This window comes from Aquamicrobium zhengzhouense (assembly GCF_016124105.1).
GTDB lineage: Bacteria > Pseudomonadota > Alphaproteobacteria > Rhizobiales > Rhizobiaceae > Aerobium > Aerobium zhengzhouense.
In genome coordinates, this window is the sequence record NZ_JADGMQ010000021.1 from 1 (window position 1) to 54,719 (window position 54,719).

Annotated in this window: 46 protein-coding genes and 3 pseudogenes; 29 read left to right on the forward strand and 20 right to left on the reverse strand. The window is 58.4% G+C overall.

The window, feature by feature from the left end; translation table 11 throughout:
* Positions 1–130 precede the first annotated feature (130 nt).
* From IOD40_RS18705 to IOD40_RS18720, 4 genes are all read right to left on the reverse strand, one after another.
* Positions 131–1,117: a TRAP transporter substrate-binding protein gene (locus IOD40_RS18705; RefSeq protein ID WP_198478226.1), complete on the reverse strand. Its 987-nt coding sequence runs from the start codon at positions 1,115–1,117 to the stop codon at positions 131–133.
* 706 nt (positions 1,118–1,823) lie between these two features.
* A complete protein-coding gene (locus IOD40_RS18710; RefSeq protein WP_198478227.1) occupies positions 1,824–2,477 on the reverse strand; it encodes a response regulator transcription factor in 654 nt (217 codons plus the stop codon).
* Positions 2,474–4,285, reverse strand: a complete 1,812-nt coding sequence (locus IOD40_RS18715; RefSeq protein ID WP_198478228.1) for a sensor histidine kinase — start codon at positions 4,283–4,285, stop codon at positions 2,474–2,476. Before IOD40_RS18715 ends, IOD40_RS18710 begins: the two co-directional genes overlap by 4 nt.
* On the reverse strand, positions 4,282–4,719 hold the full coding sequence (locus IOD40_RS18720; protein WP_198478229.1) for a molybdopterin-dependent oxidoreductase: 438 nt from the start codon (positions 4,717–4,719) through the stop codon (positions 4,282–4,284). The genes IOD40_RS18715 and IOD40_RS18720 overlap by 4 nt, the downstream gene beginning before the upstream one ends.
* 227 nt (positions 4,720–4,946) lie before the next feature.
* Here IOD40_RS18720 and IOD40_RS18725 point away from each other — a divergent pair, with 227 nt between their 5' ends.
* From IOD40_RS18725 to IOD40_RS18745, 5 genes are read left to right on the forward strand one after another with little or no spacing between them, the layout of a single operon-like run.
* Positions 4,947–5,924 (forward strand): hypothetical protein, encoded by a 978-nt coding sequence (locus IOD40_RS18725; RefSeq protein ID WP_198478230.1) that lies wholly within the window; start codon positions 4,947–4,949, stop codon positions 5,922–5,924.
* Positions 5,921–7,837: a vWA domain-containing protein gene (locus IOD40_RS18730; RefSeq protein WP_198478231.1), complete on the forward strand. Its 1,917-nt coding sequence runs from the start codon at positions 5,921–5,923 to the stop codon at positions 7,835–7,837. Before IOD40_RS18725 ends, IOD40_RS18730 begins: the two co-directional genes overlap by 4 nt.
* A gap of 13 nt (positions 7,838–7,850) precedes the next feature.
* Positions 7,851–8,675, forward strand: a complete 825-nt coding sequence (locus tag IOD40_RS18735; protein WP_198478232.1) for an SH3 domain-containing protein — start codon at positions 7,851–7,853, stop codon at positions 8,673–8,675.
* Between the two features lie 21 nt (positions 8,676–8,696).
* The gene (locus tag IOD40_RS18740) at positions 8,697–9,149 is read left to right on the forward strand and encodes a hypothetical protein (RefSeq protein WP_198478233.1); all 453 of its coding nucleotides are present in this window, start codon (positions 8,697–8,699) and stop codon (positions 9,147–9,149) included.
* A 54-nt stretch (positions 9,150–9,203) separates the two neighbouring features.
* Entirely contained in the window at positions 9,204–9,773 is a 570-nt protein-coding gene (locus IOD40_RS18745) for a GspH/FimT family pseudopilin (RefSeq protein WP_210336979.1), read from the forward strand.
* 188 nt (positions 9,774–9,961) lie between these two features.
* On the opposite strand, the gene IOD40_RS18750 is transcribed toward IOD40_RS18745, so the two are convergent.
* From IOD40_RS18750 to IOD40_RS18765, 4 genes are all read right to left on the reverse strand, one after another.
* Entirely contained in the window at positions 9,962–10,102 is a 141-nt protein-coding gene (locus IOD40_RS18750; protein ID WP_198478235.1) for a hypothetical protein, read from the reverse strand.
* Between the two features lie 21 nt (positions 10,103–10,123).
* Entirely contained in the window at positions 10,124–12,997 is a 2,874-nt protein-coding gene (locus IOD40_RS18755; RefSeq protein ID WP_198478236.1) for an FAD-binding and (Fe-S)-binding domain-containing protein, read from the reverse strand.
* Positions 12,998–13,047: 50 nt separating this feature from the next.
* The gene (locus tag IOD40_RS18760; RefSeq protein WP_198478237.1) at positions 13,048–13,917 is read right to left on the reverse strand and encodes an NAD(P)-dependent oxidoreductase; all 870 of its coding nucleotides are present in this window, start codon (positions 13,915–13,917) and stop codon (positions 13,048–13,050) included.
* 155 nt (positions 13,918–14,072) lie between these two features.
* Complete coding sequence (locus IOD40_RS18765) at positions 14,073–15,311, reverse strand: LysR substrate-binding domain-containing protein (protein ID WP_198478238.1); 1,239 nt, start codon at positions 15,309–15,311, stop codon at positions 14,073–14,075.
* A 260-nt stretch (positions 15,312–15,571) separates the two neighbouring features.
* Here IOD40_RS18765 and IOD40_RS18770 point away from each other — a divergent pair, with 260 nt between their 5' ends.
* Genes IOD40_RS18770 through IOD40_RS18780 form a run of 3 tightly spaced genes read left to right on the forward strand, consistent with a single transcriptional unit; the run spans position 15,572 to position 18,533 of the window.
* Positions 15,572–17,062, forward strand: coding sequence for a tripartite tricarboxylate transporter permease (locus IOD40_RS18770; RefSeq protein WP_198478239.1), 1,491 nt, complete (start codon positions 15,572–15,574; stop codon positions 17,060–17,062).
* 23 nt (positions 17,063–17,085) lie between these two features.
* Positions 17,086–18,060, forward strand: a complete 975-nt coding sequence (locus IOD40_RS18775) for a Bug family tripartite tricarboxylate transporter substrate binding protein (RefSeq protein ID WP_198478240.1) — start codon at positions 17,086–17,088, stop codon at positions 18,058–18,060.
* The gene (locus tag IOD40_RS18780) at positions 18,057–18,533 is read left to right on the forward strand and encodes a tripartite tricarboxylate transporter TctB family protein (RefSeq protein ID WP_198478241.1); all 477 of its coding nucleotides are present in this window, start codon (positions 18,057–18,059) and stop codon (positions 18,531–18,533) included. Before IOD40_RS18775 ends, IOD40_RS18780 begins: the two co-directional genes overlap by 4 nt.
* A 100-nt stretch (positions 18,534–18,633) precedes the next feature.
* On the opposite strand, the pseudogene IOD40_RS18785 reads toward IOD40_RS18780, so the two are convergent.
* Together IOD40_RS18785 and IOD40_RS18790 are read right to left on the reverse strand one after the other, a co-directional pair.
* Positions 18,634–19,038, reverse strand: a pseudogene (locus IOD40_RS18785) (BCCT family transporter); the annotation flags it as partial.
* A 114-nt stretch (positions 19,039–19,152) separates the two neighbouring features.
* Positions 19,153–19,320 carry a hypothetical protein gene (locus IOD40_RS18790; protein WP_198478242.1) on the reverse strand — a complete coding sequence of 56 codons (168 nt, stop codon included), beginning with the start codon at positions 19,318–19,320 and terminating at the stop codon, positions 19,153–19,155.
* A 310-nt stretch (positions 19,321–19,630) separates the two neighbouring features.
* On the opposite strand from IOD40_RS18790, the gene IOD40_RS18795 reads away from it, so the two are divergent.
* From IOD40_RS18795 to IOD40_RS18820, 6 genes are all read left to right on the forward strand, one after another.
* On the forward strand, positions 19,631–20,530 hold the full coding sequence (locus IOD40_RS18795) for a MurR/RpiR family transcriptional regulator (protein WP_198478243.1): 900 nt from the start codon (positions 19,631–19,633) through the stop codon (positions 20,528–20,530).
* The gene (locus tag IOD40_RS18800; protein WP_198478244.1) at positions 20,527–21,852 is read left to right on the forward strand and encodes an aspartate aminotransferase family protein; all 1,326 of its coding nucleotides are present in this window, start codon (positions 20,527–20,529) and stop codon (positions 21,850–21,852) included. Before IOD40_RS18795 ends, IOD40_RS18800 begins: the two co-directional genes overlap by 4 nt.
* 108 nt (positions 21,853–21,960) lie before the next feature.
* A complete protein-coding gene (locus tag IOD40_RS18805; protein WP_198478245.1) occupies positions 21,961–22,941 on the forward strand; it encodes a TAXI family TRAP transporter solute-binding subunit in 981 nt (326 codons plus the stop codon).
* Between the two features lie 82 nt (positions 22,942–23,023).
* A complete protein-coding gene (locus IOD40_RS18810; RefSeq protein WP_198478246.1) occupies positions 23,024–25,687 on the forward strand; it encodes a TRAP transporter permease in 2,664 nt (887 codons plus the stop codon).
* Between the two features lie 12 nt (positions 25,688–25,699).
* Positions 25,700–26,125, forward strand: coding sequence for a universal stress protein (locus IOD40_RS18815; protein ID WP_198478247.1), 426 nt, complete (start codon positions 25,700–25,702; stop codon positions 26,123–26,125).
* Positions 26,126–26,362: 237 nt separating this feature from the next.
* Complete coding sequence (locus IOD40_RS18820) at positions 26,363–27,016, forward strand: sigma 54-interacting transcriptional regulator (protein ID WP_198478248.1); 654 nt, start codon at positions 26,363–26,365, stop codon at positions 27,014–27,016.
* 1,115 nt (positions 27,017–28,131) lie between these two features.
* Here IOD40_RS18820 and IOD40_RS18825 read toward each other — a convergent pair.
* Positions 28,132–28,425: a DUF6538 domain-containing protein gene (locus IOD40_RS18825; RefSeq protein ID WP_198478249.1), complete on the reverse strand. Its 294-nt coding sequence runs from the start codon at positions 28,423–28,425 to the stop codon at positions 28,132–28,134.
* A gap of 260 nt (positions 28,426–28,685) precedes the next feature.
* Positions 28,686–30,650: a heavy metal translocating P-type ATPase gene (locus IOD40_RS18830; RefSeq protein ID WP_198478270.1), complete on the reverse strand. Its 1,965-nt coding sequence runs from the start codon at positions 30,648–30,650 to the stop codon at positions 28,686–28,688.
* A 575-nt stretch (positions 30,651–31,225) separates the two neighbouring features.
* Between IOD40_RS18830 and IOD40_RS18835 the strand changes: the two genes are divergently transcribed.
* On the forward strand, positions 31,226–32,995 hold the full coding sequence (locus tag IOD40_RS18835) for an acetate/propionate family kinase (protein ID WP_198478250.1): 1,770 nt from the start codon (positions 31,226–31,228) through the stop codon (positions 32,993–32,995).
* A 29-nt stretch (positions 32,996–33,024) separates the two neighbouring features.
* Here the strand turns inward: IOD40_RS18835 and IOD40_RS18840 are convergent, their stop codons facing one another.
* The gene (locus IOD40_RS18840; RefSeq protein ID WP_198478251.1) at positions 33,025–35,412 is read right to left on the reverse strand and encodes a phosphoketolase family protein; all 2,388 of its coding nucleotides are present in this window, start codon (positions 35,410–35,412) and stop codon (positions 33,025–33,027) included.
* A gap of 339 nt (positions 35,413–35,751) precedes the next feature.
* Here IOD40_RS18840 and IOD40_RS18845 point away from each other — a divergent pair, with 339 nt between their 5' ends.
* The 3 genes from IOD40_RS18845 to IOD40_RS18855 all read left to right on the forward strand — a co-directional run bounded on the left by IOD40_RS18845 (position 35,752) and on the right by IOD40_RS18855 (position 37,473).
* Entirely contained in the window at positions 35,752–36,030 is a 279-nt protein-coding gene (locus IOD40_RS18845) for a c-type cytochrome (protein WP_233714057.1), read from the forward strand.
* 445 nt (positions 36,031–36,475) lie between these two features.
* On the forward strand, positions 36,476–36,724 hold the full coding sequence (locus tag IOD40_RS18850; RefSeq protein WP_233714054.1) for a hypothetical protein: 249 nt from the start codon (positions 36,476–36,478) through the stop codon (positions 36,722–36,724).
* 101 nt (positions 36,725–36,825) lie between these two features.
* Positions 36,826–37,473, forward strand: a complete 648-nt coding sequence (locus IOD40_RS18855) for a DUF924 family protein (protein WP_198478252.1) — start codon at positions 36,826–36,828, stop codon at positions 37,471–37,473.
* Between the two features lie 37 nt (positions 37,474–37,510).
* Here IOD40_RS18855 and gltS read toward each other — a convergent pair whose 3' ends face one another.
* The gene (gene gltS / locus IOD40_RS18860; protein WP_198478253.1) at positions 37,511–38,716 is read right to left on the reverse strand and encodes a sodium/glutamate symporter; all 1,206 of its coding nucleotides are present in this window, start codon (positions 38,714–38,716) and stop codon (positions 37,511–37,513) included.
* A 165-nt stretch (positions 38,717–38,881) separates the two neighbouring features.
* Positions 38,882–40,050 (reverse strand): IS3 family transposase gene (locus IOD40_RS18865; protein ID WP_198478254.1). Its coding sequence is split into 2 segments (ribosomal slippage): positions 38,882–39,786 and positions 39,786–40,050, totalling 1,170 coding nucleotides; the frame shifts between segments, so codons are not numbered across the junction.
* A 217-nt stretch (positions 40,051–40,267) separates the two neighbouring features.
* Here IOD40_RS18865 and IOD40_RS18870 point away from each other — a divergent pair.
* Positions 40,268–40,714 (forward strand): universal stress protein, encoded by a 447-nt coding sequence (locus IOD40_RS18870; protein WP_198478255.1) that lies wholly within the window; start codon positions 40,268–40,270, stop codon positions 40,712–40,714.
* Positions 40,715–40,836: 122 nt separating this feature from the next.
* On the forward strand, positions 40,837–41,289 hold the full coding sequence (locus IOD40_RS18875; RefSeq protein ID WP_198478256.1) for a universal stress protein: 453 nt from the start codon (positions 40,837–40,839) through the stop codon (positions 41,287–41,289).
* Between the two features lie 10 nt (positions 41,290–41,299).
* Here the strand turns inward: IOD40_RS18875 and IOD40_RS18880 are convergent, their stop codons facing one another.
* Positions 41,300–42,337: a terminase TerL endonuclease subunit gene (locus IOD40_RS18880; protein WP_325099779.1), complete on the reverse strand. Its 1,038-nt coding sequence runs from the start codon at positions 42,335–42,337 to the stop codon at positions 41,300–41,302.
* Between IOD40_RS18880 and IOD40_RS18885 the strand changes: the two are divergent.
* The 5 genes and pseudogenes from IOD40_RS18885 to IOD40_RS18905 all read left to right on the forward strand — a co-directional run.
* Positions 42,292–42,420: pseudogene (locus IOD40_RS18885) on the forward strand (ATP-binding protein); the annotation flags it as partial. The gene IOD40_RS18880 and the pseudogene IOD40_RS18885 sit on opposite strands and share 46 nt — an antisense overlap.
* A gap of 266 nt (positions 42,421–42,686) precedes the next feature.
* A complete protein-coding gene (locus tag IOD40_RS18890; protein ID WP_198478258.1) occupies positions 42,687–44,195 on the forward strand; it encodes a catalase in 1,509 nt (502 codons plus the stop codon).
* A 213-nt stretch (positions 44,196–44,408) separates the two neighbouring features.
* Positions 44,409–45,923 carry an MFS transporter gene (locus IOD40_RS18895; RefSeq protein WP_198478259.1) on the forward strand — a complete coding sequence of 505 codons (1,515 nt, stop codon included), beginning with the start codon at positions 44,409–44,411 and terminating at the stop codon, positions 45,921–45,923.
* Complete coding sequence (locus IOD40_RS18900; RefSeq protein ID WP_198478260.1) at positions 45,920–47,074, forward strand: M20 aminoacylase family protein; 1,155 nt, start codon at positions 45,920–45,922, stop codon at positions 47,072–47,074. The genes IOD40_RS18895 and IOD40_RS18900 overlap by 4 nt, the downstream gene beginning before the upstream one ends.
* A gap of 301 nt (positions 47,075–47,375) precedes the next feature.
* Positions 47,376–47,669: pseudogene (locus IOD40_RS18905) on the forward strand (integrase core domain-containing protein); the annotation flags it as partial.
* 148 nt (positions 47,670–47,817) lie between these two features.
* Here IOD40_RS18905 and IOD40_RS18910 read toward each other — a convergent pair.
* Entirely contained in the window at positions 47,818–48,273 is a 456-nt protein-coding gene (locus IOD40_RS18910; RefSeq protein ID WP_210336980.1) for a hypothetical protein, read from the reverse strand.
* Positions 48,274–48,794: 521 nt separating this feature from the next.
* Here IOD40_RS18910 and IOD40_RS18915 point away from each other — a divergent pair.
* Together IOD40_RS18915 and IOD40_RS18920 are read left to right on the forward strand one after the other, a co-directional pair.
* A complete protein-coding gene (locus IOD40_RS18915; protein WP_198478262.1) occupies positions 48,795–50,360 on the forward strand; it encodes a DNA cytosine methyltransferase in 1,566 nt (521 codons plus the stop codon).
* 117 nt (positions 50,361–50,477) lie between these two features.
* Entirely contained in the window at positions 50,478–50,855 is a 378-nt protein-coding gene (locus IOD40_RS18920) for a DNA cytosine methyltransferase (RefSeq protein WP_325099780.1), read from the forward strand.
* A gap of 182 nt (positions 50,856–51,037) precedes the next feature.
* On the opposite strand, the gene IOD40_RS18925 is transcribed toward IOD40_RS18920, so the two are convergent.
* Positions 51,038–51,349, reverse strand: coding sequence for a hypothetical protein (locus tag IOD40_RS18925; protein WP_198478264.1), 312 nt, complete (start codon positions 51,347–51,349; stop codon positions 51,038–51,040).
* A gap of 267 nt (positions 51,350–51,616) precedes the next feature.
* Between IOD40_RS18925 and IOD40_RS18930 the strand changes: the two genes are divergently transcribed.
* Positions 51,617–52,333 (forward strand): antitoxin Xre/MbcA/ParS-like domain-containing protein, encoded by a 717-nt coding sequence (locus IOD40_RS18930; RefSeq protein WP_198478265.1) that lies wholly within the window; start codon positions 51,617–51,619, stop codon positions 52,331–52,333.
* Between the two features lie 333 nt (positions 52,334–52,666).
* Here the strand turns inward: IOD40_RS18930 and IOD40_RS18935 are convergent, their stop codons facing one another.
* Together IOD40_RS18935 and IOD40_RS18940 are read right to left on the reverse strand one after the other, a co-directional pair.
* Positions 52,667–52,852 (reverse strand): hypothetical protein, encoded by a 186-nt coding sequence (locus tag IOD40_RS18935; RefSeq protein ID WP_198478266.1) that lies wholly within the window; start codon positions 52,850–52,852, stop codon positions 52,667–52,669.
* Positions 52,853–52,941: 89 nt separating this feature from the next.
* A complete protein-coding gene (locus IOD40_RS18940; RefSeq protein WP_198478267.1) occupies positions 52,942–53,382 on the reverse strand; it encodes a universal stress protein in 441 nt (146 codons plus the stop codon).
* A 503-nt stretch (positions 53,383–53,885) separates the two neighbouring features.
* Between IOD40_RS18940 and IOD40_RS18945 the strand changes: the two genes are divergently transcribed.
* Complete coding sequence (locus tag IOD40_RS18945; RefSeq protein ID WP_210336982.1) at positions 53,886–54,635, forward strand: hypothetical protein; 750 nt, start codon at positions 53,886–53,888, stop codon at positions 54,633–54,635.
* The last annotated feature ends 84 nt before the right edge of the window (positions 54,636–54,719 follow it).

Genomic DNA, 54,719 nt, shown 5'->3' on the forward strand with positions numbered 1-54,719 from the left:
GCCGACAAAGGTCGTCACCAGGATGATCGCCAACGCAATCGCCGAAAGTGACGTCAAGAAGCGCACCGCCCATTCGACCGGAGTCGAATGGGACAGGCCCTCTTTGCGTTGGGTTTCCGTTACCGGATCGTTAGTCATTCTTCAGCGCTTCAACGTAGGCGCGGGCGCCTGCGCCTGACGCCTCGACCTCAGCGACGACTTCCTCGACTACAGGGGCAGAAGCTGCGTTGAACTTGGCAATCTCCTCATCGGAGAGGGTGATGACCTCTTTGCCTTCGGTCTTGGCAAAGGCGTCGAGCGCACTTACGGCAACTTCCGCCCACGCCCTGTGGCCATTGCGGGCAGCGTCCTTGCCGGCTTCAATTACGGCCTTCTGGTGCTCTTCCGAAAGCTCGTTGAAGCTGTCGCTGTTCATGACAAGGAAGAACTGCGAGATCGCCGTATCCATGCCAACGGTGATGCTCTTCGTTACTTCAGCCAGTCGGAAAGCGGTGAGCGTGGTGGCGTCGATCATCGCACCGTCGATCACGCCGGTCTGCATCGAATTGTAGACGTCTGGTGCCGGCATCGAGACCGGCACGCCGCCCCAGGCTTCAACGACCAGACCTGCGTTGCGCGATGGCACGCGGATCTTCATGCCCTTGAGGTCTTCGAGCGTGCGGATCGGTTTGTTGGCCGAGAACAGAATGTTCGGCTGGTTGTTCCACAACGCCAGCAGCTTCACCCGTCGGTATTCCTGATCGAGCAGGTCCTGCGCGGAAATGATCTTTTCGGTGCCGGTTTCGGCATCGATGACGCCGGGCAGTTCACCGAGAAGGGTCAGCGGGAAGGTCGAAGCGGTATAGCCAGGCAGGCTGAAGACGATATCGGCAACCCCGTCAACAGCGCGGTTATACTGTTCAGCAGGACCGGGTCCAAGTTCGCCACCCATATAGGTCTTGACGGTGACTTCCCCGTTTGTAGCCTGGGCGATGGCTTCGCCCAGCGGCTTGTAGACCTTTTCCAATGCGAAATGTGTTGGCGGTTGGAAGTCAGCCAGCTTCAGTTCCTTCGCCAAAGCGCCTGATACCGACAACAACCCGACGGCTACCGTCGCAAAAAGTGCAGACTTGAACATGTAAGGTTTCCTCCAAGGGCCTTGCGTCGATTTATCCCCCCGGCGCAAGGCGCATCCTGTTCTAAAGTTAGTGCAATTCTCCTGCCATCCAAAATACTTCTAGACACCCAAATTGAGATGGCTAAGTCAATAAGAGCCACCGAAGTAAGACATGCAAGCGTTGCCCAAAAAGCCGCGTGCGAAAAACAAAGAATCAATGGTGGCGTTGTCCATTCTTATGGTCATTTCGGCGCGGCACGATTGGCGGCGTTGGCGAGGGTGGCAGTTGCTTGATTACTTCCACGCCAAACATGCTTGCGGAGCAAAGGGTGCGGATGCTCGACAAACTTGTCGCGACGCGAAGAGTAGCCTTATTTGGGGGACGAGGGCGGAGAGCGAATGTCGCGCAAAATGAAGCGGGGATCGTCCCGTTAAAGAAGCGCCACGCCACTCTGTGGCGCGGTTTTCTCTAAGAATGCGTATCTGGGCATTCTGGTCTGGCATCCCCATCGTCCGGCTGGCCAGGTAACTACAGCTTCATCAAAATTCGTCCCAGCTGCCTGCATCGTCACTTTGCCGTGCAGCGAATATCGGATTGCTGCGCTGACGCATCGTTCGTCAGAATAAATCTTGTTCGCTTTGCGCTGTTCTGCGCGGCAATGGAGCCGATGACGAACGAGCGTCGTGGCTCGGCTCTTCGCCGCCAATCCGCCTGTTACCTGGTTGCCTAGGGCTGACGCAGTAGCAACGTGACCAGTTCTGCCTGCCGGCTGGTGCGGGTCTTTTGGAAAATGTTGCGCATGTGGAACGCGACAGTGGTGCGCGAGATATTGAAGCTGTCCGCAATCTGGGACAATTGCCTTCCCTCCACGAGGGCGAGGACGATACGGGTTTCCGATGCTGTGAGGCCGAATGAAGCAGCAGCTGTCGCTGCACCAGCAGAGGGATCGACCGACGGAAAGGACGAGCGAATGCGCTCAATCTGGCGCAGGCGGGCCCCAACGGTCGCGAGCAGCAGGTCGTAGTCGATCGGCTTGACCAAATAGTCATCTGCGCCAAGACGCTTGCCTTCCACGACTTGCCGTGGATCACCGAGCGCCGTCAGAAATACGAACGGAATGTCGGAAAAACCGGCCCCCTTCGCGTGAACCGCTTTCAAAACCTCATAGCCGTCGCGGCCAGGCATCGAAATATCGCACAGGATCAGGTCAGGACGGGTTGTGTTCAAAAGCTCAAGCGCTTGGTTTCCATCAGACGCTTCAATGGCAACATAGCCAGCTTCGACCAGCTCGTCCGTGATATCGCGGCGCAGGGCGTCTTCATCCTCAATGCACAGAACTACAGCGCGGTTGTTTCTCAGGCTCACGGATTGGCTGTTCATGCTGGTTCCGAGTGGGATAAGGGGGCTTCGTCTTTTGCCGTCACGGTGGTTGCACAAGGAAGGTCGAGGACGAAGGTGATCCGGTCGTCTTCACCTCTTTCGATCCGTACATCGCCCTCCTGCATCCTTGCGAGCGTCCGGGCTATGTAAAGCCCAATGCCGATGCCTGGACGTCCCTCCGCATTCGTTCCGCGAAAATACCGCTCAAAAACGACATTCGGGCCGTCTTGCCGGTCGAGGGCTCCCTGGTTGCTGACGGCGCATTCAACGCGGCAATTTTTCGTTTCCACGGAGACGTCGATCGTTGTCCCAAGGGGCGAATATTTCACCGCATTCGACAAGAGATTGGTGAGAATGTTCTCCGCGTGGACCGGGTCGCAATGGGCAATCGCTGCATGTCCTTCCACGGGGATAACTTCGATCTTTCGATCAGGCGTTTGTTCGGATTGTCGAAGGCAGAGATCATAGACCAATTGCCCGAGATCGCATGGTTGGATGCGTATCTCGATCTGACCGGCATCGAGCCGTGCGGAATCGAGTGTGCTCTCGACCAGTTTGGTCAGCCGCTCTATCGCCTGTCGGGCATTGCTCCCGCGCTGCAGAACCTCGTCCGGAGTAAGATTGTTGCGCCGCCTCATCAGCCTCTGGAGCGCAGAATCGATGATTGCGAGCGGTGTGCGGAACTGGTGTGAGACCATCGTGCCGAAATTTCGATACAGCTCTGCGGTCGCCCGCTCGCGCGTCAGGGCCGCGTCGAGTTCCTGAGTGCGCTCCTGCACAAGTTGCTCCAGCCGGTCGCGATGATCGGCAATCGCTCTTTGCGCTGCGCGCCGTTCTGTGACGTCGGATATCAGCAGGATTGAACCAACGATCCGCTCGCCATCGCGCAGTGAAAAGCAGCGTAGATCGACATAGAGCGCATCGGATTGACCGGGTAGGAAGAAGGGCTGGTCCAGCAATGCCGCAGATTGACCCGCAAGCGCTTCGCCGATTGCCTGTTCGATCCTTCCGATCTGGAAGAAGCCCGAAACGTCGGCCAGCCTGTGGCCGATTGTTTTGTCGACAGTCACGCCAAACAAACGCTCCGCAGCCTCGTTCCATACGGTGCAGCAGCGCTCCTTATCGACCGCGATAATGCCTTCGCTGCTGGAGCCTATCAGTAGTTCTGAGAACGCCTTCTCCTTGTTCAGAAGCCGCGTACGTCTTCTCGCCTCGCGTATCGCCAGCAGGAAGTGGATGAAAAGTGCGGCGCCCGCCAGAGCGATGCCTGCCAGCGAGACGATGATGTGCCAAAGCTGGTCCCGCGAGATATCGAGCTTGTTGCCCAAATCATCCCATTCCGCGACCATAGCCTTGTTGGCAGCCTGACCCAGCATGGCGTTGTACGGCGCGAGTAGGCCGTGCAAGCGCTCGATGTCCGGTATTTCGGGGGAGCCGATCAATCCGGCAAGTTCGGGAAGAACGTTGCGAAAGTCGCGCAGTGCATTGGCGAAGCCGAGTTGCTCCATTCGACGACGTTGCGGACCGTCATCGAGCAAGGAAAATCGGCTCAGGAATACGTTGTAGCGCAACCGCAGTTCAGGCTGATCCGCGTAGTCGGCGGTGCTTGTCGCAGCCGCCTCGCTTAACTGGAGGCTCGCAAGATGCGCACGCGAGATCACCCACAACATGTTCTGTGTCGCCTCAATGCGCATGTCGCGCTCGACCTCGGACAGGCGGGTCAGCGAATACGCCAGCAGGACGATGAAAACGGCGATCGTCAGGATCGGCAGCGCGACGCCCAGCAATGCGCGCGTGGTCCAGTTCATCTGATGTCGAGCCGCTGCAATTGCCACACCCAGCGGTAATCGTATCTTATGTCTTTAAGTGCGGCATGCTGATCGCGGGGATAGACAATCCATAGCGGCCCCTTGTCCGAGGAAAGGAGCGGCTCGCCATCCATCTCATAGGCCACCAGCACGTCATACCGGTCGAATTCGTTGATCTCGATTTCTATCATGTAATCGTTGAGCGCTGTTGCGATCACGGTGGAACCGTGCGCGCCGACGTGAGCCAGCAGGTCGCGCATCAAGAAGCCGCCGAAACGGCGCACCCCATCGGTAACTGCCGTTGACGTCTCCAGGCGGGCGGATGGAAGCGCCTTCAGCATCTCCATGTCGAAATACGCTGCGCCGTCGATATTGGTCCTCGAGATCCCGCCGCGTACTTCGAGCACGAATGGGCCTTCGGGGATGGCCAGCATTGACGAATCTCGTGCAATGGAAGGTGTTTGGATGCAAACGGCAGCCACAATTGCGGCAAGGAGAAGTCCACGCAAGTTGACCCTCAATTTTTCTAAATCTATCGCGTCTGGATAGATCGTAGCAGATTATAGCGAGATTTCCCGACATTTCCCCGTTCATTTGAACGGGGCGCGTTTGCTTTCACTTTGCTAGATTTCATGATGCCAAGGCAAGGGTGGGAGGAAGTATGTGGGATTTTAGCACCGTCCGCGCGCTTGCGATGATGGGACGGACCATGCCTTTCATCGTGCTGCGCGCGGCAGTCTATTTTGGTATTGCAGTCGGCTACGTGCTGGTGACGGGAGTGGGGGCCGGAATCGGCTATGGCCTCGGCAGCTTCAGTGACGAGGGGTTCCAGGAAAGTTCATCGCTCTGGGGTGGCGCGATCGGCTTCAGCGTCTTCGGTGTCGTCATGTACTGGTTGCGCGAGTACACCCTTTACATCGTCAAGGCGGGTCATATCGCAGTCTTGGTCGAACTCATCGATGGCAAGCAATTGCCGGAGGGACGAGGCCAGATCAGTCATGCAACGACCGTGGTTAGGGAGCGTTTCGTTCAGGCTTCGGCCCTGTTCGCGCTCGATCAACTGGTCAAAGGCGTGATCCATACCATCACCGGGCTGGCGCGAGGCATCCTGTCGATCCTCCCGCTGCCCGGCGTCAGGCAGATAATGTCTCTCCTGCAAGCATTCCTGCGGATCGCCGTTGGCTTCGTCGATGAGGTGATCCTCGCCCACGCCATCCGGGCACGCTCGACCGACACCTGGCGCTCGGCGCGGGAAGCTCTGGTGCTCTACGGCCAGAACTGGAAGACGATGCTGAAGAACGCCGCCTGGCTGACGCTGTTCGTCTATGGCCTGTCGTTCGCCGTCTTTCTCGTCGTGCTCGCGCCGGCCGCGGCCTTCGCCTACATGCTGCCCGGCGCATGGACGGCGGGTGGCTTTGTGTTCGCGCTGCTTTTTGCGTGGAGCGTCAAGGCAGCATTCCTTGAGCCCTTCGCCATCGCCTGCATGATGCAGGTCTACTTCCGTACCACCGAGGGACAGCAGATCGATCCTGAATGGGACGCGCGGCTCGAACAAATGTCTTCGCATTTTCGCAAGATCAAGTCTCGCATCCTCGGCGGTGGCACCGCGGGCAAAGCGCATAGTGGAGCACCCGCATGAAAGGTCTTCTGATGGCTGTTCTAGGCACATTCGCCATCGGAACGGCTTCGCTTGCCCCCGCACTTGCGCAGGACAAGCCGGGCACCATTCTGGTGCTCGATGCTTCCGGCTCCATGTGGGGCCAGATTGACGGCGTGAACAAAATCGTCATTGCCCGAGAGGTTGTCTCCGGCATCCTCGCCGATTTTCCTGCGGACGAGCCGCTCGGCTTCGTCACCTATGGTCATCGCGAACGCGGACAGTGCTCGGACATCCAGACGGTCATCGAACCTGCGCCCGGAACTGCAAACGAGATCGTCAGGATCGTTGATGGACTGAACCCTCGCGGCATGACACCGATGACGGATGCGGTGATCGCGGCGGCACAATCGCTGCGTCATACGGAGCAGGTTGCGACTGTCATTCTCGTCTCGGACGGGATTGAGACCTGCAATCCGGATCCTTGCGCCGCCGCCCGCGAACTGGAGCGAGCCGGTATAGACTTCACCGCCCATGTGATCGGCTTCGACGTCAGGGGCGAGGCGGAAGCGCTGCTTCAGATGCAGTGCATCGCAAGCGAGACGGGCGGTCGCTTTCTTACTGCAGACAACGCGCAGGAACTGACAGAAGCGCTACAGCAGGTGGTCGCCGCGCCAGCAGCGCTTCCCTCGTCGACGGAACTGACACTGCGTGCAGTGATGGACGGTGAAGACGGGCCTCTTGTCGAAACTCCCATCACCTGGACCTTCAGCCTGGACGGAGAAAGCTTTGAGGTTGAGGGCAACCCGGGCCTGATCGAATTGCCTCCCGGGCCTTGGGAAGTCACCGGTTATCACGTCGCGTTGGAGCAGGAGCAATCGGCACAGCTTGCGATCGTGGGCAGGCAACCGCGTACCCATTCGATGGTGTTCGAGACGCCGGTTCCAACGGCTTCGCTTGTCGCGCCGGACAGTGCCGCAGCCGGGAAGGTGATCGAGATTGGCTGGAACGGCCCGGACGAGCCGAGTGACAACATCCAGATCGCCCATGTCGGGGGCCGATATATAGATTTTGCCTATACGCGGGACGGAAACCCGCTGCGTCTCCAGTTGCCCGCCGAGCCTGGAAACTACGAACTGCGCTACAGCCTGCGTGATCGCCACGTAATTCACACCAGGCCGATTGAGATAACGCCCATAGAACTGGACATTATTGCCCCGACAACTGCCTCTGCCGGTTCGGTGACCGAGATCGGCTGGGTCGGCCCGGCGGCTTCCGACGACAACATCCAGATCGGACCGGAAGGCGGCCGTTACCTCCACTACGCTTATGTCCGCGATGGAAACCCGCTGCGGCTCCAGATGCCTATCGAACCCGGCATGTACGAACTTCGCTACAGCTTCCAGGATCGCGAGGTGATCCATACCAGGCCGATTGAGATAACGCCGGTAGATCTCAACATCATTGCCCCTGAAACCGCCTCTGCCGGTTCGGTGATTGAGATCGGCTGGGTCGGCCCCGCGGCTTCCGACGACAATATCCAAATCGGACCGGAGGGCGGCCGTTACCTCCACTATGCCTACGTCCGCGATGGAAACCCGCTGCGGCTTCAGATGCCTATAGAACCCGGCACGTACGAACTTCGTTACAGTTTCCGGGATCGCGAGGTGATTCATACCAGGCCGATTGAGATAGCGCCCATAGATCTCAACATTGTTGCCCCCAAAACCGCGCCTGCCGGTGCGGTGATCGAGATCGGCTGGGTTGGCCCTGCGGCTTCCTACGACAATATCCAGATCGGGCGGGAAGGCGGTCGTTACCTCCACTATGCTTACGTCCGCGATGGAAACCCGGTGCGCCTCCAGATGCCTAGCGAACCCGGAACATACGAACTTCGGTACAGCTTCCGTGACCGGGAGGTGGTCTTTACCCGCACCATCACCGTGACTGAATGAGACGGGGGGAGCGTTGAAGAAATTAAAATCGGCACTGCTTGCCGTCCTGTGGATCACGACGGCTGTCGCGATCGCACCTGCACGGGCCGAAATCGACGGCCATGGCCCGGATGCGTGGCGTGTCACCTCGGTTTCGCCACACGACGTGCTCAATGCGCGCATGGGGCCGGGGACGAACTATCCGATAATCGAGACATTCGCTCACAATGAGCGTGGCATGCAGCAGATCACGTGTGTCCCGTTCTACACCCTTGCCCACTATGAACGGTTTACTCAGGCGCAGATTGACGCCCTGCCGCAACGCTGGTGCCTGATGCGTAATGCCGCGATGACAAAGGCGGGATGGGTCGCCCAGCGTTTCATCACGCCAGACGATTTGGCCGCCTCAGGTCCGGAAAGAGGTCCGGTGGAGGTTTTCAGCACCAGGCCTAGCGGGGCGGCGGGGTATTCGTCTGCTGGTGATGCCATTGTCGATGAGGCGGAGAGGCTTGTCCGGAGTCTTTACGATGCGCAGGCCTTGGCGGAACAAGGCCGGGGAGCTGATATGCTTCAAGGCGGTTTGGCCGCGAAATATTTCACCTCAGATGTGGTCGCGCTGATGCGTTCGGGCGTAGGCGCACATCCACTTTATGGTGGGCAGGATTTTGAGGGCTACGTCACTCGCATCGCGCCTGATCCAGATCTTCCCATGCTGCGGGGGATGATTACCATCAATGTCGATTTCACAAATTTCGGCCAGCCGCAGCGCGCTGCCTTTTATCTGCGCGCAGATACGACACAACCGGGCGCCCCCTTGCGCATATTCCGGATTGAGCACGATGGCTGGTCTATTCCGTAGAGGTGCGAAATGATCTTCTCGATGAATTGGACACCAAGGACTGGCAGAGAAGGTTTTGCGGTAACGCTATCTCTTTTGGCTGTCTTCGGCTGCTCACAGCCTGCATCTGCCGGCACTGGCACCGGGGTATTGGAGACATCGGCGGGCCCCTATGCCTTCACGCCGGTGATGTGCGCAATTTACAGGGAAGACGGCGTTGACGATATTGAGGTCGGCGGCCCAGGTACGGCACCGGATGGGGAGGAGTTCTACTTCCAACTGTCATCGACGGGGAACGAACTGACCGTCGACCTTGGCGTCAGTGGGCCTTTCGCTAGCGCTGACCGCAATCTCAGAGCCGGAAGATACGTGTCGCAGGAATTTGTCCTGGAGGTCATGGGCAGAACTATGATCGCCCCGTCTCTCGTCCTCGTTGATCAAAGTGGCAACACGGTCGATGACGACGCAATCCTCACACTCGATTGCGGCGGTTGATCACAAATCTGAAAGGCCAGCCAGATGCAAAGTGGTTTTTTCTCATATTTTTCATTGGCGATCCTGCTCGCTATGCCAGCGCTGGCGCAAGAAATGCCTGTTTACGAGGAGACTGGGACTATCGAAATCTCGTTTGGCAACGAGGGAATGACGTACTACACCACTTCGAATACTGTTTCGGCCGATCCTGGCCGCCAGGTGCACACCGCAAGCTGGCTGATTCTGGAGCCGCGTTTAATGGGCGGAGTGAACATCTCTCCCGACGACGTGTTCGTCGTAATTCAAGCGCGTGACAGCATCGAGCCGAGGGCCGGGCAGGCGACGATCCGGGTGGAAGTTTCGCTTGATCCGGACACGCTTCAGCTCAAGAAAAAGCCCGCGCCATCAATCCGCTTCTTCCCCAAAGGTGAGGATGACTTCTACGCCATGACCGATGGCACATTTGAAATCGACAGTGTCACCAGGATTGATGCCAACAATTTCTCTATCGTCGCCAGCGCACGCGGCGTGATGACTGGCCAGACTGGCGAGCCGGTCGTGCACAATCCTGATGACCCTGTAGATTTCAGCGCTCGCTTCGAGTTGCAGAGAGTGAGCAACCGAGGTGACGTGTCACTGCCTTGATCCGGTGACGAAAGGAGCGCCTACCGGGCAGTCCGAAAACGCGGAAATCGATCGAGAGGCTGTGTCCGCCGGTGACAAAATAGGTGAGGCAGAGCGCACCGCCTTTGTGGAAGACGAATACGAGCGGATCTTTCCAGGCTTTGGGGCGTGACGATCCAAACCTGGAGAACGTCCCTGACGCCGAGTTTCTAGGGTAGGGGCGGTTTTGCCATCACCAGGGCGACGTCTGGACGATGGACCAGTTCGTGACGACAGGCGTAGAGGCCGGGCCAGAGTTCATCGGCACCAGCGCCGCCCGGGTCACGCGCCGTGCCAACGTGTCTGCGCATGTTGCGAGATCGCCCGAGGTTCTAAAAGCCGTCGCCATAGATCATACGTCTCACCTCTTGCAGGGGATGAGCTATGTCTCGGCCTGCTTGGATCTTTGTTTGACATCGGCAGGAGAAACCCGTCGCTAGTATTTGTCGACCCTGCCGTTCTACATGCTGTCGCCAAGACATTTCGAAAATGCGCGCAGAAGTTTTCACGTTTCTCGTCTCGTGCCCCCACGTGCCTGCCATGCCGCAACACCCGGCATTGGGGACAGAGATCTCGGTTCCAAGAGCGTTGAATATCGCTGACCACTCGCCCTTGCTTTCGGGGCGCATAGTGCGCTCCGTGCAGTGCAACATAAGCGTCAGCGGGTTTGCTGTATGTTTTCTTTCTAGCGTGGATAGCTCAGATGTCCTCGCCGCCAGCCACTGTTGCGGAAGTTGCACGGGCACACCGCCGGGAGCGAGGTCGCGATACTCATCCTGATAGGTGAGGGTGGTCGCAGGCTCTATGCCAACGAGAGCAAACCCCTTCCTCTCGATCGCGTTCAAGGCATCCGCGTTGCGCCGAGCCTGGCGCTCGAACGCCTCGAGTTTGCCCAACACATGCAAGGGCTTGCCGCTGGGCCGGAATGGCATCAGGTAAGGGCTGTAGCCTAGCGTCTTCATGATGCGCGCAAGATCCAACACCAGCGCGGGCTCAAAGTAGCGGGTGAATGCATCGGGGACGATGATGACCGAGGTTTCCGGATCCGGAAGTGCCCCTACGCGTAATTGCTGCAAGCCCGCCCCCTGCATATCGTCGTGACGCAGTGGTTTTGGTAGTCGAGGCAGGTGGGTCAGCCCGAGCCCCTTAAGCAGCGGGGTGAAGGGGCCGTCCAGTCCCAAATTAGACAAGCTAGGAAAGCGTGACGCGATCGGCACGATCACCTCGAGGCCAGCCAGCAAAACGTCTCGCAACGGCCGCTTATGGCGGCTGTACCAGCTCTCCATGAACCTGGCACGGAAGCTGGGCACATCCACCTGCACCGGGCAGGCTCGGGCGCACGCCTTGCACGAAAGACATTCGTCCAGAGCGTGCTTCACGTCCCTCTCAAATTTGGGGTCAGCTTTTCCGTCTGGTCCCCCTTGTCGTAACCACTCGCGTACGAGAGCAGAACGTCCTTTCGGCGAGTTGCGACGGTCATTCGTGGCCTTGTAAGAAGGACACATGACGTCATTTTGCATCTGGTTAAAGCACGCGCCATTGCCGTTGCAGGAAACTGCGCCTTCAAACTCCTGACGCCGATGCTTGGGGATCTGGCGATCGGATGCTCCTCGGAGCGGAACCTCATCGATCTTGTGCAGCGGTGCGCCCCTCGATGAGGCGATCTTGCCAGGGTTAAGTTGATCGTTTGGATCGAACGCTCGCTTGATCTCTTCAAGCGCGGGGTAGAGCGATCCGAAGACCTGCGGCACGAACTCCGACCGGAAGCCCTTGCCGTGCTCCCCCCACAGAAGTCCGCCATATTTGCGCGCCAAGGCCTCAACCTGTTCGGTCACCCGCCGTACGAGAGGCTCATCCTCAGGATTTGTAAGGTCCAGAGCGGGGCGAACGTGGAGGACGCCGGCATCAACGTGGCCAAACATTCCATACTGAAGTTTCTCGCGGTCCAGAATGGCGCGGAATTCGCGGATGAAGGGCTCAAGGTTTTCAGGTGGAACAGCGCAGTCTTCGACAAACGGGACAGGCCGGCGGGCACCAGCAGTGCGGCCGAGCAGGCCGACAGCCTTCTTGCGCATTTCCGTAATCCGCGCGACGTCCGTACCGCGGGCCAGAGTGTAGCCGCGGCGCATCGACGGCGACTCCCTAAGCCGGGAGAGGGCAGCGTCTACGTGAGCTGCAATTTGTGCCTCATCGTCGCCGGCAAATTCGACAAGGTTTACGCCCTTCGCTCCGTGGTCGGGGAAGAACTGAGCCACTTGTTCCCAGATCGGATCCGCTTGGGCGAGGGAGAGGACGCGACTGTCGATGGTTTCCACGGCGGCCGCGCCGAGGCCGGCAAGCAACCGCGCCTCCGTTAAACCAGCCTGAAAATCGTCGTAGAAAATGTTGATCTGCTGCGAGACCTTCGGAATTGGAACGAGGTTGACTTTCGCCTCTGTGAGAAGCGCCAGGGTGCCTTCCGATCCACAAAGGACAGCTCTGGGGTCAATCTCCCCTTTTTCGTTAAGCAGATGGGCAAGGTCGTAGCCCGTGAGGAAGCGGTTCATCTTCGGGAACCGGTCTTCGATCAAGTCGGCATATTCGTGTGCGACGCGGCTAAGTGCATGAAGGATGTCACCCTCACGACCAGTGCCGTTGTCGATCTCGTTCAGCGAGCGCGGATGTGCATTGAAGGTCTCGCCACCGACCAGCACCGATTGTAACTCAAGAATGTGGTTGGACGTTTTCCCATAGAGGCACGATCCTTGGCCACAGGCGTCGGTTGAGATCATACCTCCGATCGTGGCGCGATTAGAGGTGGAAAGTTCTGGAGCGAAAAACAGGCCGAACGGCAGCAGAGCCTCGTTGAGCTTGTCCTTGATGACACCTGGCTGGACCCGCGCCCAACGTTCTTCCACGTTGATCTCAAGGATGGCGGTTAGATAGCGGGAGAATTCAATAACCAGTCCTCCGCCAAGCGACTGGCCATTCGTGCCGGTGCCTCCGCCGCGCGGGCGCACGACGATTCTGTCAAATTGGGGAAGGGCGAGAAGCTTTCCGATCAGCTGCAAGTCTTCCGTCGATTTCGGAAATGCGACGGCATCAGGAACAACCTGATAGATCGAGTTGTCGGTCGCCAGCACCTGACGCACGGAAGGCTCTTGGCTGAGGTCTCCGGCAAAGCCGTCCGCGCGTAACGCCGACAAAAAGGACGCGTAAAGATCCATCGCCAACTGATTCCAAGTTGGGCGGCAGTGTGCCGCCCGGCCTCGTTGTATTATTTGTTGAGCGAAAAACGCTGCTCCACGATCTCCGAGATCGCGTCTGGGAGATCCGTCTTGCTCAGGTCATGGGCTGGCGCTTTGCCTTGCTGCTCCTGAACGTCGGCAACCGCGTCAGCAAGCCGGCCAACGAAGCCCAGTTCATCATACGTCTTCGCGACCTCTCGCATTTCGGCTGCACGCCGGATGCCGTGACGCAACGTGCGCTCAAACATGTATTCGACGTTGTTTGGCCATCCGAGACCGGGGAAGGTGTCAGCTAGAGACCCCATGACACGATCGAGGCAGCCGGTCGCACGCGCGGCGAGCATGGTTTCGACGGTGATAGCCTCAAGCCCTTTGACGAATAGCGAGCGTACCATCTTGATAGCGGTGGCGGAGCCAACATCTTCGCTGACAGTCTCGAAGGCAAAACCGTGCGCCGCAAATATGGGCTCTAGCGACCTTGCGGTTTTTCCGGCCAAAAGTACCGGAGTTGCGTGGCCGCGCGGGTGGACGGGAGCCATCACCGCCATGTCGAGATATATCGCGCCGGTGGCTTCGACGAGGGACGCTGTTTCCTTTTTCCGACCGGGAGAAACGGAATTAATGTCGATGTAGAGTTGTCCCGGCTTCAGCGACGTGAGGGCCGATTTTGCTGCCTCAAGAGATTGATCGGCTGTCACAGCGGCGAAGATCCAGTCTGCTCCTTCGATCGCGGCTGCAGCTGACGCCTCGAATCGTAGGCCGCGGCTGCGCGCCTCGGACGAGACCGCCTCACTTTGCAGGATGTCATAAGCTGCGATAAAATCTGCCTCACCCGTCCCCTTCAGGGTGTCGGTGAAGGCGCGAGCAGCTTCTCCAAAGCCGATGAACGCGATTTTCATGAGAGTCCCTTGTCGTGAGTGCTGTGGAATGCCGGCGCGAGGGCCGCTTCTGGCATTACTGGCAAAAGCGATCCTGTTGGCGGAGTTGTGCACCCAAGACGCGGTCGAGACTTAATCGAAACTTGTCGAAGCGTTATAAGAAAAGCGAAATCGTCCTATTTTGGCGGCTGGAACCCTTCGATTTCCTCCATGAGCACTTCATAGAAATTCTTTAGAAAAAACAATTGTGTACTGCTCGGTAGCCAATCGTTTCGCATTGTTATGCCTATAGCGCGCCCTCCAATAGGAGCCTGAAAGCGCAAAGGGGTCAGCAGGCCCACACGCACTTCCAAGGCAACCTGCCTGACGGACAGGATAGCGACGGCGTCGCTTTCCAGGAGTACCGAACGCGTCAGCAGTGTTGACGGAGCTTCGATGCGAACTCGAGGACCTTTCGCGCGGCCTGCGAACAGAGAGTTCAGGGCGTTGCGGATCGGTGTGCCTTCTTGTTGCGCAACCCACTCGCACGCGGCCAAGTCGTCAATGGTGACATCTTTGCCGTCGAGTGGATGTCCCTTTCGGGCGATGATCGAGTATGGATCGGTGAATAGAAATGTCTCGACCACATCGCTGGTAGGTGCAGGATTTCTGATCGCTCCGATAAGCATGTCAGCTTCGCCTGATCGCAGGGCCTTGAGCATCGTGTCGTAAATGCCTTCGAGAACGACGAAGTCGAGTTCAGGCGCTTGTTTCTGAGTGCGGGCGATGGCCTTTCCCAGGATTGTTGAACGGACCATGGGCAGTGCTGCTATAAGGGTGCGGCCTTTCAATGAGCCGTCAGAGGCTTTGAGTTCCTCTTCTGCAGTTACAAGTTCGCGCAAGGCGAGCCTGAATTGCCTAGCCAGTTCTGTGCCTGTGCGATTTACAGCTAACCCTTGCGGGGTCTTGCTGTAGAGCTCATAGCCCAAATTACCCTCGATATCCCGGATCGCTCGGTGGAGAGCTGACACTGAAATGTTGTCCGCTTTCGCCGCCAGAAGCAGAGAGCCGTAGTGGCTCACGGAGATATGAGCAAAGATCTGAGCGGCGGTGAGCCGAGCGAGTATGGTGTTGGACTGCGTCAGGTTTGGCGCAACACTGCGCTCCGAGGCCCGGACTATCCCCCGCTGAAGCAGGCGGAAAAAGCGTGTGCATCTACGCCATAGAATCTTTCCTTCTTCGGTTGGCTGGCTGCCGCCAGTTCTCCGCAACAGAAGGGAAGCCTGGTAATGTTCCTCGAGCCGCATCAAGGCCTGTGAGATGGCCGGTTGCGCAACGTTGAGCTCTTTTGATGCAGCGTTCAGCGAGCCGAGCTCGCAGGCCGCGACGAACATTCTCAGGTGGCGTAGGTTGGGGAAGCTCGCAGGCCGTTTCATCAAAAGTTATATCGCATTTCGTGGCTTATATTATCGAGCCGCGCGGAACTCGGATCAATATGGTGCCGCTTTTTCTATATTCCGCCCCTTTATAAATACCCCCCGGAAATCGGCCGGTACGCGAAGGAGTGAAATATGATTGAGCGCGGAGGTGATAGGTCAAATATTTCCCGTTGCCGGTCAATATGAGCAGCCAGCTTCGTCTGGAAGGGCTTTAGGTCGAGTGTTGTTAGAATTCTAGACAACGATAAGGCATACCTATGCAAATATTATTAGACACTCTTTCTGTCCTGTTTTCCTTTTCGGGTATGCTTTCTATCGTCGCTGGTGTGGCGATCGGTATTGTCGTTGGTGCGCTGCCCGGTTTGGGTCCGTCGATTGGCATCAGTCTTCTGATCCCTTTCACCTATGCTATGACGCCCGAAAATTCTATGCTCCTCCTGATCTCGCTTTATATGGCGGCGGAGTATGGCGGTTCGGTATCGGCGATCCTGCTTTCAACCCCCGGTACAGCGGCTGCGGCTGCCACCACGATTGATGGTTTTGCTCTGACACAGCAGGGCAAGGCGAACAAAGCCTTGGCGGTGTCGCTTTCCGCTTCGACTGTAGGCGGGATTGTTGGTGGTATCGCGCTCTTGTTTTTGGCAATGCCACTATCCCAACTTGCATTGCAGTTCGGTCCTGCGAGCTACTTCGCCGTTGGTCTTTTCGGGTTGACCTCCGTGGCGGCGCTATCTGGAGGCTCTATTGTCAAAGGCCTCATCGGTGCCGCGTTTGGTCTGCTTCTAGCCTTCGTAGGCATCGATCCGATCAGTGGGATGCCAAGGTTCACCTTCGGTCAGATCGCGCTTTTTGAGGGCGTGCCGATGCTGACTGTTCTGATTGGCTTGTTCGCTGTTTCCGAAGGGTTTTTGCTTGCCGAGTCAGCGGGTAAGAAGTCTCGGCAGAGTGTCGCCAAGGGCGCGGTTCGCGCTGTTTACCTGACATTCAAAGAGTGGAAAGAATTGATCGGGACGATGGTGTCTGGCTCGATAATCGGCACCTTCCTTGGTATTTTGCCGGGTATTGGCGGCAATATCGCGTGCTGGGTGGCACGTGACTTCACCGTCCGCCGCAATCCAGGTCTGGAGTTTGGCAAGGGCGAGCCTCGCGGTATCGCTGCGCCTGAAGCGTCGAATAACGCTACAGTTGGTGGTGCGATGGTGCCGCTGCTCTCCCTTGGTGTACCGGGATCTCCGACTACCGCGGTGATCGTCGGCGCGCTCGTCCTGCACGGTCTGCGTCCGGGTCCTCAACTTTTCACCGAACAGCCCGTTCTCGTCTACACGATCTTGCTCGGGCTTCTGCTCGCGTGCCTCGTGATGTTTGTGATCGCGTCGCTGTCGCTTCCCTGGATGGCGCGCGTCGTGAACCTTCCGGACTCCGTGCTCGCAGCGGGTATCTTGGTGTTCGCGATCTTGGGCGCTTATTCCCTGCGCAATCTCGCATTCGACGTATGGCTGACCATTGGCTTTGGCGCGCTGGGCTATCTGATGAAGAAGCTCTCGTTCCCGGTGCCGCCTGTCGTGCTGGCTCTCGTCCTTGGCTACCTTGTCGAGACGAATTTTCGGACCGCGCTCGTAACCTCGCGCGGCTCTTACAGCATCTTCTTCACCGATCCCGTCTCGGTGATCTTCCTCGCCCTTAGCGTGGCAAGCATTGTCTATCCAATCTGGCGGGCCTGGCGTTCCAAGAACGCTAGTGCCGCCTAGCAAATTCACACGGAGGAAATATAATGACTTTCAATCTCAACCGTCGCGCGGTTCTCGCTGGTCTCGGCGCTGCTCCTCTGATCTTGCAGGTAAAGGGCGCGTTTGCGGCGAGCGGCTTTCCTGACAAAACGGTCAACCTTGTGGTGTGGGCCGGCGCTGGTGGTGCGTTGGATACCTACGGGCGCCAGCTTGCAGAGCTGCTGAACAAGGAAGCAGGATGGTCTGTTGCAGTTCAGAACCGTCCAGGCGGTTCGGGAGCGGTCGGCGTTTCGACCGTCATGACCCAGCCGGCTGATGGCTATAACATCCTCGTGTGCACGGGTACGCTGACGTTCGGCATCGCCCAGGGGCTGATCCCATTCAAGCTTGAGGACTTGCGTTATGTTCGCGCGATGCAGGCCGAGCCATCATCGGTCGCGGTTCGAGCGGACAGCGAATTCAAGACCCTCAACGACTTCGTGACCTACATGCGCGAGAACCCGAACAAGCTGCGTGTGGGTGGTCATGCGCCTGCAGGGTTCCACCAGTACATCCTCTATCAGCTGGCTCAGATGGGTGATTTCGAGGCAAGCTGGATCCCGCACGACGCGTCCGGCAAGGTTCCGCTTTCGCTGCTCGGTGACCACATGGAGGTTGCGGTCATGACGCCGTCCAGTGGCCTTGCTCAGGTTGAAAGCGGCGAGATCCGCTTGTTGGGCGTTTCGACGGAAGAGCGTTCCGAGTTCTTCCCGGATGTTCCGACCTTCAAGGAGCAGGGATTCGATATTGTGGACAGCGTCTGGCGCGGCATTGCCGTGCATGGACAAACTCCGGACGATATCGTCGCGGAAATCCAGAAGGCAATCGACAAGGTCGAGGCTTCCCAGACTTGGGTGGACTTCCAGGCGCGCGAAAAGCAGGAGAACATCAATCTTGCTGAAGACGCTTATACCGATCTGGTGAAGCGCCAACTGAGCCAGCAGACCGACTTCCTGAAGTCGATAGGTCTGGTTCAGTGACGGCAGCGGCTCAATCCGCAAAGAGTGGGAGTAGCACTGCCACTCTCCTCTTCGTTCAGAGGCTGATCATCGCTCTGGCTGCACTGGCGTGCTTTCTGGCGTTCTTCTGGATGTCGCGCCAGATGCCACCTGTGCGCGCGGCTGGCGACGTTGGAGCGGCCTTCCTGCCGTTGATCATGGCGTCGATTGGCTTCGGGCTCGCTCTCATTTACCTGTTTCAGGTGGTGACCGGCCGTGGCGAGGGCGACCGTCTCGCACATCCGATGGCGTTGGTGCTTCTCGTGCTCACGATCGCGACCGTCGCCTTAATCTATGGTGTCGGGATGCCAATCGCGATTGGTGCAGGGGCTGCTCTCATGGTCTTCGTCCTGGAGCGTGGAAAGGCGCCGTTCTGGGCCGCAGGAACGGGCATCGCGTTCTGGGCTCTGACCAAGTTCGGCTTTGGTATGCTTTTGGGTGTGCCGCTTTTGTGAGCCCTAGATTTCGAGTGAACGGGGGCTCTGTTCCCGTTCACTCATGCATCGACATTGCGCACATGCGCCAACGACGTTTCTCTCCGAGACCTCCGCGTCTCTATGCTTTCCCCGCCTTCGGCTCCGACATCAGTCCTTTCGCCAATGCGTAGCAGGCGAGGAGCAGGACGATTGTGAAGGGAAAGCCGGTGGAGACGGCTGCGGCTTGTAAGGCCGCCAAGCCGCCGCCCAAGAGAAGCGCTACAGCGACCAATCCCTCGAAGTCTGCCCAGAACACCCGTTGAGCGACGGGTGCGTCGACCTTTCCGCCGGCAATGATCGTGTCGATGACCAGCGAGCCGGAGTCGGACGAGGTGCAGATGAATACGATCACCAGGATGACGGCGACGAACGAGGTGATCGCTGACAAGGGCAGGTGCGACAGCATCGTGAATAGTTGAAGCTCAAGCGCTGCATCCGAAATGTCATTGAAGCCATCATTGACGAGGTTGATGGCTGTGCCGCCACCGGGCGCTGTCGGTCTCTCCTTCCGCCCCGCCGAGTGGTGCCCAATCCGTGCGCGCTCCGCCGCTCCCCTCAACGCCACCGAACGCCGCGTCAAAGTGGCCGAGTGGCTCAGCTACGCGACGATAACGAGGCCTGATATGGCGAAGACCGGATTGTGGACGTCGAAGGCCAATGTTCCGATGTTTCGCTGGACGTTGTCTTGTCCGACTTCGTAATTCGTATCGATGATGTCCGTCGGGCCTTCCGGCTCCGGAATGCCAGTCGTCTGCGGCTCAGTCATATTTGTTTCCCCTCATTCAGGCGGCGCGCCTGCAGCCTCCAAGTATCTCGAAGATAGCGGTTCCACCTATCGGCATAGGGCGTTTGAATGGATGCTCAACCTTAAGCCGAGTGTAACTGGGCGTGAGCGCCGACCAACGTGGTTCGACGTGGCGTCATCTCGGAATTGTTTTGGTGAACCTGAGCGCCGCCGGAGTTTTGTCTCGAAAGAGGTCGCCAGGTGGTCCGAATTTTGGTGAAACAAATGGATTGCCGATCGGTGTTTTGATTCAAGTGTTGCGTTAGGCGTCCATGCGACCTAACGTTGCCCTATGGAGCCTAAAATCATCCGCGAACGCCTGACTGCTTGCTACGACGCACTGCCGAGACAGATGCAGCAGGCGGCGCGGTATGTTCTGGATCACCCCGCTGATGTTCCGCTCTTGTCCATGCGCCGTCAGGCAAGGGAGGCAGGTGTGCAGCCGGCAACGATGACGCGCCTTGCAAAGCGGGTCGGTTTTGATGGCTATGAGGCGATCCGGGATATCTACGCCACCGCCCTTCGCGATCCGGTCCCGCAGACGTTTACCGCGAAAGGTGGAGCGCAGGTTCGGCGGCAATTGGTCGAGGGTGATCGAGCGCTGGCTCAGGACATGATCCACCGGCTGAGCCACCAGATGGCGGAACTGGCGACTGAAGCAGGGCTGGCGAGTCTTGAAGGGGCGGCCCAGACGCTCAGTTCAGCTAAGCGTATCTACTGCGTGGGTATGAGGTCCAGCTACGGCATTGCCTGGCAGTTTCACTACATGCTCTCGATGGTCGGCGACCGTTCGGTGCTGTTGGATGGACCTGGCGGTACAGCGATTGATGCGTTGGGACGCATCGCCCCGGGCGATGCGCTTCTGGCAGTGAGTGTCGCGCCCTACACCAAAGTGACCGTCGAGCTCGCCCAGTGGGCCGCTGCCAGGGGAGCCACGCTTGTTGCGGTGACCGATAGCGCCGTCTCTCCATTGGCCCGCACCGCGCAGAACGTCATAGTTGTTCCGATCGACAGTGCATCGTTTCTGCACACGATGGCCCCCGCATTTGTTGTCGCGGAGATATTGGGCAGCCTCATTGCGGGCCACCTGGGCGATGAGGCCCTGAGCGCTCTGAAGCGTTTCGACGCTGACGCCGAGAGCCTTGCCATTCATCTTCAATCTTCCCGAACGCGAAAGACAGCCAAGTCATGACCCGTCTCATGCATCGTTCGTTGCTCACGAAGCCGCCTGTTGCTGTCGTAGCAAGAGGAGTCGAAATCTTCGACGCGGATGGGCGCGCTTATATTGATGCTTCGGGTGGTGCAGCGGTGTCGTGCCTTGGTCATGGGCACCCTGCGGTACTCGAAGCGCTGCACAAGCAACTAGATCGCATCGCCTATGCACATACCGGGTTCTTCACGACCGAAGCGGCGGAGCGTCTGGGCGAACGCTTGATTCACGATGCCCCGGATGGCCTTGAGCACGTCTACCTCGTGTCGGGTGGATCGGAGGCTGTCGAGGCCGCACTGAAAATGGCCAGGCAATATTTTGTTGAAATTGGACAGCCGCAACGTCGTCATGTGGTTGCTCGACGTCAGAGCTATCACGGCAATACGCTTGGTGCTCTGGCGGCTGGCGGTAATGAATGGCGTCGCGAACAATTTCGCCCTTTGCTGATCGAGACGCATCATATCGATCCTTGTTACGCCTACCGCTTCCAACAGGAAGGGGAGAGTGATGAGGGCTACGCCGCACGTGCTGCGGGGGCGCTTGAGGAGAAACTGCTTGAGCTGGGGCCCGAGACAGTCATGGCATTTGTCGCCGAGACCGTCGTCGGTGCAACAGCAGGCGCGGTGCCTCCAGTTGCCGATTATTTCCGCCGGATACGCGAGATTTGTGACCGCTACGGTGTTCTGCTTATCCTGGACGAGGTCATGTGCGGAATGGGACGCACAGGTACGTTGCACGCGTGCGAGCAGGAGAACATTTCACCGGATCTGATGACGATCGCGAAGGGCCTCGGGGGTGGTTTTCAGCCGATTGGTGCGGTGCTCGTCTCAGGGGTGATCTACGATGCGATACGCCAAGGCACCGGGTTTTTCCAGCACGGTCACACCTATATGGGGCACCCTATGGCGGCAGCCGCTGGCTTGGCTGTCCAGGAGGCGATTCATCAAGAGGGCCTGCTCGAGAATGTCAGAAACATGGGGGCATTGCTTGAACAAAGGCTGCGCGCCCGGTTTGGCAACCACCACCATGTCGGCGATATCCGTGGCCGAGGTCTGTTCTATGGCATAGAGCTCGTTGCAGAACGAGCAACCAAAAAGCCGTTCGTACGAGAGAAGAAAGTAAATTCGGTGATAAAGAGGGAGGCAATGGCGCGTGGTCTTATGGTTTATCCAATGGGTGGAACCATAGATGGTGCGAATGGTGATCACGTGTTGCTTGCGCCGCCATTCATCGTATCGGAAGGTGACATCGAACAAATTGTGGTTCGTCTTGGCGATGCCCTTGAGGCAGCGCTAGGGTCATAACGAATACTCTGCGTCCTTAGCGGAAGAGTTTGGACGGAAGTGGGAGTAACCAGACGAGCGGCGATGAGCGTCGCTCGAATAGATCGTGCTTAACAGGGAGGTGCACTTATGAAACGTCAATCAGCATTGGGCTTTGGTTTGGTCGCAGCAATGTTTGCGTCCATGGCCGCTGGGACGGCGTCGGCGCAGGATCAGCGCTTCGTGTCCGTCGGTACGGGTGGCGTCACGGGCGTCTATTATCCAGTTGGAGGCGCAATCTGCCGTTTGATGAATCAGACGCGGCGCGATCACGGTATTCGGTGTTCCGTGGAATCCACGGGGGGCTCCGTATTCAACGCCAATGCAATCAAGGGCGGCGATCTGGAATTCGGCATCGTTCAATCTGACGTGCAGTACAATGCTTCAAAGGGCGAGGCTGGATTTGCCGACGGCGGGCCGCACGAGAAGTTGCGCTCTGTCTTCTCGCTGCACGCCGAACCTCTCACGGTCGTTGCACGTGCCGACGCAAACATCACCGATTTCGATGGTCTCAAAGGTAAGCGCGTCAATATCGGCAACCCGGGCTCCGGCCAACGAGCCCTCATGGACCTGCTGATCGCTGAGAAGGGCTGGACGAACGCGGATTTCGCTTTGGCGGGTGAACTTGCTCCGGCCGAGCAAAGCTCACAGCTGTGCGACAACAATATTGATGCTTTCGCTTACACCGTGGGTCACCCCGCCGGTGCAATTCAGGAAGCGACGACAACCTGCGACTCCCGCATCATACCTGTTGAAGGTGAAGCAGTGGAGAAGCTGGTCAGGGAGCGTCCTTATTATTTCGAAGCCGTCATTCCCGGCGGCATGTACAATGGCAATCCGGATGACGTGAAGACATTTGGCGTTGGCGCGACGGTCGTCACGTCCGCTGACGTTCCAGACGATGTTGTCACAGCTTTTGTCGACGCCGTGTTCAAGGACTTTGACGCGTTCAAGAGCTTGCACCCGGCACTGGCCAACCTCAATCCAGAGGACATGGCGAACCAGGGCAACTCTGCGCCGATGCACCCCGCGGCAGAGGCATATTTCAAGGAAAAGGGGTGGCTCAACTAAGCAGCTCACAATGACCCGACGGGGGAGCTTGAGGGAGCTTCCCTGTCGGACTGCATAATCGTCAACAGTTCGGGGAACAGCCATGGCGATGGACGGTAAGTCAGGGGCGAATGCGCCGCTAAGTGAGGCCGAGCTTCAGGATCTCGTTGCCGCGACAGATACGGGCGCACGAAAGCCGCTGGGCTATGCGGCGTGGGTCATATCGGGCGTTGCGCTGTGCTGGTCACTCTTCCAGCTCTATATTGCCTCGCCGCTCCCCTTTATGCTCAGCAGTGCGACCGGGATACCGCTCGTCTTCAATGACACCCAGACGCGCTCGATCCATCTCGCCTTTGGCATCTTTCTCGCCTACATGGCCTATCCCGCCTTTTCCAGAAGTCCTCGCGACCGAGTGCCCTTACTGGATTGGATACTCGCCCTCACTGCCGCGGGGGCCGCACTCTACATCTTCATCTTTTACCGCGACCTCGCACGCCGACCGGGTCTGCCAATCACGCAGGACCTGATTGTTGCCGGCGTTGGGATTGTGCTTCTGCTCGAAGCTACCCGCCGCGCCTTGGGGCCGCCGCTGGCCGTGGTCGCGCTGGTTTTCCTCGCCTACGTGTTTTTCGGCTCCTCGACATGGCTGCCAGACATCATTCGCTGGGGCGGCGCGTCCTTCGGTCGTGCGATGGACCAGATGTGGCTGTCGACAGGGGGCGTTTTTGGCGTTCCTCTTGGCGTATCGACCGCTTTTGTCTTTCTGTTCGTGCTGTTCGGCTCAATGCTCGATCGTGCGGGTGCCGGCAACTTCTTCATCAAGCTTGCTTTCGCGCTGCTGGGTCACCTTCGCGGTGGTCCTGCGAAGGCCGCTGTTCTGTCATCAATGATGACGGGTCTCATATCGGGGTCCTCAATCGCGAACGTGGTGACGACAGGCACCTTTACGATTCCGTTGATGAAGCGTGTCGGCTTCTCAGCTGAAAAGGCGGGATCTGTCGAAGTAGCCAGTTCGGTGAACGGTCAGATCATGCCGCCGGTCATGGGCGCGGCCGCGTTTCTTATGGTCGAGTATATCGGCATCCCCTATATCGAGGTAATCAAGCATGCATTCCTGCCCGCGGTCGTCTCCTACATCGCGCTGCTCTACCTGGTGCATCTTGAGGCAGTGCGCGGCGACATGCCTGTTCTGCCAAAGCGCGTTCACTCGACAGGTTTTCAATCTCTGCTGAGGGCAGGGATTGTGATGGCGTCGATCGTGATCCTCGCCGGTGTGGTCTATTACCTTATCTCGCTCATCCGGATGATCATTCCTGGTGTGTCCGGCCCAGTACTGATCGCGCTGCTTCTGCTCGCCTATGTCGGCTTGATCTATTACGCCGCGAAAGCGCCGGATCTGGAACTCGACGATCCGACAGCGCCAGTCGTGGAACTGCCGCTGGTCAAAGATGTCATCAAGACCGGCCTGCATTATCTGCTGCCGCTCTTCGTGCTCGTCTGGTTCCTCATGGTTGAGCGTCGTTCGCCTGGGCTATCCGCGTTCTACGCCGTGCTGCTGCTGATTGTCGTCGTCCTGACTCAAAAGCCGCTCAAGGCGCTATTCCGCGGTATCCACAGCCACGGGCAGGTTGCCGCTTTCCGCGAAGGCTTCGAAGATCTCGTGGTGGGCCTTATCGCGGGTGCCCGCAACATGATCGGCATCGCCTGTGCGACCGCGGCCGCTGGCATCATCGTCGGTACGGTGACCCTTACCGGCATTGGTCAGGTGATGGCGGAGTTTGTGGAGTTCCTGTCTGGCGGCAACATTTTCCTAATCCTCGTCTTCACGGCGATCATCAGCCTCATTTTGGGCATGGGGCTGCCAACGACTGCCAACTACATCGTCGTGTCCTCACTGATGGCACCGGTGATTGTGGAAGTTGGGGCTGCGAACGGCGTTCTGATCCCGCTCATCGCAGCGCATATGTTCGTTTTCTACTTTGGCATCATGGCGGATGTGACGCCCCCCGTCGGGTTGGCATCTTTTGCCGCCGCTGCGGTTTCAGGTGGAGACCCAATGAGAACGGGCTTCGTTGCGTTCTTCTACTCGCTGCGAACCGTGCTGTTGCCATTCATTTTCGTGTTCAACACGGATCTGCTCTTGATCAATGTAAGCGTGCTGCAAGGCATCTGGATATTCGTTCTCGCGACCATCTCCATGTTGATATTCGCGGCCGCGACACAGGGTTTCTTTATGGCCCGCAACCGCATATGGGAAACGCTGGCGCTCCTTCTGGTCACTTTCCTCTTGCTGCGACCCGGGTTCTTTCTCGACTTCATCCAGCCGCCTTACCAGACGGTAGAGGCTGGCAGCATTGAAGCCTCCATTGCGGAGCTGCCTGACGGTGCGCCGATACGAGTTCATATCTCTGGGCCGACCTTTGACAATCCGGATGTCGTCCGAGAGCGAATTATGTCTTTCGATGTAGGTGCTGCGAGCGCAGGGGGCCTGGCGCGCTTCGAAACATCGACTGGCCTGACCATTCGCCAGGAGGGGGATGTCGTGGTGCTTGACGAGCCGATGGATCTAAACAGCCTTGCCGGGAGAACGCTTTCGGACCTCGACTTCTACGCTGACAAGCCTGTCGTAGTTAAAGCTGTTGAGGTTCCGTCCAAGCGATTGCCACGAGAAATATTCTATATCCCGGCGCTGTTGCTATTTGCGCTGGTAGTCTGGGCGCAACGCCGCCGCGGCGGCACCTGGGCTGGCAATCCGCAGGCAGCTTGAGGGGGGAAAGTGATGTTCAAGAACATTCTGGTCTCAATCGACCTCGGCGAGGCAAAGGCGGAAGAAAAAGCAATCCGAACCGCCGTAGAGCTGGCGCGGTTCAGTGGTGCCAATCTCCATGTCCTTACAGTGGTTCCCGACTACGGAATGTCGCTGGTCGGGGGCTTTTTCCCCAAAGGGCACGAGAAGCAGGCGATGGAGCAGGCCAACATCGCGCTGCATGAGTTCACCAAGGCGCATGTCCCGGCCGACCTACGACACCGCCATATTGTCGGCCACGGCTCAATCTACCGCGAGATCCTCCACTACGCCAAGGTAAGCAAGGCCGACCTCATCGTGATGTTGGCCTCGAAGCCAGGGCCAGAGGATTATCTCCTAGGCCCAAACGCCGCCCGCGTGGCTCGCCATGCCAACGTGTCCGTGCATGTTGTAAGATAGCAGTGGAATCCAAGCTGGACCAACCACAGCGCCTAGCTGGTAATCTCGAAAGACGCGTGTTCGATCTCCCTCCGGCGAGCGGCAGTCCCATGTCGGTCTTTCAGTGAACACCTGTGGGGGGCTAAAGCTGCCTATCGCCTCAATCTAACTACCGGCTTCGATAGGGACACGTCCGTCTTCGCAAAGTTAGGGCACCTACTCGGCTTCCGCCCCGATCTCTGCCGCTACTGAGGATGCGTGTTCAGCCTGCTCGCACAGGTGGCCGCCGCAGGTACCGGGACACTCTTTCTCGACGAAATCGGGGAACTTGACGCGCATTTGCAGGCTGCATTGTTGCGGGTCCTTGAGGATGGACGTTATCGCGCCGTCGGCGGCCGGAAGGAAAAAGTCTTCCAAGGCAGGATCGTGGCAGCAACCAACGCTGATCTTCCCCGACTTCGTCAAGAGCGGCAATTTCGGGATGATCTCTATTATCGCCTGTCGGTTCTGGAGATCCACATCCCACCGTTGCGAGAGCGCAGGTCCGAAATACTCGATCTGGCGACAGCCATGCTACACGCTGCCACTAAGGAGACGTTAAAAGAGCATCGGTTCTCCGAGCGCACTACGGCTGCCCTGCTGGATCACGACTGGCCCGGCAAAATTCGCGAACTGCGCAATCGCCTGCAAAGAGCTTTGGTGTTTGCAGGCAGTGCCGAACTTCAGCCCGAGGACATTTTTCCGGAGAAACGGCTGCAAGAACAAGAACGCACGCTAGCCGACGCACGCCGTCGTGCCGAAGCCGAAATGATCGAAAAAGCCCTTGCTGCCTCTGGCGGACGCGTGACCGAAGCAGCGAAGAGCCTCGGGATATCCCGGACGACCTTATGGAAGCGCAAGGGCAGGACCTAAGCTTCTAGAATGGTCCACGTGGGCCATCCACGCTTAGATCGAGGCTGTACGCGATGAGATAGACGAGCTCTATGACGCGGCCGATCACACGAGGTACCGTCCGGCTCCTGCTGACCGTGGGCGTTGCGAGGAAGATTCGCCAGCAGCAGTCCGCCCGTTTTCGCGCGATACCTTTGACGACACATCCATGGCACGGATACCCCAATTTGGGATCCTAACGAGAGAATATGTTCGGAGAATAGCGTTTTGCGCGTAATTGACGAAGAGTCGGAAACGCCGTGGCGGAGAGGATGGGACTCTCCGCCAATTAGGCGCAAAAGGCTACTTTCCCGCCTGGCTTTCAGAGCGGGAACGCTTCAGCGATACTTTCCGCGATACATAGCACGATACTTCAGCCCTGAGAGCCCCTATCCGGGCAAAGTTTACCTTCCGATCGGCAGGGCCGATTTGCACGTGCTCCTGAGGTGGGCGAGCGTCACCATCACGTTGCCGCAACGGGCTCGAACTTTCGGCAGGCATCGCAGTGGGCCAGGTGCGGCCGAGGCAAAGGCCCCGAGGCGGGAAGCCGGGTTGCAGTGGAGCAGGGCGAACGACGTTCTTCACCCCCTGCAGCCCTGAGCCCCAAGATCCATCGGTTTATGTTGGGCAATTCCGACAGTTGCCGCTTCCGTCTCCATGTTAGCCGGCCGCGGATCTCTTACCACTGAACGATATCGCTGCCCAATCTCGCGAAGGTTCTTTCGAAATCAGCAAGAGGTTAAGGCGCTTCGCCTGTATTTCCGTTGGACGAGAGGATGCTGCAGAAGTCGCGACCTCATGGCTAACACGCAGCGAATGAAACTCCCCTTTCAACCGGGGAGCTTGCGGATTTCGTTTCCTGGGCTAGTAACCTCAATAGTTCTAGCCAGGGCGGCGTGAATGAAACTTCGTGCGTGAAGACGGTCGAAATTTCCCTACGCACTTATTTCAAGAGGCACGATTGGGTCACCTAGCGGTATCCATTGCAAGAGTGGATTGGGATGCCACCGCCGGATCGGCATGCTTCAGGGGGAATTCGAGCTCTTCGACTACGGCTGTGGGCGTGGCGACGACGTAGCCATCCTGCAGGCGAACGGTTAACCACGCGCCTCGGCCAGCACTTCCAACGGCGTCTCACCCGTGAATTGTGGTGCGCCCGGTCCGTAAGCTTCGCTGCGGCTGCTCGCTCCGTCTTCGTCTTGCCCGTTTGCCAACTTTCTTGTCCTCACTCCCTCAAAGAAGAGGCGGGCATGAGCCGCCATGATGTCCGCCCGGATGCGGGCCTGCCTCGCGGTCAGCGCGCCGAGGCTGACGCGGACGAGGGGAAGCTCGTGGCCGCAAAGGTCCTTCGGAACCCTAATCTGGAAGATGTAAACGGAACCTGATCGCACGAGGTACCGTCCGGCCCCTGTGCCGCGCGGACGTTTGGAGGATGCTTCCCGGGCCGCTGAACGCGTCCTCCCGAGCGATACTTCGGGCGATACATTCAGCGATACTTCTGACGATACATCCATGGCACAGACACCCTCATTTGGGTTCCCAGCCAGGAAATCATGTCGGGAAAACAGCGTCTTGCGCGTAATTGGCGAAGAGTGGGTTCGCCGTGGCGGAGGGAACGGGACTGGGGTCCAACCTTCTCCATGCCAGAGCTCTATAAACCTGCTCGCCTTGGCACCTTCCTGCTGTATGCCTCTCGCGCAATGCGTCGGGTCGAATTGGTATGAGCAGGTGTCTTTGGCGCGGGCTTCGTTCCGCCCCCGCGAATGGGATCCCTCAACAAGCGCAGGCCGTTTAGCACCACCAGAACCGTTCCCCCTTCGTGACCGATCACGGCGAGCGGGAGAGGGAGTTGGAAGAACAGCCCTCCGGTTACCAGAATTGCCATTGCTCCCATGGCGAACACAAGGTTCTGCCGGATGACCCTTGCGGTGCGACGGGCCAACTGGTGCGCATCCGCGAGCCGCCCCATGTCCTCCGACAGGAGCGCCACATCGGCCGCCTGCAGCGCTACGTCTGAGCCTGCGGCACCCATGGCGATTCCGACATCAGCGCGGGCCAGCGCGGCCGCGTCGTTGACGCCATCTCCGACGAAGGCGACCTTGCCTCTGGCTGCGCGATCGCCGACCATCCGGACCTTGTCCTCCGGAAGCATGTCGGCGTGGATCTCGTCGGGCTTCAACCCCAGCTCCTGGCCTATCCGCAGGGCAACCGGACGGCGGTCGCCGGTCATCATGACGATTTCGCTGACCCCACCTTCACGCAGCGCGGCAAGAGCTGGCGCGGACGTCTTGCGAGCCTGATCGGCGATGGTGACGGCTCCCATCACTCGCGAACCTCGCCCCATGTAGATGACCGTTTGCGTGTCGGCGGCCAGCGCCTTCAGCATCGGGTGGTCGATAGATGCGCCCATCTGGACGGCAAGACGCGGATTGCCGGCCCATAATTGCCCTTCACCGTCATCGCCCACGATGCCGGCACTCGGCCGCGTGATCACGTTCATCACTCTGACCGGGTCAATGCCTCGATTGGCAGCTTCCTGCCGAATGGCCGCCGCGCTGTGGTGTTCGGAATACGCCTCGAGCCCCGCAAGAGACGACAGGAGGAGCCGCTCATCGCCATCGAGTGCCACAACCCCGGTTACCGACGCTTTGCCAGTCGTCAGTGTTCCGGTCTTGTCGAAGGCAAAAATGTCGACTGCCGCCAGTGTCTCCAGTGCCGCCCCGCCCTTGAACAACACACCGCCCCGCGCTGCCGCCGATAGCGCCGACAGGATTGCAGCGGGTACGGAAATGACGATCGCGCACGGGCTCGCGGCCACCAGCAACGTCGCGGACCGGTAGAGAGCTTCCTCCCAGTTGCGCCCCAGCCAATAAAAGGCCGCGAAAGCCAAGATTGCTCCGGCCATCACCGCCACCGTGTAGCGCTGCCCGAACCACGCGCTAAAGCGTTCGGATGGTGCCTTAGCCGCCTGCGCCTCCGTCACGAGCGCAATCATACGTGCAACGGTGCTTTCCTCGACCGTCCTCGTCACGGTCACCTCGAGCACACCGTCGAGGTTAACGGTCGCCTCAAAGACTTGTGCGCCAGGCTCCTTGGAGACCGGCATCGACTCGCCGGTGATGTTTGCCTCATCCAGCGAGCCGCGACCGCCGACAATCACACCGTCCGCAGGAACGCGCGCGCCCGGTCGCAGCACCACGACATCATCCACTTCGAGATCGGCGGCAGGTACTTCGGATACCGTTCCGTCCGAGCCACGCCTTAACGCGGTCTCGGGACGCAGTTCCATCAACGCCTGGATGGCGCGGCGCGCGCGGCCGAGCGCCCGTTCCTCCAGCGTGGTCGAAATACTGAAAAGCGTCAGCAGAACCGCACCCTCGAAGGGTGCGCCGACCGCCGCAGCCGCGACGGCCGCAACCACCATCAGAAGGTCGATGTCGAGTATACGCTCTTCCCACAAGGTGACGGCGGCTCGCCATGCGGCCGGGAGCCCTCCAGACAGATAAACCAGCGACAGACCTGTGACCGAGAAAAAAGCGGCGACGTTGCCTTGAAGAGGCCATAGCGCGAGCGTGGCCAGGAGCATCCCCAGGACGGTGAGGGCCGTCAGTATCATCGCACGATCAAGATTAAATAGTTTGCTCACTTTGTCTCCTGGTCTGGGTATAGCCTCACACTGGAACTGCACCGCAGGTCCAGCGACGCTGCCGCACTTGCCGAGCGCCCAGCGACAATGGGTAATCGTCGGTGAGCGACGACGATCTCCATCGAAGGCGTCGGTAAGAATGAACTACTGTTCGGCCGTCTTGCGGCCGAAGTTTTCGTGGGAAGCGTGGGCATCGCTCTTGGTTCGGTGGACAACGCCATCAACATGCTCCGGAGGACTGTAAAGGGTATAAAGTTTGAGCGGCTCGTCGCCGCTATTTTCAGGTTGTGGCGCGTCCCGGCCGGCTCATTGCCGTGTCCGAGATGACCTCGTTCACGACGCCGTTCGCCACGTCCTTTTCCGACACGGCAGACCTGATCTTCCCTCATCGTGCACTTCTTCGCCGATCTCCTCGCCGGGCTGGCATTGGCGCGCTCCCTCTAGGCAATCGGCACCTTATACAACAAGATCAGGTTGGCGAGCTATCATTGCCAGTGACACGGATGAGACTACGTCGAAACCACCAAATCACAAGGGAACAACGAATGCAGGTACTCGTTTTCAACGCCGGCAGTTCCAGTCTCAAGTTCGGCGTCTTCGGAGTCGGCACGGAGACACGTGAGGTCTTCAGGGGTTCTTACGAGCGCTTTCGGGCGGGAGGATGCGAATACCGCTTCCGCCATAGAGAAACCGACGAGCAGGGTGCGGCCGAATTCGATAGTCCCGGCGAAGCGCTGAAAGGGGTTCCGGCCGCGCTGAAGCGGTTCGGGCTCGACGCAATCGACGCTGTCGGGCACAGGATCGTCCATGGCGGCGCAAGGTTTACCTCGCCGACACTGTTGGACGACGAAACGGTCGAGGCCATAGAGTCCTTGACGCCGCTGGCTCCGCTGCACAACCCGGCGAACCTGGAGGCAGTCAGGCTCTGCCGCGGACTTTGGCCGGATGTACGACAGGTGGCCGTATTCGACACAGCCTTCCATCTTGGCAACCCAGCCTTTGCGAACACCTATGCGGTGCCGGCGAAGTGGCGGGATGCCGGTCTGCGCCGCTACGGGTTTCATGGTACCTCTCACAAATATGTGGCCTATAGGGCGGCCGAAGAGATCGGCCGACCGCTCTCCGACCTCCAGCTTGTCAGTATCCATCTCGGCAACGGGGCAAGCGTCTGCGCCGTCAACCGCGGAAACAGCATGGACAGCTCGATGGGCATGACGCCGCTTGAGGGTCTGGTGATGGGAACCCGCTCCGGAGATGTCGACCCCGGCGCATTTGGCTTCCTGTCGCGCGAACTTCAGCTTTCGGTGCAGGAGATCGAGGATGCCCTCTACGAAGATAGCGGGCTGAAGGGACTGGCAGGCTCGTCTGACATGCGCGACATCGAAGAGAGGGCTTCGAAAGGGGACCCCCACGCCCAGCTGGCGATCGAGATCTACGCCTACCGCGCCAGGAAGTATGTCGGGGCGTATGCGGCGGCCATGGGAGGGCTGGACGCGGTCGTCTTCACCGGGGGGGTCGGCGAGAACTCTCCGTCGATGCGCCGGCGCATCTGCGACGGGCTGGACTTCATGGGCCTGCAACTCGACCACGACCGCAACATGGCCGTGAACCTGTCAGACCATGCGGCGCCGCAGATCCAGGCGTACGGCTCCCGAGTCCGCGTCTTCGTGACAGAGACGGCGGAACAGCTCATGATCGCCCGCGAGACGGCGGCAGCGCTCGCTGACGGAAAGCCAGGGGGCGCGTTGCGCCTACCGATCGCGGTCTCGGCCAGGCACGTCCACCTGTCCCGCGAGGCGGTCGATGCGCTGTTCGGCAACGGCTACTTGCTCGATCATGCGATACCGCTGCGACAGCCGGGTCATTGGGCCGCAAGGGAACGGGTCACGCTCATTGGGCCCAAGGGCAGGCTCGAACGTGTAGCGATCCTCGGACCGCTGCGCCAACGCACGCAGATCGAAGTGTCGCGCACCGACAGCTTCGCACTCGGCATCGACGTGCCGGTGCGCGACAGCGGCAGGCTCGAAGCTACACCGCAGGTCACGATCGAGGGGCCTGCCGGAAGCTTCACCACCGATGGCCTGATTATCGCGGCCAGGCACATCCATACCAATCCCGCCGATGCGGCGCGGCTCGGCATTCAGGATGGGGAGTATGTCGACGTCCGCGTCAGCGACGACGATCGCGCCCTCACTTTCGGCCGGACGCTGGTGCGTGTGCGCAAGGACTCTTTCACGGAAGTGCATATCGACACCGACGAGGCTAATGCCGCAGGCATCGAAGTCGCCGCAACGGGCGAACTGGTACAGGTTTGACGCAACGGAGTGGCTGTCGTCGGACGCCATCAATCTCCCGCATAGGCGGCAGTCTTATAGGGCCAGCTCCATTCCCGGATCTCAGGCATGTCCTCACCGTATTGCTGGACATACGACGCGTGCTCGGCCAGCGCTTGCTCGCACAGCTCGACCACTCGTTCGCCGCCCATGCCAGGATTCGGCAGCCGCCTGACCGCGGCCATGACCAGATGGAAGCGGTCGAGCTCGTTCATGACTGCCATGTCGAAGGGGGTAGTGGTCGTGCCTTCTTCCTGGAACCCGTGGACGTGGAAATTGTCGTGGTTGGTCCGCTTATAGGTCAGGCGATGAATGAGGTACGGATAGCCGTGATAGGCGAAGATCACGGGCCTGTCCTTTGTGAAGAGAACGTCGAATTCATCGTCCGTGAATCCGTGCGGGTGGGTGGTGTGAGATTGCAGCGTCATCAGGTCGACGACATTGACAATCCTGATCCGGAGATCGGGTAGCTCGCGCCGCAGCAGATCGACGGCGGCGAGAATTTCCAGTGTCGGCACGTCGCCGCAGCAGGCCATTACCACATCGGGCTCCTCGCCAGCCGGGCATGTGGAAGCCCATTCCCAAATCCCGGCGCCCGCCTCGCAATGGCGTTCCGCCTGCTCGGCGGTGAGCCATTGCGGCTGAGGCTGCTTGCCGGCCGTGATCACGTTGATCCGGTTCCAGGTTCTCAGGCAGTGGTCGGTGACCCAGAGCAGGGTGTTGGCATCCGGAGGAAAATAGAGGCGGACGGTGTCGGCCTTCTTGTTGGCGACGAAGTCGGCGAAGCCCGGATCCTGGTGGCTGAAGCCGTTGTGGTCCTGGCGCCAGACATGCGAGGTCAGAAGATAGTTGAGCGACGCGATCGGCTTGCGCCACGGCAACTCGGCGGAGACCTTGAGCCATTTGGCATGCTGATTGACCATAGAATCCACGATGTGGATGAAGGCCTCGTAACAGGAGAACAGGCCATGCCGCCCGGTCAGCAGGTAACCCTCCAGCCACCCTTGGCAAAGATGCTCCGACAGAACCTCCATCACCCGGCCCTCGCGCGCGAGGTGCACGTCGTAGGGCTCGATCTTTTCCATCCAGACCCGGTCCGTCACCTCGAAGACGGCGTCGAGCCTGTTCGAAGCGGTCTCGTCCGGACCCATGAGGCGGAAATTCCGCGCCTCCGCATTGAGGCGCAAGACCTCACGCAGATAAGCTCCCATCAAGCGGGTCGCCTCGGCGATCGTCTCGCCCGGTCGGCCGATCTCGAGCGCTAAGCTCTTCCAGTCGGGCAGGACGAGGTCTTTCTTCAGGAGGCCACCATTGGCATGCGGAAGCGAACCCATGCGCTTCTCGCCTTCAGGAGCCAATGCGGCAATCTCCGGCCGGAAGCGACCTTGCTCGTCGAACAGCTCCTGTGGTCGATAGCTGCGCAGCCACTCCGCTAGGATCTTGCGGTGAGCAGCATCGCCGCGTGCATTCGACACCGGGACCTGATGCGAGCGCCAGAAGTCCTCCACTCGTTTCCCGTCGACCTCCTTCGGTCCGGTCCAGCCTTTCGGGCTGCGCAGGATGATCATCGGCCAGCGCGGGCGCTCGCCGGACCAGCCTTCCTTCCGCGCTTCTCGCTGAATGTCGCGAATACGATCCATGGCCAAGTCCACCGACGCCGCCATGGCGCGGTGCATCGGTATCGGCTCATGGCCCTCGACGAAGAGCGGCTCGTAGCCGTAGCCTCTGAAGAGATCTCGCAGTTCCGCGTTCAGCATGCGCGCCAACAAAGTGGGATTGGCGATCTTGTAGCCGTTAAGATGCAGGATCGGCAGGACCGCGCCATCGACATGCGGATTTAGAAACTTGTTGGAGTGCCAGGCGGCCGCCAGCGGGCCTGTCTCAGCTTCCCCGTCGCCGACCACGCAGGCGACGGTCAGGTCGGGATTGTCGAAAGCGGCACCGAAGGCATGGACAAGAGCGTAGCCGAGTTCGCCTCCCTCGTGGATGGAACCGGGCGTCTCTGGGGCGACGTGGCTGGGCACGCCGCCCGGGAATGAGAACTGCCGGAAAAGCTCCCGCAATCCTTTTTCATCCTGCGTGATCTCCGGATAGATCTCGCTGTACGAGCCCTCGAGATAGGTGTTGGCGACCATTGCAGGCCCGCCGTGGCCGGGACCACAGATGTAGAGGATGTCTGTGCCGCGCTCCCTGATGGCTCGATTCAGATGCACGTAAATGAAGTTGAGGCCGGGCGTCGTGCCCCAGTGACCGAGAAGCCGCGGCTTCACGTGCTCCGCCTTCAACGGCTGACGCAGCAGGGGATTGTCCATGAGATATATCTGGCCGACCGACAGGTAGTTGGCCGCGCGCCAGTAGCGGTCCATCAACCCCAGTTGCGTGTCATCCAGTTCCGCCATACCGAGCTCCGTAATCCAGTTTCTGCCACAAACCGTTCGTCGGTGGCCTCGCCGGCCGGTCATGATTAGCTGTACCGCCTCTGCGGCCTCGAACACCCAACGGGACTCGCCACGGTCGCCTACTTTTGGCCCGATGACGTCAATCACCCACCAGGTCTCAGCGCAACAGATCAGAATCCTCCCACCGAGTATCGCACAGCCAAGACTTATCGAAATCTGACGTGTGCGTCTGTTCGCCACGCGCTACCCTCCATGGTATCAGAATGAAACAGCTATCGACAGGGAGGAAACGACCCCATGTCCAGAACGATGGTCGGAATGGCCTGGTTAGCGGTGCTGATGACTCTCGGCCCAGCATTCGCCTATGCCGATGACCTTGCCCAAGGGAAGGCGCTGGCGGAGTTGAACTGCGCGCGCTGCCACGCGATCGATCGAACAAGCAAAAGCGAGCATGCGGATGCGCCGCCCTTCCGGACGCTTTCACAGCGTTACCCTATCGATGCGCTGGAGGAAGCCTTTGCCGAAGGCATATCTACAGGGCACCCTGACATGCCAGAGTTCGTGGCGACACCCGACCAGATCGACGCAATCCTTGACTATATAAGCAGCCTCAACTGATTAGATCATGGCTCGGATCGCAAGACTGTCGGATGGGCTTGCGCCACTATTATAGCGGTCGGCTTCGAGGCCTGCGCGTCGGCCTCCGCGCAGATGTCTCCGCGCCGGCCGCTCCTGCGGTTGATGCAATGCAACTGGCTTTGGCTTCCGGTACTCGAACATGCGATCTTCGATACCGACGGCCGCTATTGCCAATGCTACAGTCTCATTCCCCGCTGTCAGTCACTACCTGCCTCAAGGCTGATCCTTCATGCGGCATACATACTATTGCCGTCCAATGTGATAGTTTTCGCCTGCAAGGCTGATCGACACGGTTAAGGAGAGCGCTCAATGAGCCAACCTGAGGTCGAAACCTACCGCGGCAACGACCGCGGGCAGCGATGTTGCCATCGAGACCGCCGATATTGCGCTCCTCAACGATGATCTCGGCAAGATCCCCGAGGCCATGGCGATCTCGCGTGCGACACTTGGCAATATGCGCCAGAATCTGGTGATCGCTCTGGTGACCGTCGCCGGACTGCTGGCCGGTGTGTTCTCGGGCGACATTCATATGGCGGGCGGCATGCTGGTGCATCAGTTGTCGGTGCTGATCGTCATCGCCAATGGCATGCGGCTGCTGCGGGTGCCGAAGGCGGCCCGGCGCGCGGCCATCAGTCGGGAAACGCAGGCGTCCGCCGCGGCCGCCAGGACGTAATTGTTGTTCATGACGAGTCTCCCCGCGCCCACCGGCGCGGGGATGGAACTTTCGATAAGGTACATAATGTACGGCAGGAATGATTTGACGGAGATGCGGACATGAATACTCACCCCCACGAACAACCCTGGGACGAGGTTCTTCAGTTCTGGTTCCCCGAGGGAAGCTCCGCGGCAATCGCATTGAACGCCCACCGGGAACATTGGTTCTGGCGGATGCGAGGCTGCGCGGACCGCGAGGTCATCGCCCGCTTTTCAGACATGACCGCACAAGCTGCGGCTGGCAATCTTGATCACTGGGCCACCGATCCTGAAGGAAGGCTCGCACTCATCATATTGCTGGATCAATTTTCGCGCTCGGTCTGGCGCGGCACTCCACGCGCCTTCGCTCACGACCCGGCGGCACTGGAGCTTTCACTGGATGGGTTGGCGAATGGTCATTATACTGCCCTGCCAACCCCATGGTTCAAGATCGTTCACGGCCTACCGCTCGGTCATTGCGAGGGGCCGGATCACCTTGCACGCATCAGACGACTTATCGGCCTGCGCGAGGAAGTCGCTGCAGAAGCACCAAAGCCATTACAGCCGATCTACCAGTCACTGGTGAAACAGGCACAGGACGTAAAAGAAGTGATCGAAGCTTTCGGTCGTCATCCTCACCGCAATCGCGTTCTCGGTCGGGTATCCACTCCTGCAGAAGAAGCCTATTTGCAAAAGGGCGATTTTCCGCATGAACGGGCATTTCAATGAACCGCCGGTGAGAGAGCGCTCACCCTGCGGACTTTTTTCAAGAGAACCCCACCATAGTCGAGACAACTACCGCGTTGATGAGATCGATGAAGAACCCGCCGACGAGTGGAACGATGACAAAAGCCTTGTGCGCCGCGCCATGCACCTGGGTGACAGCGGTCATGTTCGCAATGGCCGTCGCGGTCGATCCAAGCGAGATTCCGCCAAAACTTGCCGCGATAACGGCGGCTTCGTAGTCTTTACCCATTGCCCGGAACACGACCAGTATTGTGTAAGCGACCGTAAGCAGGATCTGAAGCGCGAGAACCGTAAGGATAAAGCCGAGGAAACCGCTCAATGCCCATAGTTGCAGACTCATCAACGCCATGGTGAGGAAGAGCCCGAGAGCGATATCCCCTATCAAACTTAATCCCTGCTGGATGCTTGGCCAATGGCGGTGAAGTGACTTGTTGACGATGCCAGGCGTGGTGTTGCGCACCACGATGCCTGCGATCAGGCAGCTCACGAAGGTCGGTAATGTGAACTCCATCGCTGCGATCGACCGGTCGATGAGCAAACCCAGTATAATAGCGACGTTGAGCCCTAACATGGCCCAAAGGACACTGAAATAATCAAGCTTCGGGGCAGGCTCCTCGTGCGGTGCGCCAATGTCGAGCCGTATGTCACCAGAGGTCACTATCCGATGGCGGCGGATGAGGAAGGTGGCGATTGGTCCGCCGATCAAACAGGCTGCGATCAAGCCTACGGTGTTCGATGCGACGCCGAGTTCCAGGGCATTGTCGATTCCTAGCGTTTCGACGAAAAACGGTGCCCAGGCAAGAGTAGTGCCAACACCTCCTGTCAGGGAGATGGATCCGGTCATCAGCCCGGCGCGAGGATCGTGGCCAAAAATCGTTGCCATCCCCATTCCCGCCAAGTTCTGCACAATCAGAAAACCTGCCGCCAGGAGGACCAGGATTGCAAGTGGGCTCCCGCCGCTTCGGAGGGTGCGAACATCGGACTTGAGCCCTATCCCAGCAAAGAAGACGAGCAGAAGGAAGTCCCTGGCATCGAGTGTGAAGCGGATTTCGCGGCCCAGGACGAAATAGAGGAAGCTGACAAAAGCTGCACAGGCAAGACCCCCGACGACTGGCTCTGGCACCGAGTAGCGACGCAGGATTTCAGCGTTGAGCGTCAGTATCTTGCCGCTGAGGAGGAGCAGGATCGCGATCGTGAACGAGAAAAAACCATCGATCTCGACCAATAGTACCTCAGGGAAGTTTGTGCAGATGAGGGCAATGCAGCACGATGCAGTGCGGGACGCTCTTCGTCAATATAGCTATGCGGCTCGCTCATCCCTCGATCATCCTTCTCACATCCCGCACGGCACAAACATGGCCTGACCCCATAGGGTGGTCCGGTTTCAATCTTAGTTCATGATCGGCCTTGGGGCTATTGCCTGGGCAGATGACGGTGCTGCTCCGCTTGCTGGCGCCGGCCAGATGATGGCCTCGGGTGCCGGTGGCTTGTATCCAAGCGACGAGTGTGGCCTCTCGGTGTTGTAGTACCGCCGCCAGGCTTCGATGATGATCTTGGCCTCGGCGAGGCTGTAGAAGATCTCACCGTCGAGCAGTTCGTCGCGGAGCTTCGAGTTGAAGCTCTCGCAGTAGCCGTTCTCCCAAGGGCTTCCAGGTTCGATGAACGCTGTCTTTGCGCCGACGGCTACGATCCACTCCCGTACAGCCTTGGCGATGAACTCCGGGCCGTTGTCGGAACGGACATGGCCGGGCACACCACGCAGGATGAACAGGTCCGACAGGGCGTCGATGACGTCGGTCGAGTTGAGCTTGCGATCGATGCGGATTGCAAGGCATTCCCTGGTGAACTCGTCGATGATGTTGAGCATGCGGAATCTCCTGCCATCGTGGGTCCGACCCTCGACGAAGTCATAGGACCAGACATGGTTTGGATGCTCGGGTCGAAGCCGGATGCACGATCCGTCATTCAACCAGAGCCGCCCCCTCTTCGGTTGCTTCTGGGGAACCTTCAGCCCCTCCCGCCGCCAGATCCGTTCGACACGCTTGGCGTTCACCGTCCAGCCTTCAGACCGCAGCATCGCCGTGATCCTGCGATAGCCGTAGCGCCCATACCGGGAAGCGAGCCGGATGATGTCGGAGGTCAACGCCTCTTCATCGGGCCGGCCTTGCGGCTTTTTGCGCTGGGTCGAACGATGCTGGCCGAGAACCTTGCAGGCAAACCGCTCCGAGACGGAGAACTTCGCCATGACACGATCGACGCAACGGCGACGGCGAGCGGGGCTCAGAAGTTTCCCGAAGCAGCCTCTTTCAGGATCAGCTTCTCGAGTGTCAGGTCCGAGACCGCCTTGCGCAGCCGGTCATTCTCTTTCTCGAGCTCCTTCAGCCGCTTCACCTGGTCACCCTTCAGGCCACCGAACTCCTTGCGCCACCGGTAATACGTAAACTGCGTCACGCCGATCAAACGGACCGCTTCTCCGACAGAACGACCTTGCGACAACAGAACATCGACTTGGCGCAGCTTCGCCACGATCTCTTCGGGTTTGTGCTTCTTCTGGGGCATTCCAACGTCCTCCTACGGCTCAATAGCCTACTTCAGGGAGGACCACTTTTCAGGGGGCAGACCAAACCAGTTCGACCAGAATGCCATGGGGTTCTTTCGTACGCTGGTTAGGTCACAGCATCAGGATGCCGTCGCTTTGCCTGATGGCATGTCGACCGCTTGTTTTTGGGTCCGGCTCGTGCACGATATCCAAGTAATTCCTACCGGAGAGGGTAAAATGTACAAACACATTCTGATTGCCACCGATGGCTCTGAACTTGCCCGCAAGGGCCTTGAACATGGTCTTTCACTTGCCAAGCCGCTCGGCGCAAAAGTTACGGTTCTAACCGTCTCGGAACCCATGCGTCCGGAGGTGGAGCGTGCCGCCCGCATGGGTGGTGTCGATGATCCCGCCGGTTGCTTCGATCAGCAGATCGATGCAATCATGAAGGAGCGATTTGCGTTCATCGAACAACGCGGGTCCGAGCACGGCATCACTGCAGATTTGATGCATGAAATTGATGATTCACCTGCAGAAGCAATCGTCCGGTTTGCCAAGCTCAGGGGGTGTGATCTCATAGTAATGTCCTCACATGGCCGACGTGGTGTGCAAAAGGTGCTGCTCGGCAGTCAGACATCCGAGGTGTTGGCAAACACCACTATTCCTGTTCTGGTTGTCCGATAGTCGACCCTTGCAGCTCAGAAAGCTGCGGGTTTCGTGGACAGAGTGGCCGGCTCGGCGGCTGCTTGTCGAGGCTAAGTGTGCGCGCTACGATCAGGATACGTTTCTGAGGCTGAAGGATTGCCATGTATACTCACATTCTCATTTCCACCGACGGTTCCGAACTGGCACAGAACGGCGTCAATCACGGGCTATCCTTGGCAAAATCTCTCGGCAGCAAGGTCACCATCGTCACTGTGACCGCACCATTTCCACCGATGGCGGGTACCGCGGCGTCGGCCGGCTGGGTTGCGACCAAGGCAGATGTTGAGCACTACGATGCTGGCCAGAAGGAATTCGCCAGCGGCATACTCGCGGCGACCGAGGCTGACGCCAGGAAAATCGGTGTTGAAGCAACCACGGTTCACGTGTCGGATGCCTCGCCGGCCAGTGCAATTGTCAATGCGGCTAAAAACCAGGGTTGCAACCTGATAGTTATGGCCTCTCACGGTCGACGCGGTATCAAAAGATTGCTGCTGGGTAGTCAGACTTCTGAAGTTCTTGCCACTGCACATATCCCAGTCCTTGTGATCCGCTGACCAGCCAACATCACAGCATCAAGATGCCGCGGGTCTCGTAGACCGAGCGGCAGGCATTGACGTCACGGGCCACAGCCCGGCCAAGTGCGTTGCAGATGGCGACGATGCCGTCGATGCGTTCCGTCGAGCGCTCCTTGTCCGGCTTGATGTTGCCAGCCGGATCGTGGCGCACGGCAACGTTTGAGGCGTTCCACCGCAATACCGGATGACCGCCATGCCAGAGTGAGCGCGACACCGACAGCCGCTCCAGTTCCGCCGTGGGGGCGGCCATGCTCAAAAACCCCTGTCCGAACTGGACCAGGCTCAGCCCTTCATCAGTCAAGTGCTGGACGATTTCGCCGGCAAAGGTTCGGTCGTAGGACAGCTCACGCAGGTCGTAGCGTGAAGCCAGTTCGATGATTTCTTTTTCGGCGAAGGCGAAGTCGGTGGCGTTGCCGGGCGTCGCCGTCAAGAATCCCTGGTCGCGCCAGACATCGTAGGGCACGCGATCGCGCCGCACGCGACGCAGGATATCGTCCTCCGGGATCCAGAAGCGGCTGAGCACAATCCACTTGTTGGCAAGCGCCCCGAGCTCATCGTCCAGCGTCGGCGGAAACACCAGCACGAATGCCGACAAATCATTGACGCGAGCGAGATCGAGACCGCCATAGCATTCACGACCCAGCAGCTTCTGTTCCAGTTCCTCGAGATCGTGTTTGACGATGCGCCAATCGGTTGTGGCAGGCAGGCCACCTTCTTCCCAGACCGCCATGTCCAGCCAGCGGGTGACCTGTTCGGTCCATTCATTCAACCGCAGCCGCCGGATGGCATTCTGTTGTGCCGGCATTTCCTTGGCCTCGTCGATCTGGCGCTTGAGATCATCGACTTTGACGGGGACGCCGAGGCTCGGATTGGCCTTCACCCAGACTTCTGGATCGGTCCAGTCGTCGCCCTCGTCGATGGTGGCGATATAGCCAAACCAGCTATCGGAGGAGTCCGTCGGCACCGTGCCTTCCAGTGCCCGGTGAATGGCCGTCGGTGTTTGGCGATGCCAAGATGACGACGGCACTCCTCGACCGTTTGACCCACCACTGCGAGATTGTGGAAACCGGCAACGAGTCCTGGCGCTTCAAGAACCGCTCTCAAAGCTAAAGCCGAAGATAACCATCACCCGCACTTGGCCTACCCTATGCAACCCCGGCCAGCGCCGGGCAGGCCAAGCGCTGATCGTCTGTAGGAGGGGTCAATATTGGACGCCGATAAGGGGTCAATATTCCGCGCCGATTGACAATCTGCTGCTAGAAGCGAGGGACGCACGGGGCTTGCCATATGCGCGCACCAAGGTTGAGTAAAGTACGAGCCATAGAAGCAATAGGGTTCACCGAAACTATTTCTGCCAGTCTGTTAGGAGTTATTGTATGTCGGATCAAAATAATCGTGACCAGCTGAGGAGCATCGGGTCCACTACGGGCGGCGGCGCACCGGCGCCAAGCGACCGAAACTCGTTAAGCATCGGCCCGGATGGTCCAATTGTCCTTCATGACGTGCACTTTCTCGAGCAGATGGCACATTTCAATCGCGAGAAGGTGCCGGAGCGTCTGCCGCACGCCAAGGGCGCTGGTGCGTTCGGCGTCTTCGAAACCACCGAGGATGTTTCGGCTTATACCAAAGCCGCATTGTTCCAGAAGGGCGTTATGACGGACATGCTGGCGCGGTTCTCGACCGTTGCCGGTGAGCAGGGTAGCCCTGACACATGGCGCGACGTACGCGGCTTTTCGCTGAAGTTCTACACCAGCGAAGGCAACTACGATCTCGTCGGCAATAACACACCGATCTTCTTCGTGCGCGACCCGATGAAGTTCCCGCATTTCATCCGCAGCCAGCGGCGCCTTCCGGATTCCGGCCTGCGTGACAATCACATGCAGTGGGATTTCTGGACCAACAATCCGGAAAGCGCCCACCAGGTTAGCTATCTGATGGGTGAACGCGGCCTGCCGCGCACCTGGCGCCACATGAACGGCTACGGCTCGCACACCTATATGTGGATCAACGCCCAGGGTGAGAAGTTCTGGGTCAAGTACCATTTCCATACCGAACAGGGCATGGAATTCTTCAGCAACCAGGAAGCGTCGGTTATGGCCGGGTCGGATGCTGACTTCCACCGTCGCGACCTATTTGACGCGATTGAGCGAGGCGAGCACCCAAGTTGGATCCTTTCGGTCCAGATCATGCCGTATGCGGAAGCTAAGACCTACCGCATCAACCCGTTCGACCTCACCAAGACCTGGCCGCGCAGGGATTATCCGTTGGTCAGGGTCGGTAGGATGACGCTCAGCCGCAATCCGGAAAATTTCTTTGCGCAGATCGAGCAAGCTGCTTTCTCGCCCGGCAATACAGTTCCTGGTATCGGTCTGTCACCGGATAAAATGCTGCTCGGGCGTGCGTTCGCCTATAATGACGCGCAGCGAAACCGCATCGGTACCAACTTCCATCAACTACCGGTCAATCAGCCAAAGGTGCCTGTCAACACGTACCTGTTTGACGGCCACATGACTTATCATCATAGCGGGAATGCACCGGTTTATGCGCCTAACAGCGGCGAACGGCCGTGGGCTGACGAGACGGGGCCCATGCCCGATGGTTGGGAGGCTGACGGCACGATGGTACGCAGTGCCTATACGCTGCGCAGCGACGACAACGATTTCGGTCAGCCGGGAATTCTGGTCCGCGACGTCTTCAACGACGAACAGCGTGCACAACTGGTGGAGACCGTCGCTGGCAGCCTGCTCGGCGGCGTCCGCGAGCCTGTGCTGAGCCGCGCATTCGACTATTGGAAGAGCGTGGACGCGGATGTCGGCGCTCGCATTGAGGAGAAGGTGCGCCAGGGCAGCGCGGCGAAGCCCGCCGAAGGCATGGGCGAAGCTTAAGGAACGTAGCCGCCGGACGAGTTTGTTCCGGCGGCTACCATCACCAAGCGTCAGGCCTGACATATCTCTCGGCGTGGCGCTCACTGCTTTCGATGCCCTGATTGATGAAAAACGCGACAGGGCAGGGATGCTTCAGCGGCGCGTATACTCTCGCCGTCTACTCTGATAGCCCTTTCCGGCAAGGCGGATCGACACGGTCAAGGAGGATGTAGAATGACCCGAGCCATGACCGAAGCCTATCGCGGCACCGACAAATTGCTCTACGGGATCATCCTGGGTGTCCTCGCTTTCTGGCTGTTTGCCCAAACGACGCTGAATATCGCGCCTGACATGGCAGCGGATCTTCAGCTCGAACAATCATTCATGAACATAGCGGTGTCGATCACCGCGCTTTTTTCCGGCATCTTTATCGTGGTCATGGGCGGGCTGGCCGACCGGTTGGGCCGCGTCAAGATACTGAATTACGGCTTCGTCTTCTCCATCATTGGTTCGCTCCTGGTTGGTCTGGCGCCATCGGGGGCCATGGGCGGCACATTCCTGATGCTGGGGCGCATCTGCCAGGGTCTTTCCGCCGCCTTCATCATGCCCTCGTCGCTGGCGCTAGTAAAAGCCTATTGGGATGGGGCCGAGCGTCAGCGCGCAATCTCGCTCTGGTCGATGGGATCCTGGGGTGGCTCTGGTTTCGCCGCACTGTTTGGCGGACTGATGGCGCAGAATATCGGCTGGCGCTGGATATTCATCATCGCGGCCGCAGTGTCTGTCATTGGCATGCTGATGGTGCGTGGTACGCCCGAGAGCAAGGCACCCCAGAAAGCAGACTACAAGTTCGATCTGGCTGGCGTGGTGACGTTCATGATCGCCATGGTCGCTTTGCAGATCTTTGCCACGCAGGGCGGCGCATGGGGCTGGACCAGTCTTGCATCGCTTGGCCTGCTGGCCGTCGCGGTGATCGTCAGCATCTTGTTCTATCGCATCGAAACCAACAATCCGAATGCATTCGTCCAGTTCCGCTTGTTCAAGAACCTGACCTATACAGGCGCTACGATTTCGAACCTGCTGCTGAACGCTACCGCTGGCATCATCATGGTGGCCATGCTGGTGCTGCAGCAGGGTGGTGCCATGACGGCACAGACGGCGGGGCTTCTGACAATCGGCTACGCCGTTACGATCCTTGCCTTCATTCGCTATGGTGAGAAGCTCTTGCAGCGACACGGACCGCGCAAGCCAATGCTTTGGGGCAGCTATATCGTTGGCGTGTCAATTGCTCTTCTGATGCCGACCAACCTGATGCTTGGCACTTACACCATTCTGGCAATCATCGCCTTCTCGCTTTTCGGCATCGGGCTTGCGTTTTACGCCACGCCGTCCACTGATGCGGCTCTGTCGAACCTGCCCGAGGATCAGTCTGGTGCCGGTGCCGGTATCTACAAGATGGCCTCTTCGCTAGGCGCGTCGTTCGGCGTTGCCATTTCGGCAACGATCTACACGGCTATCGCCGGGAACCCGGAAGGGGTCGAATGGATCGAGGGTGTCATTACCTTCACGGGTAACCAGGAAAACCTTGCTTCGCGAGAAGCGGCGTTCTTTGCCTTGCTGGCAAATCTGGTGATGGTAGCAGCAGCCGTCGTCTCCATCCTGGTCACCGTGCCGAAAGGCAAGTCGGTTGTGCGGGTGGAGCCAGCCCCTGCCAAACGTGTAGGCTCGAACAAGTCGGGAGAAGTGATATGAATGCTATCGCCAAGCAGCTTGACACGGAAGCGATGCGGCAGTGGTTCGAGCACATGCACCGCCACCCTGAACTGTCGATGCAGGAGCAACGCACAGCAGAGTTCATCGCCGAGACGCTGCGCAGCTTTGGCGGCTATGAGGTTGAGACTGGTATCGGCAAGCATGGTATCGTTGCGACGCTAAGTGCCGGGAGCGGCGACAAGACAATCGGACTAAGGGCCGATTTCGACGCGTTGCCCATCCAGGAACAGAACAACTTCGCCTACACGTCGACAGTGGACGGGGTTTCACATCTGTGCGGCCATGACGGCCATACCGCTATGCTGCTCGGGGCCGCCAAGTATCTCACCGATACGCGCAACTTCAACGGAACCGTCCGTCTGATTTTCCAGCCCGGCGAGGAAACCATGGAGGGCGGCCCCGCGATGATCCGGGAAGGCCTCTTCGAACGGTTTCCGGTCGATGCGGTGTTCGGCATGCACAACATTCCGGGCCTAGAGGAGGGCAAGTTCTACTTTCATCCCGGCGAGATGATGTCGGCCGTTGATAATTGGGAGGTCGAGATCGTCGGCAAAGGAGGCCATGGGGGTCTTCCTGAGCTGACCATTGACCCGGTGGTGGCAGGCTCGTCCATCGTCATGGCAATCCAGAGCATTGTCGCGCGCAACGTGGCGCCGGCGAACCGCGCGGTTGTGACCATCGGGGCGTTCATTGCCGGCAACGCGGGCAATGTGGTCGCTGGCAACGCCATCCTGCGCTTTTCCGTTCGTACTACTACGCAAGAGGATCGCGAGATGGTCCTGCGTAACATCCGCCGCATCATCGACCATCAATCGCAGTCCTTCGGCTGCACGTCCGAAATCCGGGTAGGTGTGCCGGGTGCGGTGCTGGTCAATGACAGGCAGGAAACCGAAAAAGCGGTAAGTATCGCGCAGACCGCGTTTGGGGAAGATCAGGTGATCTATCCCGGCCCTTCATTCCTCGCCTCGGAGGACTTCGCGTTCATGCTGCAAAAGAAGAAAGGCACCTATTGCTTTCTTGGCAGCGGTCCGGGAAAGATGGTCCATCATCCCGAATATTATTTCAATCAGCAGATCATGCCCATCGGCGCGGCCTATTGGGTGGCGCTGACCGAAGGGTACCTGCGCTGATCCGCTATCATGGTGCGTGCCGCATTATCTTCCTTCGTTAGCTGGACCGTCGTAGACGCGGCAAGAATGACGACTTCGACGCGGAAAGTGCAGCCCACGCAGCCTTTGCGAGACGACATACTACGCCATGCTGGAGCAGCCGGCCATGGCAGCGTAACTCAAACCATATGGCCTCCGGCAAATCCGGGGCGGTTCAAAACTCTGACTGGCCATGGCCGCCTCGAGCGTTGCGCGCCTGCAGCGAAAAGTTGCGCGCACCGCTGTCTCGGCTGCCTCCGCTCATTCCTTCCGTAGGTGCTACGGCCCGGAGCTCATCGCCAAGGCCGTGCGGGAATGGATCGAAGCCGTGGGCGCGAAGACCGCGTTCATCGAGCCGGGCAGCCCATAGGAGAACGGCTACTGCGAGAGCTTCAACTCGAAGCTGCGAGACGAACTGCTCAACCGTGAGATCTTCTACAGCCTCGCCGAGGCAAAGGTCATCATCGAGGCATGGCGGCACTACTACAATACCGAGCGGCCTCGCTCATCGCTCGGCTACAAGCCGCCGGCACCGGAGGCCATCATCTGGCCAGGACAACCACCCGGATCGGTTACATCGTCGGCACAGGCGATGGCCCAAAAGCCATCATGCATTAAGACTGAAACTGGACCACCCTATGGGGTCAGGCCATTCATGAGTCACGAGGCGATTGCGCGCGCTGTCCTAACGGCCTGGATGTCAGGGCGAGGGTCGTCCCGCCCGATCAGACAGATTCGCTGACGGACTCGGTTTTCACCCTGCACTCACCGATATATTCGCCATGATCCCAGAAAAATCCATGCGGGTGCTGCAGGTAGAAACCGCGTGGCAGGCGATAGAGCGTGAGCAAAGCGGTGTTTGATCCTCGGGCTCTTGCATCAGTGTTCACATAGTGACGCTGCGCTCTGTAGACAAAGATGTCACCGAGTTCGCTACCGTAGTGCCCGTTGAAGTCGAGCTGATCGATGACGACCTTGTTGGTATCGTCAACGAGAACGAGGGTACCATTGGAAGCTCCGGCGATGCGGGCAGCCTTACGGTACTCGGTCCACGGCAGAGGTCCGTTCGGGCGGTAAGTTTGTAGCAGGAGGCCTTCTGACGCCGGAAATGCGAGCTTTCCTGTCTGAAGATCCTCGACAATGCGGTCGATCAGGGTGGTGGGACGGAAACGTTTCTTCATCATTTGTACTCCTTCTTGATGAATTCCAAGTCTCTGGCGCGGCGTTGATCGTCCCGCTGCAGCCGCGCTGAAGCAGGTGATGATCAACAGGGTTCGCGGACAGCCGGATCTGCTGTCAGCGACTTGCCAGGTTTAAGATGTGGGAGCCCGTCTGACGGGCAGCGTCGGGGCTTAGCTTATCAAGCTTATGTCGTATGTATTGAACATAGTCGCCTCCATGGTCGAGCGCTCCGCCTTACAGCATCGGCGCTAACTCTAGGAAGCCGCACTCTCGAAAGTATTGCAAGGGGTGGTGAGGAGAAAATCGGATATTTTTTGCGAGCCTGTTAAAGGAATCTAGTTTTTATTTAACTCAAAAGCGAGATTTCGAGCAAAACCCGGGAGACGCGTTATTCACAGCCGCAGGCTTGGTGAGATCCTAGAATTTATTGGCGCGCATCGTATTAACTATAATTGGCCACCAATTCTTAGGCCCTGCTGACCAACGTTAGCCATAGTTTTTACGGGGGGGGGGGGGATAAATGTTGGACTTGGATTTGGCGGTTGAACTCGATGAGATCCGCAAGAAGATTGCGAGAGATCGCCAGAAGGCTGTGCAAGCACTTTTCGCCACGGCGGAGCGTTACCGCCATTTGCAAGAACGGATGGCCCCGCGCGAGCTTTCTGTGTTCTTGACCAATGAATGCGAACTACCTGCTCGCGCAGCCGCGTCTTACACGGCACTGAACAGTTTCAGTGATAATGATCGCGCGCTTTTGGAAAGCTGCGGAGCATCCGCGGATGTTGTCTTGAATCTCTCCCGTGAGCGCAGGGATGTTCGCGAACGTGCCCTCGAGATGATCCGTTCGGGAAGAAACGTCCAAATTGACGAACTTGGCCGCATCCGACGCGATCTCGACCACGCTCCGATTGAAGCAGGTCTCAAGGCCGATCCGGCACCGCTTGCTTGTCTTCACAAGGCCGCACGCCTGCGGACCAAGAACCAGACTGTTTCGCTGATCGATCGGCTGGATCGGTTCATCGAAGACCTGTCAGAATTCGTATATGCGGAACCGTTCGATCCATTCGATGAGAGGCCGTGCGCCATTGTGGAGCGTGCCAGCCAGCTGCATGCGGAACTGGCCCCTCTCATTGAAGGAATGGTGAACGATAAGTCTCACGAAGCCAAGCTGTGGCGGCAGGCAATCTCTGCGATCAAGAATATCTCCGAGCATCACTTCATCTTGGAGGATGAATGGGACCCTGAGTTCCAGCGTAGTCTTCCAAGCGACAAGCGATGGCACGTTACCATCGAAGAGATTTTTCTGGTGCGTCTGGCGCGTGCGGTTGGTCAGGGCCATCTCGTTGACTCTGCCAAGACACTCATAGAAGACTTTGCCGCCAGTGGTCGGGTGACGATGCATACGGATGAAGCTCTGGCGGCTCCTTCCAGAAGATTGCGTGTTCTGGAAATCTGTGCCGGGGGCGGTGGCCAGGCGATCGGGCTTAAGCGCGCAGGCTTCTCCTCCGTCGCGCTGATCGAGTCGAACCCGAGCGCATGCGCCACACTGCGCCACAACAATCTCGGTTGGGACGTCATTGAGGCTGACATTCGGGATGTCGATTATTCGCAGTTCAAGGATGTCGACCTCATTGCTGATGGGGTTCCGTGTCAGCCCTTTTCTCAAACTGGGGATCGGCGCGGCCATGAGGACGAGCGCGATATGTTCCCGGTGGCGCTCGACATCATCGACCAGATCCGCCCCAAAGCCGTCATGCTTGAGAACGTGAAGGGGATTTCGTTCTCAAAGAACCTGCCTTACCGGCTGCATATATTTAAACGCCTGCGTCAGATGGGCTACGATGCGGAATGGCGCTTGATGCGAGGGACAGATTTCAATGTTCCCCAAGCGCGTGAACGCATGATCCTGGTCGCGCTGCAAAAGGGGATAATGCACCGCTTCCGCTGGCCGGTACCTCACATTCGTGATCAGCTTACTGTCGGCGAGGCTCTTTTTGACCTTATGTCTGAGCGCGGATGGAAACACGCTGAAGAATGGGCCAGGCTTGCCAATCGCCCGGCATATACGATTGTTGGAGGAAGTTAGAAAACCTCGCCGGGCATTACCCAGGAGCGTAGCCGGCAAGATTGGCTCGATCATCTTAAAACCGAACCGGAGGAATTTGTTCTCGATGCGCCAGGAGAAGACGCCGGTACGGTCGTTATTGGGGATTTTTCCACCTACCCCAAGATGACAGTCCGGATGCTGGCGCGCCTGCAGGGCTTTCCCGACACATGGAAGTTCGCGCCTAAGCCCGGCACGACAGGATTTGATAGCCGGAGTGATATTCCCGAAAATAACAGGGTCGAGATCTGCCGCCAGATTGCCAACGCCTTCCCGCCGCCGATGGCGCTTTCGATCGGACTTGCCATCCGCTTTGCGATCACAGGCTCATCGGACGACTTCAAGAAGATGATGGAGACCCCTTTGTTCACGCGGCCATCTCTGCGCCAGCCTACTCCAAGGGTCGCGGCCGAAATGGAAGCATTTGAGTGGGAGAATGAAGATGAAGCCTACTTGGCGAGCTTGTTGACGGCATAACCAGAGCAAGCTCACGACGCTATGCACGGCAGGATGCGTGCCGGGCGCAGCCACTTGGCTGCGCTTCCTCGCCTGCCCGGCTGGAGCTGCAGGCGATTCACATGTAAACGACGTTTCAGGAAGTAATGGGGGGAACGATACAGGATTAAAGGAAAACTGACGGTCATCCAGACCGCGTCGGTCTAGTCCTGACCTGACCTCAGATGGACTTTTTTGAGGAAATCCCAGCCACGTTTATATTTGTCGACTAAATCCTCAAAGACGAGATCGCATTGGTCCTTGTCGAAACCCTGATTGACGAGTTTATCGACGAGGCCGTCCTGGAGACGCCCGAGTTCGGCAAAATTCCGGCTGCGTACATTTTCTTCAAACGCGATGTGAAGAAGCATCCGGGCCAAATCGTCACGCGAAGGTCGTTTCAGAGCCCGATTGCGCTCGCGCAGTTCCTTCTGCCGCACGCGCTGCTTCTCCAATCGCGCCATATCTTTAGCCACAGCTGCTTACCTCGTCTCCTTGTCCGCAAACGACGTTTGCGCCTGTAGCGTCATTTCAGAACTCGGAATCGTTTACAACCAATCCAGAATCGCAAATCTCGAACTCTGAATCGGGTTTGCGCAATTTATTTCGACTTGAGATAAGTTGTCGGGACCTTGGAAGGACTTGGCGGCACGGTGAAACAGCGTTCGGGCGATTTGGATCAAGTCGTTGGCACGTTGCTCAAAATCGTTTTCCTTCATGACGCTGATTAGAGGCTTACTGCAGTGGAAAAAAAGCGTCCTGACATCTCCACCCTACGCTTGACTGAAGACGCGTGGGCGGAAATCCGAAACGCCCTCACACGCCACAACCGCAATATCCCGTTTGGTGATCTGCGTGGCCGGCTGAGCCAGCTTAAGCCGGTGATTGAAGCAATCATCATGCTTCCCAGGGAGCCCCTCGAGGTCCTCAACAAACACTCCTCTCATGACAGTCTCGAAATGATCCTTTGCGAGTTGATCGCAAGGCTACCACCACCGGCACCGAGCCCATTTGTTGACGTTGATCTTGAGGAGCTGCCGGCCGAAGACGGGGTCGGCGAAGGAATGGGCGAACGTGTAACTTATGAAGAGGGCCTTCGTCGTCTAAGGGAGTATTCCGTTGATGTTGACCTGGAAACAATCGCAGGTCCTCTGGGGGACGCTGCGGAAATCGAACGAAAACTTGGCATTCCCCTTCCACTGCTGGCTCAGTGGCATGAGCAGAAACAAGTTGTCGCGTTGAAAGGCAAAGAGGAATGCTCTTTTTACCCGCTAGCTCAGTTTGTCGATGGGAAACCGATCGATGGTATCAAGGAAGTTTTGGAGTTCATCCCTCATCCGCGTACCGCCTGGATGTGGCTTATCAGGCTCAAACCGAGCATCGGGGGGATGCCGCTGGAGCTGTTAAGGCAACGCAAGCTTTATGATGTCCTCGCAGCTGCCGAGCGGGATTTTGGGTGAGCGTCGTTGATAAGTGTGAAAGCTTGAAGGTGCGGGCTGGCAGGCTTGTATTTGCGGCGGGAGGCGTTGGGTCGGGTCCTAGATTTGCATTGTCACGATTTGCGGCTCTGTCGCGTGCTCGTCGATTAAAGAGCCATAAAGGTCGGCAGAAGAAACGTCGTTTTAGCGGGCACTAGATGGGTGCTGTTGAGCTTGGCCCCGTGCTTCTCTGGAAGGTAAGGGACCGCGTAGGGTGATCAGCTAACACGCGGGCGCGTCTTAAGCGCCTTGATTCTCTTTGTCGTCAGGCATTCAGCTTCTCACATATTCCGGGGTCCGATTAGCAGCATGGTCCTAGCGATGCTCATTCCGGACCTGCTTGCCGTCTAGTCCTCTCTCTTCCGAGTGACGTGATTTATGCCGGTTGGAGAAGATATCGCTCTCGCGGACCATATCGCGTTGCAGTTCAGTGTTTGCACCGCTGCCGTCACCCTTGCCTTGGGCTCCGGGGCCCATGTGCTTGTTGCTGGCATTGGCCATCGTGTATCTCCTCTTGAGTGCACGAAGGCCAACCACCGGGCGGCGGGATAAGTTCCGGCTGACCGGCAGAGATCAAGCCTCCTTGGGCGTCACCGCACCACGAGGACCGGAACGGGGCTAGTCTTAACCACAACGTTCGTCTGGCTTCCGAGGAGCAGCTTGTTGAGGCCGCTACGCCCATGTGAGGCCATCACGATCAGGTCGCAGTCAAGTTCCAGAGCCTTGTCCAAGATCGCTGTCGAGGCAGCGGAGTTCGCAACGTGAACTGTCTGCACTTCGACACCTAGTTCGGATGCGCGAGCCAAGGCTTTCTCAAAGATCTGTGTGGCGGCTCTGTTGTTTTCTTCCTCGAAGCTGCGCGCTGCTTCCGGTGTCGGGTTCCAGGTCCGACCATAGACGATAGGGAAAGGCTCGGTCGCGGTGATGATCGTCGCTTGGCTGCCAAGCGATTTCGCCAGTCCCAGACCGTGTTCAACGCCCTTCATCGATACGTCAGAGCCATCGGTTGGGATTAGGATGTGTTTGTACATGTGCTTCCTCCGGGTTGCTGCACGAGAGTAGTAGAACATCGTGCCATCCACTTGCGATAGATCAACAACCCGAACGGGTTTAAAAAAAATTAGACGATGCCGACGAAGTTCACGGCGTACCTTACACTCTTACATCTGAGGGGGCGGGAGCAACGCATGGCCGGTATCCAGGGACCAAGGAGGCCTTGCCGTTCATGTGCTCCCTCGCCCTACTGTGGACCATCACTGATCGATCCAGATCTTCCCGGGCATAAAAATGCTGCAGCGCACTTTCGCGGCTTGCCGGGCAAACTTTGATCCGGCAGCATCACGTTGGTTGAAGATAAAGGGCACAAAGCGGTGCTAGGAGACTGTGCAGTGGACGAGTTGGAAGTTAACGGAGCGGCTCTCGCAACGAGAATTCTCGGCTGGGATCAATCGAGGCTGGAGGCGGAAATGCACAAAGCCGGCCTCGGTACATTTTACCGGCCGTCTTTTGTGATCAACTGATGAATACTATGCCAATGCCCCCGGAACTCGAGGAGTTCCTCCTTGATCGGCTTTGGTCACAGACACGCGCTCCTTACTTTAAACCGGATGGAGGGGCAGAAAATATACTTGTGGTCGGCCCGGGTGCGGCCGGCAGTCACCCTTTTTCCTATCTGTGCGCGGCTGCCCTACGGAAAGAGCGAGGGGTGAATGCTGGGGTCAGGGAACTATCTCATGAAGCACCTTATTGGGGCGCGCTTGCCAGCCGCACAAGAATTGGAAAGAGAATGATACAAGGAGACCATGCAGTGACATTTACTATCGCCACGGATGTTGCTGCTGATCTTCAGAACCATGAGCGAAAGACGCTCACTCCTTTAGGAGAAAATTTGTTAAACAGAAGCTCCGCGTTGGTGATATTAGGAGACTTTCGCTCGAACCGAGTTCATCGGCAAGGGATATTGATAAATAGAGCCCTAGAAATGGGAATTCCGGCAGTCATTGTTTTTGGAAACAAAAGCGTTGCCTCCCATCCGTCATCTGAGTGGGACAAATATTTTTCGGCTGGAGCCGACTCGCTTATATACACGATGACAAACATCCGGGATGAAAGGAATTTCATAAATAGTCTATGTCATGTTGGTGAAGAGATAGACCGCAATGACGAATACATTGTCGACGCTGCGACGAACCTGGTGGAAATGCTGAATTGGCTTGAAGACGAGAACGTGAAGCCCTCAGATCTGATAGAATTGGTAACCGCAAGAACCGTGACGTGCCACTGAGTTTTCATCCAGCGGCGTTTAGAGCCTCGGCCTTTTCTGTTACGCCGTAGGGCGCGGGTTGAGCAACCGGTGGAGACGCGAAGC

Bases quoted from the DNA above. Each gene is read 5' to 3' on its own strand.
- IOD40_RS18705 (WP_198478226.1), bottom strand. From the start codon at position 1,117: ATGTTCAAGTCTGCACTTTTTGCGACGGTAGCCGTCGGGTTGTTGTCG.
- IOD40_RS18710 (WP_198478227.1), bottom strand. From the start codon at position 2,477: ATGAACAGCCAATCCGTGAGCCTGAGAAACAACCGCGCTGTAGTTCTG.
- IOD40_RS18715 (WP_198478228.1), bottom strand. From the start codon at position 4,285: ATGAACTGGACCACGCGCGCATTGCTGGGCGTCGCGCTGCCGATCCTG.
- IOD40_RS18720 (WP_198478229.1), bottom strand. From the start codon at position 4,719: ATGCTGGCCATCCCCGAAGGCCCATTCGTGCTCGAAGTACGCGGCGGG.
- IOD40_RS18725 (WP_198478230.1), top strand. From the start codon at position 4,947: ATGTGGGATTTTAGCACCGTCCGCGCGCTTGCGATGATGGGACGGACC.
- IOD40_RS18730 (WP_198478231.1), top strand. From the start codon at position 5,921: ATGAAAGGTCTTCTGATGGCTGTTCTAGGCACATTCGCCATCGGAACG.
- IOD40_RS18740 (WP_198478233.1), top strand. From the start codon at position 8,697: ATGAATTGGACACCAAGGACTGGCAGAGAAGGTTTTGCGGTAACGCTA.
- IOD40_RS18750 (WP_198478235.1), bottom strand. From the start codon at position 10,102: ATGCGCAGACACGTTGGCACGGCGCGTGACCCGGGCGGCGCTGGTGCC.
- IOD40_RS18755 (WP_198478236.1), bottom strand. From the start codon at position 12,997: ATGGATCTTTACGCGTCCTTTTTGTCGGCGTTACGCGCGGACGGCTTT.
- IOD40_RS18760 (WP_198478237.1), bottom strand. From the start codon at position 13,917: ATGAAAATCGCGTTCATCGGCTTTGGAGAAGCTGCTCGCGCCTTCACC.
- IOD40_RS18765 (WP_198478238.1), bottom strand. From the start codon at position 15,311: ATGAAACGGCCTGCGAGCTTCCCCAACCTACGCCACCTGAGAATGTTC.
- IOD40_RS18770 (WP_198478239.1), top strand. From the start codon at position 15,572: ATGCAAATATTATTAGACACTCTTTCTGTCCTGTTTTCCTTTTCGGGT.
- IOD40_RS18775 (WP_198478240.1), top strand. From the start codon at position 17,086: ATGACTTTCAATCTCAACCGTCGCGCGGTTCTCGCTGGTCTCGGCGCT.
- IOD40_RS18790 (WP_198478242.1), bottom strand. From the start codon at position 19,320: ATGACTGAGCCGCAGACGACTGGCATTCCGGAGCCGGAAGGCCCGACG.
- IOD40_RS18795 (WP_198478243.1), top strand. From the start codon at position 19,631: ATGGAGCCTAAAATCATCCGCGAACGCCTGACTGCTTGCTACGACGCA.
- IOD40_RS18800 (WP_198478244.1), top strand. From the start codon at position 20,527: ATGACCCGTCTCATGCATCGTTCGTTGCTCACGAAGCCGCCTGTTGCT.
- IOD40_RS18805 (WP_198478245.1), top strand. From the start codon at position 21,961: ATGAAACGTCAATCAGCATTGGGCTTTGGTTTGGTCGCAGCAATGTTT.
- IOD40_RS18810 (WP_198478246.1), top strand. From the start codon at position 23,024: ATGGCGATGGACGGTAAGTCAGGGGCGAATGCGCCGCTAAGTGAGGCC.
- IOD40_RS18815 (WP_198478247.1), top strand. From the start codon at position 25,700: ATGTTCAAGAACATTCTGGTCTCAATCGACCTCGGCGAGGCAAAGGCG.
- IOD40_RS18830 (WP_198478270.1), bottom strand. From the start codon at position 30,650: ATGATACTGACGGCCCTCACCGTCCTGGGGATGCTCCTGGCCACGCTC.
- IOD40_RS18835 (WP_198478250.1), top strand. From the start codon at position 31,226: ATGCAGGTACTCGTTTTCAACGCCGGCAGTTCCAGTCTCAAGTTCGGC.
- IOD40_RS18840 (WP_198478251.1), bottom strand. From the start codon at position 35,412: ATGGCGGAACTGGATGACACGCAACTGGGGTTGATGGACCGCTACTGG.
- IOD40_RS18845 (WP_233714057.1), top strand. From the start codon at position 35,752: ATGACTCTCGGCCCAGCATTCGCCTATGCCGATGACCTTGCCCAAGGG.
- IOD40_RS18850 (WP_233714054.1), top strand. From the start codon at position 36,476: ATGGCGATCTCGCGTGCGACACTTGGCAATATGCGCCAGAATCTGGTG.
- IOD40_RS18855 (WP_198478252.1), top strand. From the start codon at position 36,826: ATGAATACTCACCCCCACGAACAACCCTGGGACGAGGTTCTTCAGTTC.
- IOD40_RS18870 (WP_198478255.1), top strand. From the start codon at position 40,268: ATGTACAAACACATTCTGATTGCCACCGATGGCTCTGAACTTGCCCGC.
- IOD40_RS18875 (WP_198478256.1), top strand. From the start codon at position 40,837: ATGTATACTCACATTCTCATTTCCACCGACGGTTCCGAACTGGCACAG.
- IOD40_RS18890 (WP_198478258.1), top strand. From the start codon at position 42,687: ATGTCGGATCAAAATAATCGTGACCAGCTGAGGAGCATCGGGTCCACT.
- IOD40_RS18895 (WP_198478259.1), top strand. From the start codon at position 44,409: ATGACCCGAGCCATGACCGAAGCCTATCGCGGCACCGACAAATTGCTC.
- IOD40_RS18900 (WP_198478260.1), top strand. From the start codon at position 45,920: ATGAATGCTATCGCCAAGCAGCTTGACACGGAAGCGATGCGGCAGTGG.
- IOD40_RS18910 (WP_210336980.1), bottom strand. From the start codon at position 48,273: ATGAAGAAACGTTTCCGTCCCACCACCCTGATCGACCGCATTGTCGAG.
- IOD40_RS18915 (WP_198478262.1), top strand. From the start codon at position 48,795: ATGTTGGACTTGGATTTGGCGGTTGAACTCGATGAGATCCGCAAGAAG.
- IOD40_RS18935 (WP_198478266.1), bottom strand. From the start codon at position 52,852: ATGGCCAATGCCAGCAACAAGCACATGGGCCCCGGAGCCCAAGGCAAG.
- IOD40_RS18940 (WP_198478267.1), bottom strand. From the start codon at position 53,382: ATGTACAAACACATCCTAATCCCAACCGATGGCTCTGACGTATCGATG.
- IOD40_RS18945 (WP_210336982.1), top strand. From the start codon at position 53,886: ATGCCCCCGGAACTCGAGGAGTTCCTCCTTGATCGGCTTTGGTCACAG.